Here is a 57425-nt window from a genome sequence, read left to right on the forward strand (position 1 = left end):
CTGGTGTCTCAGGAAAATCACGTGTTCTCCGGCACATTGCGCGAGGACCTGCGTCTGGCGGCACCAGAGGCTTCCGACGAGCACCTGTTGCACGCCCTCGCCGAGGCAGGGTTGGATCAGGAAAGTGTGGCGTTCCAGCGCGCGTTCCCGCATGCGTTAGACACACTCGTGGGGGCTAACCACCATGAGCTCCCTCCCGAAATTGCCCAGCACATCGCCCTAGCCAGGGTGGTGCTCAAACAGCCGAAGGTGCTCATTTTGGATGAGGCAACCAGTGAGGCCGGCAGCGATACCGCCCAGGCGTTGGAGGATGCCGCCACCAGGATCGTTGCGGGTTCCACCGCGCTCGTGGTGGCCCACCGCCTTAACCAAGCCGTGGACGCGGACCGCATTCTGGTGATGAGTGAGGGGAGCATCGTGGAAGATGGCACGCACGCGGAGCTGCTCGCACTTGGTGGGCGCTACGCACAGTTGTACGCGCGGTGGAGTGGGGGTAACCAAACTGTGTGAAGTGCACCGCTTGCACTAGTGCAATGCTGTAAAACTGAAACGTATGAGTGACTATGCACAAGATTCCCGCTTCCCGGGGCCAGATCCTTACGCCCCGCTGAAGAATCTTCCCACGTTCACCTTGGTGTCTCACGACTTGGAAAACGGTGCCAAGATCGCGGAGCAGCACCTGGGTGGAAACGACGTTTCCCCCCACCTCGCGTGGTCTGACCTGCCAGAAGGCACCAAGTCCATCGCAATCACCTGCTTTGACCCGGACGCCCCTACCGCGGCTGGTTTCTGGCACTGGGCTGTGTGCAACATCCCGGTGAGCACCACCGAGCTCGCCCAAGGTGCCGGCACCGCTGAGCTGGCCCTCACCTTGAAGGGTGACTCCGGCAAGGTTGGCTACTACGGTCCGCAGCCCCCAGCAGGCCACGGCCCGCACCGCTACCTCTTCGCTGTGCACGCCGTAGACGTAGAGGAGCTCGACATCCCCGCTGATGCCACCCCAACGGTGTTGGGCTTCAACCTGTACTTCCACTCAATTGCGCGCACCGTGCTGTGGGGCTGGTACCAGAATGACTAATGATTCTCCAAGGCAGGCTCCCATCTCCAAGGGTTTCCGCGTTGGTGGTGCATTAGTGGCAGTTGCGTTTGCAATGTTCATCTTCGGCGTGATCTCAGTGTTCACCGACGGATGGATGGCGCCATTCCCCGTCACGCCACGCTTCATACTCATCATTTTGGCAATTGCCCTGCTCGGCGGCTTTGCCACGATGAACCGCAAGGATGAGGGCGGGATCGTGAAGGTAGTCGCCCTCGCCGTAGCATTACTGCTGGTGGTGTTGGGGCGCTTTGTCCCAAACGAGCCTTTTGCATATTGGCAGCAATACTGGCTCCTTCTCTACGCCGTGGGTGCGTTCCTCGGAGCGATCCTCATCCGCAATAGCGCTGCGGGTAGGCAATGAGCGGAAGCTAAGAAGAAAACGCTGGTCGGAAGGTTTCCGGCCAGCGTTTTTCAGGTCTTGTTAGCCCAAAGTCCACGGCAATTTGGAGCCCACCGCTTGGTCGATGCTGTTCAGCCCGTGGGCGCGCAATTGCTTGGCGATGCCCAAGTGGATGTCACGGATCCAGTCCGGCCCACCGTAAATCATGCCGGTGTAGCCCTGCAGAAGCGAGGCACCCGCAGCGATGCGCTCCCAGGCCTGCTGCGGGGTAGAAATGCCGCCAACGCCAATGAGAACCAGGCGCCCACCCACGCGTTCATGCAGGCGTTCCAGCACTTGCATTGCGCGCTCGGCCACAGGAGCACCAGAAATGCCACCTGCGCCCATGGCTTCCACCTCGGCCTTCGGGGTGTTCAGTCCCTCGCGGGAGATGGTGGTGTTCGTTGCCACGATGCCGGCCAGCCCGAGCTCCAAGGCAAGGTCCGCCACTGCGTCCACGTCCTCGTCGCTGAGATCCGGGGCGATCTTCACCAGCACCGGCACCTGTGTTGCCTCCTGCACTGCGCTAAGGATCGGGCGCAAAGACTCCACTGCCTGCAAATCCCGAAGGCCTGGGGTGTTGGGGGAGGAGACGTTCACCACCAGGTAATCCGCGAGGTCACCAAGCAATGATGCCGAGCGGCGATAATCATCCACCGCGTCTTCAGCAGGAACAACCTTGGTTTTGCCGATGTTGATGCCAATTACGGCGTCGCTGCTGCGGCGGCGCAGGTTCTGCGCAACCTCGGCGGCACCCGCGTTGTTGAAGCCCATGCGGTTGAGGATCGCTTTGTCCTGCGGCAGGCGGAACAGCCTCGGCGTAGGGTTGCCAGGCTGCGGGGAGGCAGTCACGGTGCCCAGCTCCGCGTAGCCAAAGCCTACCGACGCCCACGCGTCCGGCGCTTCACCGTTTTTGTCAAAGCCCGCCGCAAGTCCAAGGGGTGCGGGGAAGCGCACGCCGAAGACTTCCTGGCTCAGGATTGGGTCATCCACACTCACGACCTTGCCTACAGCAGTGCGCAGCGGAGTGGCTACCTGCAGCCCGTGCATGCCCTGGGAGATGATGCCGTGGATGCGCTCCGGGGATAGCTTGAACATGCCGCGAAGTGCCACTTGATATGCGCGAACACGCAGGTCATGGAATGATGGCATAGGTTTTCTCCTCTTGTGCTGCGGGTGAAACGTCTTTGGGGGGTGTTAAAGGTCGATGATTTGCAAGCCGGCGCCGCTCGCGGAGCTCAGCACCACCTGATTGCCCACAACGGCGAGGTGTTGGGCGTCTGCAATGGTTTCCCAGGTTGCGTCCAGCTCCGGGGTGCCGGTGTTGAGCCGGTAGGAGGACAGGGTGTTTGTTCCGGTGGAGGCAACCAAGGCTCGCTGGCCCTGGGCATCCCAGGCGGTGGACCACGGGCCTTCTGCTACGGGGGTGGTTTGGTGAAGGCGGATGAAATCCAAGGACTGGTACACGGCGAGCTGGTTGCCCACGGTGTCCGCGGCCAGGAACATGCCTTGCTCACCTGCGGAGATCTCGCCTACACCTAAACCGACGCGCAGCATCGCCCCGGCGCGGAGTTCTTCAAGTTCGATGTCTTGGATGAGGGTCTTTTCGCGGTTGATTCGCACCACGGCGTCGCTGCCATCGGGGCGAGTGCTCAAGGCCAGTTGGGAGGTGGTGCCTTCCACTGTGAAGGGCTTCGCAGCCTCATCTGAACCGTCTGCAGAAAGCACTACCGCCTGGTTTGTTTGGGTGGAAGCGGCGATGATCTTGTTGTCGCCACTGAGCACGGCGAGGTCGTAGGACCCACCCAGATCAATGGGTGCGGGGAGTTGCGTATCAGCAGGGTCAATCAGGTATGCGCTTTGGCCACAGGCGAGCACAAACTTCCCGCTGGAGGCCGCAACGCGCCCGCATTCGCTTGGGAGGGTGATGCTGGCTGCGTCGTCAGCGCGAAACTCCTCAAGGGTGCCGAGCTTGAGGCCATCCTGGCTTCGCACGGCAAGCGTCTGCCCGATCACCTCGATTTCCGCTAGCTCCTCGCCGAGTTCGAGAACCTCGCCATCGGGGGTGTTCGAAGCAGGAGAGGCAACCGGGGTGGCGTTGCCCATGGCGCCGGTGAGTTCCTCGGTGTTGAGCTTGGACTCCACTGAGGTGCCGCAGGCGCTGAGCAGGAGTGCGGCGAGCGTGGAACCCACAGCGAGGCGGGTGATGTGGCTGAAGCTGCGGTCTCGATTCACAATCTGCAAGCCTATCAGGTGGGTTAGAGGGTGACGTCGTCGAGTGCTGCCAGAATGCTGCGGGGAATGTGGACTTGCGCACTTTCCAGATACTCCTGCAACTGCTGCGGGGTGCGCGGGGTAGAAACGATCGCGCTCACGCCCGGTTGCTGGCGTACCCACGCGCTTGCGGCAACAGCCATTGAGATGCCCAAACCCTCTGCTGCGGTAGCGAGGGCGGCGAGGGCTCGGAGCACGCGGTTGGCCTTCTCGCCGTGCTCGCCGTTTTCACCGCCGGTGGTGGCTGCGAGCAACGCGTGGACGTCGGTGTGCTGCCCGCGCGCGGCCCTGGAATCCTGAGGGATGCCGTGCTGGTACTGGCCGCTGAGCACGCCGTGAGCGATCGGAGCCCCCGCAATCACGCCGACGCCTAGGTAGCTCGCCGCGGGAATCAACTGCGTTTCGGCGCCGCGGGCAAGCAGGTGATATTCACTCTGCGCGGCAACCAGCAGGTGGGGGATCTGGCTGTGCAGCAGCGCCAATTGCCAGCCCTCGTAGCCGCGAACCCCGGCGTAGCGGACTTTGCCCTGGTTGATCGCAGTGCTCAGGGTGTGTGCTACTTCCTCGCAGGGGACCTGCGGATCCCAGTGACCCACGGTCCACAGATCGATGTGATCCACCTGGAGGGAGCGCAGCGCGTGATCCAGTTCCGCGAGCAGATTGCGCCTGGAGGTATCCACTCGATGCCCGTAGGTTGCTCGCTCATCCACGCCAGAGGCAACGGAAAGCACCAGTTCATCGCGATCCTTGTTGATGCCGGTTGCGGCGGCTGCGGTGGCGAACATGGTGAATGCGTCAGGGGCCAGCTCCACAAAGTTGCCGCCTTGTAGGTAGTACTGCTGAAGCATCGCGGTGGCATCGTCCTGGCTCGTGCCACGGCCCCATGTTTGGGTGCCCAAACCCAGGTTGGAAACTTTTAGTCCGCTGCGACCCACTGGTAGATACTTCACTTGCTTCACAGTAGTAGTAGCGTTGCACCTTGTGAATTCAGAAATCGCCATCCTTGCCCAAGCCCAAGTTGGCGCCACCACGGACATGTCCTGGTGGCAAGTCATCGTGCTCTCCATCGTGCAGGGCCTCACGGAGTTCCTTCCCATCAGCTCCTCCGGGCATTTGCGCATCGTGTCCGAGCTGTTCTGGGGCCAAGACGCCGGGGCCTCCTTTACCGCCGTGGTGCAGCTCGGCACCGAACTCGCTGTGTTGGTGTTTTTTGCCAAAGACATCTTCAACATCGCATCCGGCTGGTTGCGCGGGCTGTTCAACAAGCACGCCCGCGGTTTTGAATACCGTATGGGCTGGATGGTGATCCTGGGCTCGATCCCGGTTGCAGTGATCGGCTTTCTGGCCAAGGATTACATTCGCGACGCGCTGCGCAACCTCTGGATCACCGCCACCGTGCTCGTGCTGTTCTCCTTCGTGTTCATCGCTGCGGAGCGCTGGGGCAAGAAGAACCGCGGCTACACCGAACTTACGTACAAAGACGCCCTCATCATGGGTTTCGCTCAGTGCCTCGCGCTGATCCCAGGTGTCTCCCGCTCCGGCGGCACGATCTCCGCAGGTCTGTTCACTGGCCTTGACCGCGAGGTTGCGGCACGATTTTCCTTCTTGCTGGCTATCCCAGCGGTGTTTGCATCCGGTTTGTTCTCGCTTCCCGACGCCTTCAATCCCACCGCCGGCCAAGCGGCAACCGGGGCCCAGCTCCTCGTAGGCACCGTGATTTGTTTTGTCCTCGGCTACGCCTCAATTGCTTGGCTGCTCAAGTTTGTTTCCAACAATTCCTTTGCCTGGTTTGCTGCGTACCGCATCCCGGTGGGCTTGGCTGTGATGGGCCTGCTGGCAACGGGCGTGCTGCAGCCATAGCAGCCAGAGCAGGCAGAGCAGGCAGAGCAGCCAGAGTAGCCTTAACGGGCGTTATGGTGGGATAGCAGGCGAGCGCTCAGAGGGGGATGGGCGCGCTGGGTTGTGGCACGCTAAGGTGTGAATCATGCATTCATGGCCTGAACCTACCGTTCCAGTTCTCCCGCAGGAGTTGGTGCCAACCTCGGTGCTGGAGTTGTATGACAGCTCGCACCGGGCTGTGACCCCCGTGGACGTGAGTGGGCCAGAGGTGGGGATGTACGTGTGCGGTATCACCCCTTATGACTCCACGCACCTGGGTCATGCGGCCACCTACTTGACCTTCGACCTGGTTTACCGCCAGTTGTTGGCCCGCGGCCACAAGGTGCACTACGTGCAAAACATCACCGACGTTGACGATCCGCTCTTTGAGCGCGCTGAGCGCGACGGAGTGGATTGGCGTGAACTTGGCAGCTCCCAGATTGACCTGTTCCGCAGTGACATGGAGGCACTCAGCGTGCTCCCGCCGCGCGATTACATCGGCGCCATGGAGAGTGTGGACGAGGTTGTGGCAATGGTGCAGCGTCTGCTCGAGGTAGGGGCGGCGTACCAGCTCGTAGGTGATGAATACCCGGACATCTACGCGAGTATTAATGCCACGAGCCAGTTCGGATATGAATCTCGCCTGGACCGCGCACAGATGCTGGAGTTGTTCGCCCAACGCGGTGGGGACCCAGAGCGCCCTGGCAAGCGGGATCCGCTCGACGCCCTCTTGTGGCGCGCCGAACGCCCTGGTGAACCAGCGTGGCAGGCGCCCTTTGGTGCGGGTCGCCCTGGCTGGCATGTGGAGTGTTCCGCGATCGCCACCAACCGCCTGGGTGTGCACTTTGCCATTCAGGGCGGCGGCAGCGACCTGCTGTTCCCGCACCACGAGTTCTCCGCGGCCCACGCAGAGGCGGCGCACGGGGTGCCGAGGATGGCCAACCACTATGTGCACACCGGAATGATTGAGCTCGACGGCGAAAAAATGAGCAAATCCCTGGGCAACCTTGAGTTCGTCTCTCGGCTGCGCGCGAGGGGAGTACACCCTAGCGAAATCCGCCTAGGGCTGTTCGCCGGGCACTACCGGACGGACCGTAGTTGGAGCGAGGAACTCCTCCAGCACGCGCAGCAACGCAGGCAACTCTGGGCACAGGCATGCAGTGCGGCTACCGACGTCACCCTGGCCCACAATCTCATTTTTGAAGTCTCCGACCTTTTGGCCAATGACCTCAACACCCCAGCTGCATTGGCCGCGGTAGACGCGTGGGCACACGAGCAGCTTGAGCAAGCCACCGTTTCAGGGACGGAGGCTGAGGCGGATTCGAAAGCGGGCATGGTGGTTGCCCAAGCCCTGGATGCCTTGCTTGGAGTGAAGCTATGACGCAGAACCGCCCGCTCGCCCCTGAGCTGTTGGATGACCTGCTTGCCACGCTCGAAGCCGTTGCAACCGGCTCCTACCTGCGCCCAGAGGAGCGCCAATACTGGGAACAGCCATTTCCGGCTAATGCCGTGGGTGAACTTGAGGCCATCCTGCGCGGTTTTCTCAAACAAACCTATGAGGTGGGGGTGGATCCTTCGCAAACCACCGCAGCGCTCATCGAAACCCTGGATGCGTTCAATGAACGCTACTTCTGGATGGTCATCGATAACGAAGAAGAGGTGGAGCTTCACCAATTCATCGAGGTTGCTTGGCAGGATGCGGGCTACGGAGACATCGGTGAGCTGCCGGCCTTCGGCGGGGATGAAGCCACAGAGGACTAGTGGCCGTGTCTCCAAGTTTCAGCACCATTTGTGGGGGTGCTGTAGCTCACTGAAGCTCACTGAGTGAGATATTCAGTTTCAAATAGTGTTCAATAGTTCCTAAGTCTGCACCTTTTCCCTCAAAGGAGCTCACAATGGGAACCCACAAGCCTCAAATTCGCCCTCTTATCCGCCGTCTCGCCGCAATCGGCCTAGCCGCGGTGAGCTGCGCAGGCGCCGTGCTGGCGTCGGGAAGCGGCGCCCAAGCTGCCCAGGCTGTCCAAGCTACCCAAACCCAAGCATCCCAGCCGCGGGAATGCGCGCCGCTGGTGGTGGTGGCGAGCCGCGGAAGCAACCAAAACAAGCCGGAGCAGTTGGGAACGGACAACCTTTCACCCAACCTCCGAGGCTTCCTCAATTCACTCAATGCGGCGCTGGCTGCGCACCCAGATGCGGATGCCCGTGCGTTGGCGCCGCTGCCGGTGATCGCGCTACCGCCGAGCGAGTACCCGGCAGAGATTCCTTTTCCGGAGTACCTGGAACACGTAAGCCTTTCGGGGTCCTCGGAGGCGCGCGTTGACCTGCGGGAAAAGGGGCCTCGCGGGGTGGTTCGTGAGGTCGTGCAGGGCTTCAACACGAGCATGGACATGGGGATCACCCACACCAAGGCGGCTATCGAGGCCTTTGAGCGGGACACCGGTTGCACGCCAAACTATCTGCTGGCCGGCTACAGCCAGGGCATATTGGTGAACAATGCCGTGGAACCTTGGCTCTATGAGCGGGTGACGGCGCGAGGGAACACAGTGACTGCCATGACGTTGGTCGATCCTTTCCAGCCGGTTTCCGGCATTCTGGCCGAGACGGCTACGTTGCCCAACCTGCACGGATACCTTCCGATTCCGCTCTACCTGCCGGACCAGCGGGTTTCGCACCTGCGTCTATGCTTCGCCGGGGATTATGTATGCCAACTGGGGTTCAGTGGGCTGTTACTGGTGGACCTAGGGCGCATTAATATTCACGCGCATTACTTTGATCCTCAGCGCGAGGCCGCGAACATCACCGCCGGGTCCACGGCGGAAAACCTCATGCTGTTCCCGAAGCACCGAGCGCAGGAAGCAGAGTTCATTTCCCAAGCCACCCAAGTGGTGCTGCGTACCGTCCGCGCAGGTAAAACCGGCTAGGGGCAGGTTGGGGAGGGGTGCTTGGGGCGCGCGCTCGCGGCCCCGGAGCTTGGCGGGTGCGGTGGCGGGGCGTGCGGGTGGATGTTCATTGCAGGCGGAGTTATTGCGTACTAAGCTGTCTACTCTATGGAAACCGCAGCGCAACTCCCCTTGAAGTCCACAGCCTTTCTGGATGCCCTCAACTCCACCGTGCTGATTGGCGACGGTGCCATGGGCACCCAATTGCAAGGCTTTGACCTTGACGTAGATGCAGACTTCCTTGGGCTCGAGGGCTGCAATGAGATCCTCAACCACACCCGGCCGGACGTGGTGGCGCAAATCCACCGTAACTACTTTGCGGCGGGCGCTGACCTGGTTGAGACCAACACCTTTGGCTGCAACCTACCGAACTTGGCCGACTATGACATCGCGGATCGCTGCCAAGAGCTGGCCTACAAGGGTGTGGCAATTGCCCGCGAGGTTGCAGATGAAATGGGGCCTGGACGTGATGGCATGCCGCGCTTCGTCCTGGGCTCCATGGGCCCCGGAACCAAGTTGCCTTCCCTGGGGCACGCGCCCTTCAATGATTTGAAGGAGTACTACACCGAGGCCGCGCTGGGTATGGCAAAGGCCGGCGCTGATGCGATCCTCATCGAGACCGCTCAGGACCTCCTACAGGTCAAGGCCGCGGTCTTGGGCTGCCAGGAAGCCTTCGCTCAGGTGGGGTACCGCCTGCCGCTGGTGGTGCACGTGACGGTGGAAACCACCGGCACCATGCTGCTCGGCTCTGAAATCGGCGCAGCACTCACCGCGCTGGAGCCTTTGGGGATTGACATGATCGGCCTCAACTGTGCCACCGGCCCTGAGGAAATGAGTGAGCACCTGCGCTACCTCTCCCACAACGCCAGCATCCCGGTTTCCGTAATGCCGAACGCGGGCCTACCAGTGCTGGGTAAAAACGGTGCGGAGTATCCGCTTACGGCCCCAGAATTGGGTGTGGCATTGAAGGGATTCGTGGAGGAGTACGGCCTGTCTATGGTCGGTGGCTGCTGTGGCACCACCCCTGAGCACATTTCCGCAGTGCGTGACTCGGTGGTGGGCAACGCCGAGCAGGCGGAGCGCCACCCCGTTACCCAAGATGCGGTGGCCTCACTCTATACCTCGGTAAATCTCACCCAAGACACTGGCATCACGTTGATCGGTGAGCGCACCAACGCCAATGGCTCCAAGGCATTCCGCGAGGCAATGCTCGCCGGGGACTTGGAAACATGCGTAGACATCGCCAAGCAGCAGACCCGCGACGGCGCCCACATGCTCGACCTCTGCGTGGACTACGTGGGCCGTGACGGCCGCGAGGACATGGCCGCGCTGGCAAGCCTTCTGGCTACCAGCTCCACGCTGCCGATCATGATCGACTCCACCGAGCCGGAAGTGATCAAGGTGGGCCTTGAGCACCTCGGCGGGCGTTGCGCGGTGAACTCCGTGAACTTTGAAGACGGCGACGGCCCCGACTCCCGCTACCAGCGCATCATGCGAGAGGTGGTCAAGCACGGTGCAGCGGTGGTGGCGCTCACCATTGATGAGGAGGGCCAGGCCCGCACTGCGGAAAAGAAGGTGGAGATCGCGCAGCGCCTTATCCAGGACATTACCCAAACGTGGGGTCTGCATGTGCGTGACATCATTGTGGATACGCTCACCTTCCCAATCTCCACAGGACAGGAAGAAACCCGCCGCGATGGCATTGAAACCATCGAGGCCATCCGCACCCTGCGCCAGCTTTACCCGGACATCCACCTCACGCTGGGCCTTTCCAATATCTCCTTTGGCCTGAACCCTGCGGCGCGCCAGGTGCTGAACTCCGTGTTCCTCAACGAGTGCATTGAGGCCGGCCTGGATTCCGCGATCGCGCACAGCTCCAAGCTGCTGCCGATGAACCGGATCGATGAGCAGCAGCGCAAGGTTGCGCTGGACATGATCTACGACCGCCGCACAGAAGACTACGACCCACTGCAAACCTTCATGGCGCTGTTCGAGGGCGTTTCGGCTGCGTCGGCAAAGGATGCACGCGCCGAAGCCCTGGCAGCCATGCCGCTGCTGGAGCGCATTGCCCAGCGTGTGATCGACGGCGAGAAGGCCGGCATGGAGGCGGACCTCGATGCCGCAATGCAAGAGAAGTCCCCGCTGGACATCGTGAACGATGACCTGCTCGCGGGTATGAAGACCGTGGGTGAGCTCTTCGGCTCCGGGCAGATGCAGTTGCCCTTCGTGTTGCAGTCCGCCGAAACCATGAAGCACGCCGTTGCCTACCTGGAGCAGTTCATGGAGGCAAGCGATGATTCCGGAAGCAACGGCACAATCGTGATCGCTACCGTAAAGGGTGACGTGCACGATATTGGCAAAAACCTGGTGGACATAATCTTGTCCAACAACGGCTTCAACGTGGTGAATATCGGCATTAAACAGCCAATTTCCAATATCCTGGAGGCTGCAAAGGAGCACAATGCGGACGCCATTGGCATGTCCGGGTTGCTGGTGAAGTCCACGGTGATAATGAAGGAAAATCTCCAGGAGATGAATGCTTCTGGCGATGCCAACTACCCGGTGATCCTCGGCGGTGCCGCGCTCACCCGTGCATATGTGGAAGATGACCTCACTGAGGTTTATGAAGGCGATGTCTACTACGCCAAGGACGCCTTTGAGTCCTTGCGCCTCATGCAGGAGTTCATGGCACGAGTGCGCGGGGAGGGGCTTGACCCCAACTCACCGGAGGCCGTGGCCGCCGCCCGTAAGCGGGAGGAACGACGCGCGCGCAAGGAACGCTCCAAAGCCATCGCAGCGCGGCGCAAGGCCGAAGCGCAGCCCGTGGAGGTGCCAGCCCGCTCAGATGTTGCCATCAACGTCCCGGTGGCCACCCCGCCGTTCTGGGGAACGAAGGTTGTCAAGGGCATCCCACTGGCCGAGTACCTCCCTATGGTGGATGAGCGCGCCCTGTTCATGGGCCGTTGGGGACTCAAAGCCACCCGCGGCGGTGAAGGCCCAAGCTACGAGGAGCTGGTGGAAACCGAGGGCCGCCCACGCCTGCGCGCATGGATTGATCGCCTGAAGTCGGAGGGAATCCTGGACCACGCGGCGGTGGTCTACGGCTACTTCCCGGCAGTATCCAGCGGGGACAGCGTGATGTTGCTCGCTGAGCCAGACCCGAACGCTGAGGTGATAGCGCAGTTCCACTTCCCCCGCCAGCAGCGCGGGAAGTTCTTGTGCATCGCGGATTTCATCCGATCCAAGGAGCTCGCGCAGGAAACCGGCCAGGTGGACGTGTTCCCAATGCAGTTGGTCACCATGGGCGCGCCAATCGCAGATTTTGCCAATGAACTCTTCCAGGCAGACAACTACCGCGACTACCTGGAAGTGCACGGCGTTGGCGTGCAACTCACCGAGGCGCTTGCTGAATACTGGCACGCGAGAGTTCGCTCGGAGCTGAAGCTGAACGACGGCACAACCGCGGCCGATCAAGATTCTCAAGATCTCGAGCGCTTCTTTGATTTGGAATACCGCGGAGCCCGCTACTCCTTTGGCTACGGTTCCTGCCCGGATCTGGAAGATCGCCGCACTCTGGTGGAGCTTCTGAAGCCAGAGCGCCTGGGCGTGAGCTTGTCCGAGGAACTGCAATTGCACCCTGAGCAATCCACGGATGCCTTTGTGCTCTACCACCCGGAGGCGAAGTACTTTAACGTCTAGAGCGTGTAGTGCGTGAAGATCCCTGAATTGCCTCGCGCTGGGTGTGCTGGCATTGTTGGCTGCATGGACACTGCCTCACACCTTCCCAAGGATCCTGCAAGCAACGGTTTTCGCGCCGTGCTGTGGGACATGGACGGGACGCTGATTGACTCAGAGCCGCTCTGGGAGATCGCTACCTATGAGATGAGCGAGGAGATGGGCCGGCGCATCACCCCGGAACTCCGCGAGCGCACGGTAGGCGGTTCCTTTCTGAATACCGCCACCATCTGCGCAGAGCACGCGGGGATTACGCTCAACGATGAGTTGCTTGAGCACTACCGACGCACCATGTTCGCCCGCGTCCAGGATCTTTTGATCACTCGGGGAGCGTTTGTGCCCGGCGTGGAGCAATTGCTGCGCAAATTGCAGGAGGCGGGGGTCCCGAATGCGGTGGTCACCAACACCCCGCGTGAACTGGCAATGCCGGTGCTGGAGCATTTGGGTACGCAGTACTTTTCCGTGTTCATGTGCGGTGATGATGTGCCCCAAGGCAAGCCTGACCCCATGATTTATGAGCGCGCAGCGGCCGCCCTCGGGGTGGCACCAGGGGAGTGCTTGGCTGTGGAGGATTCCACGACTGGGATGACGGCCGCGGTTGGTGCGGGTTGCCTTGTGCTTGCTTCCCCGCTTGCTACCCAAGTACGCCCGGATGGGGTGCAAGATTTTCCGCAGGGTTCCTACTGTGGTGTTGAGGTGGGGGATCTGGTGGATGTGTGGAACAATTGCCTGCGTGAAGAATTTTGATTCCCTTTTTGCAGAGCTCACCCAGAAGATGCAGGACCGCCCGGAAGGGTCTGGCACCGTAGCTGCCATTGAGAAAGGTGTGCATCATCTGGGCAAAAAGGTAATTGAGGAAGCCGGCGAGGTTTGGATTGCCGCTGAGTATCAGTCCGATGAGGAGCTGGCTGAGGAGATGTCGCAGCTTCTGTACTGGTTGCAAACCATCATGATTGCCCGGGGCCTGACCCCGGAGGACCTTTACAAGTACCTCTAAATACCCCTTGTAAAAACCCCTTGCACGCACCTGTTGTGCGCTCCCCAGCTTGTGGCTGAGGCTCCCTGGGTGTGTACCCCTTTTGTGTCCCTACTTGCGCTGGAATGTGAAGGAAGCTCGATGTTGAAAGTTGCGATCCCGAATAAGGGGTCTTTGTCTGAGGCTGCTGTGGAAATCCTCAAAGAGGCCGGGTACACCGGCCGTGGGGAATCCAAGCAGCTCAACGTGATTGACAAGAAGAATGACGTAGAGTTCTTCTTCCTGCGCCCCAAGGACATCGCGATCTACGTGGCTGGCGGGCAACTTGATCTAGGCATCACCGGCCGGGATTTGGCGGCGGATTCCCGCGCGGATGTTTCCGAGGTCATGGCCTTGGGCTTTGGTAGCTCCACCTTCCGCTTTGCGGCTCCTCAGGGGTTGAACCTGGAGGTTTCCGATCTTGCGGGCAAGCGAATTGCCACGTCCTATCCGAACCTGGTGCGCGACTACCTGGCATCCCAATCCGTGGAGGCATCAGTGATCCGCCTCGACGGCGCTGTTGAGATCTCCATCAAACTGGGGGTCGCGGACGTCATCGCCGATGTTGTGTCTACTGGCCGCACTCTGCGCAAGCAGGGACTCGAGCCGTTTGGCCCCGTAATCTGCACCTCTGAAGCGGTGGTGGTGGGGCAGCAGGGCCGTGAGGACTCCGAGCAGGAGCGGGTGTTCCTCCGCCGTATTGAGGGTATCTTGCACGCCCAGAACTACTTAATGCTGGACTACAACGTCTCGCGTGCCGCTTTGCCTGCGGCAACGGAGGTCACTCCTGGGCTGTCCGGTCCGACGGTTTCCCCGCTTGCACGCGAGGAATGGGTTGCCGTGCGCGCAATGGTGCCGCGACGCGATGCCAACAAGGTGATGGACGATCTCGCAGCACTTGGAGCAGAGGCGATTTTGGCCTCGGAAATTCGCATCGCCCGAATCTAAGGCACCAAAGTAGCCTCATGTGCGCTGCGGTATCCCTACCTATAGGGCGATAGTGAGCGCACAATCACAACGGGCGTTGGGTAGGATAATCGTCACTGCATATAGCTCGATTTAATACCTATACAACGCCCGTTTTGTTGGTTTCTGTGGTTTTTGGTTGTGGTTTTGCCGTTTGTCACGCACACTGGGGGAAGTAGAGCGTGAGGATCTGGTAACAGCCTGAGGGACAGGAAAAGTCACCAGGAAACAAGAGACACGCAGCACTTCAGCTCAACGCTTTTGAAAATTCCATAGGCGCGTTGAGCTCACATTGGTGTTTGGGAAGCAGATTCTCGTTATTGGGTTCTCCGTGCCCGGCATGCTGGTTGCGTCGGTACTGTGCGCGGCATGCGTGTTTGCCCTTGAAGGCATTTTTCCCCACCCAACCACCTCCTTATTTCACAGAAAAGGTGTAGAAGTATGGCTGTTGTCCATATCCTGATAGTGCTCTGTGCAATCGTTTTAGGCGCGCGCCTTGGTTCGATTGCTATTGGTCTTGCCGGCGGCGCCGGTGTGATGTTGCTGGGCTTTAGCGGCGTGGCCGTGACACGCGATGACATTCCTTTTGACGTCATTGGCATCATCATGGCCGTGATCGCCGCAATCGCCGCGATGCAACGTGCAGGTGGCCTGGATTACCTGGTTCACCTGGCAGAACGTGCTCTGCGGAAAAACCCCAAATACATTACTTATGTTGCGCCGGTGGTTACTTACTTCATGACGTTGTTTGCGGGCACCGGCCATACCGCGTTTAGTACGCTGCCGGTGATCGTGGAAGTTTCCAAGGAATCCGGTGTGCGGCCTTCCCGCCCGCTGTCCGTTGCCGTGCCGGCGTCCCAGATGGCCATCACGGCCTCGCCCATTTCCGCGGCAGTGGTGTTCATGGCGAGCATCATGGAGCCGCTTGGGGTTGGCTACCTCACGCTGCTGGCAATCCTGATTCCAGCGACCTTCCTGGCCATATTCCCTACCGCCTGGTTGGCTAACCGCTTGGGCAAGGAGCTGGAGGCGGACGCTGAGTACCAAGATCGTCTTTCCCGCGGGTTGGTGAGCCCGCCGAAGGGCGCGGCCCACTACGAGCCGGTGCGCGGAGCGAAGGCATCCGTAGTGATCTTCCTGGTGGCCATCCTTGCTGTGATGGTGTACGCCACCGCGATCTCTGACCAGGTGGGACTGATCAGCGAACCGACGCTGCCGCGCAATGAGGCGATCATGGCGATGATGCTCACCGCCGCAACCATCATCGTGCTGGTGTGCAAGTTCCCCGCGGGTGACATCCTCAACACCCAAGTGTTCCGTTCTGGCATGTCTGCCTCCGTGTGTGTGCTTGGCGTTGCCTGGCTAGGCACCACGCTGGTAAACCACTACATCGAAGAAATCCAGGACTTCTCCGGCGACCTGCTCAACGCATACCCATGGTTGCTCGCGGTTGTGCTCTTCTTCGCGGCGGCATTGCTGTACTCACAGGCAGCAACCGCGAAGGCACTCATGCCGGCGGCACTCGCGATGGGTGTAAGCCCACTAACCGCCGTGGCTGCTTTCCCCGCGGTTTCGGCACTGTTCATCCTTCCTACCTACCCAACGCTGCTCGCAGCAGTGGAAATGGATGATACGGGCTCCACCCGGATCGGCAAGGCCGTGTTCAACCACCCATTCTTCATTCCCGGAACGCTGCAGATTGTGCTTTCGGTGCTGCTCGGTTACTTGATCGGCGGTGTGTTGATCTAGCTGATCGAGCCGAGTCTGATGCGTTTTGAGGAGCATGGTTACGGAATGCCTCTCACCCCCAGCGCTCCCATCATTTCGCCTTTTTACCCCTAACGGGGGTAGGAGGATCGGAGGGCAAGAGAAAAAACTTTGCAAGCTGAAATCTTGCCTTCTGGGCCGCGGGTTCCAAAGCGAGCCTTTGCTATCCTGCAGCAACAATTTTAACTGTCAAAAGGCAGGTAAAAGCACATTTTTGGGGTTCGAAAACTCGCGAGTTTACTCCGGCCAAAAGGCGGCCACGCTCCAGTAGCGTGGAGTAGGCGGAGAGGGCAGCAAGGCTCGGGCCTTGGTTGGAAACGCAACTGCGCACGGCACCCCCACAACTTCACAGAGTTTCCCTACTCGTTCCACAAACACGTGGCGTCGGGGGTGTGCTTTGGGCAAGGAGCAGAACCCTGAGTGTGACCCGGGCGAACGCAGGCGCTGGTACTGCCGCCTGTACTGCCGCCAGTACCGACGCTGCCAAATCCACAAGAATCCCAGAAGGAGTATTCACCCCATATGAGTAAGTCCGAGCAAGATTCAACGCCGCAGGTGCAACCGGCACCGGACATGCAGAAACAACAAACCGCCAAGGTCCAGGAGGCGAAAGCCCAAGCCACCAAGGGCGACCCCAACCAAAACCTCGAAAACATCCCAACCGAACACCAAACAGCACAGGTAGAAAAGGAGAGCGCAGTGAGCGCAAAGGCTGCAAAGGCAAAGAAGACCACGAAGGCTGAAGGTAAGTCTGAGGAGCAGGACTTCTCCAAGGGCACCCGCGTGGAAGAGGACCTTTTGGGCACCATGGAGGTGTCCAACGAGTTCTACTACGGCATCCATACGATGCGCGCTATTGATAACTTCCAGATCAGCCGCACCACTATCAACCATGTGCCCGAGTTCATTCAGGGCATGGTGTACGTGAAGAAGGCCGCTGCCCTTGCTAACCGCCGCCTGCACACTCTTCCACGCAAGAAGGCGGAGGCAATTGTGTGGGCCTGTGATCAGATCCTGGACCACGGCCGCTGCATGGACCAGTTCCCAATTGACGTGTTCCAGGGCGGCGCCGGCACTTCTTTGAACATGAACACTAACGAGGTTGTGGCAAACCTCGCGCTGGAGTACCTCGGGGAGCCCAAGGGTTCCTACCACATCATCAACCCCAACGATGACGTGAACATGTCCCAGTCCACTAATGACGCCTACCCAACCGGCTTCCGCCTGGGTGTGTACATGTGCATGACCCGCCTGATTGACCAGGTGGACCAGCTTCAAAAGGCCTTTGCTGCAAAGGGTGCGGAGTTTGCCGACATTCTGAAGATGGGCCGTACCCAGCTCCAGGATGCTGTGCCAATGACCTTGGGTGAGGAGTTCCAGGCCTTCGCCCACAACCTGGCCGAAGAGCAGGCGATTCTGCGCACCGCCGCGGATCGCCTCCTGGAGATCAACCTGGGCGCCACCGCAATCGGCACCGGTTTGAACACCCCATCCGGCTACCGCCATCAGGTCACGGCCTCGCTCTCGGAGGTCACCGGTTTGGAGATGAAGTCTGCACGGGACCTGATTGAGGCAACCAGCGATACCGGCGCCTACGTCCTCGCTCACTCCGCGGTGAAGCGTGCAGCGATGAAGCTCTCCAAGATCTCCAATGACCTCCGCTTGCTGTCCTCCGGTCCAACCGCTGGCCTGCACGAGATCAATCTGCCACCACGCCAGGCAGGTTCCTCCATCATGCCGGCAAAGGTGAACCCCGTGATCCCAGAAGTGGTCAACCAGGTGTGCTTCAAAGTCTTTGGCAACGACCTCACCGTCACCATGGCCGCGGAGGCAGGCCAGCTCCAACTCAACGTGATGGAGCCCGTGATCGGCGAGGCCCTGTTCCAGTCCATCCGCATCCTCGGCAATGCAGTGGATGCCCTGCGCGAAAAGTGCGTGGTGGGTATTACCGCAAACCCAGAGGTCTGCCGCGCGTACGTGGAAAACTCCATTGGCATCGTGACCTACCTCAACCCCTTCATTGGGCACCACAATGGTGACATGATCGGTAAGGAAGCCGCCGCCACGGGCCGTTCCGTTCGCGAACTCGTGCTGGAAAAAGGCCTTATGGATGAGGAAACCCTCAACCAGGTGCTGAGCAAGGAAAACCTCATGCACCCGGTGTTTCGGGGTACGCTGTACCTCGACGACTAAAAATGGGAAATCCAAGGCCATGATCGTGCCTTGACCCAAGAAAGAAACACCCGTGCGCGTCCAGTCTCCACAGATTCTGTGAGGGTGGGCGCGCATCGTTTTTGCGCACACCGTGAAAGGAAACACCATGCTCAGTGATGTTGAAATCGCCCAAGCCCACACGATGGAACCCATCACCACAATCGCCGAGCGCGCAGGCATCGCCCCCGAGGCTCTCGTTCCATTCGGCTTCACCAAGGCGAAAGTAGATATCACGCACGTCCCGCAGTCTGAACCCGGCAAACTCATCTTGGTCACCGGAATTTCTCCAACGCCAGCGGGGGAGGGCAAGTCCACCGTGCTGATTGGGCTTGCCGACGCCCTCAAGGCGGCAGGGCTCAAGACCATGGTGGCGTTGCGCGAGCCTTCACTCGGGCCGGTGATGGGCATTAAAGGCGGCGCTGCAGGCGGGGGTTACTCCCAGGTGGTGCCGATGGAGGACATCAATCTGCATTTCACTGGTGATTTCCATGCCATCACCTCAGCCACCAACACGCTCGCCGCGCTCATTGATAACCACATCCACCAGGGCAACGAGCTTGGTATCGATCCCCGCCGCATCACCTGGCAGCGGTGTATGGATGTGAATGACCGCTCACTGCGCCACGTCGTTACCGGCCTTGGTGCCTTTGCCGACGGCAACCCGCAGGAAACCGGCTTCACCATCACCGCTGCCAGCGAGTTCATGGCAATCCTGTGCCTTGCCTCGGATCTGGATGATCTTGCCACGCGCATGGGAAAGGTAGTGGTGGCCCAGACGTTCCAAGGAGAGCCTGTCACGGTGGAGCAGCTCGGGGTAACTGGCGCGCTGGTGGCGCTGCTGAAGGATGCGCTGCACCCCAACCTGGTGCAAACCCTGGGTGGCACTCCAGCATTTGTTCACGGTGGGCCGTTTGCAAACATTGCCCACGGCTGTAACTCCCTAGTTGCTACCCGCACCGCTTTGCAGTTGGCAGACGTGGTGGTCACGGAAGCGGGCTTCGGTTCAGACTTGGGCGCGGAGAAGTTCCTGGACATCAAGGCTCGAGCCGGCCACTTGCAGCCGAATGCCGTGGTGATCGTGGCCACCATTCGCTCCTTGAAGTATAACGGGGGCGTTGCGCGCGCTGAGCTCAATCAGGAAAACCTGGAGGCCCTCGCGGCGGGCGTGGTGAACTTGGAGCGCCACGTAAGCAACATCCGCAAATTCGGAATCAGCCCCGTGGTGGCCCTCAACCGGTTCAGCGCGGACACCCCTGCTGAGGAACAGTTCATGCGCCAATGGGCTAAAGGTTTTGGAGTGGCGCTAGCCAGCGCGGATGTGTGGGCTCGCGGCGGAGCCGGCGCCGAGGAACTCGCTGAACTAGTTCAACAAAGCTTCGGCGAGCAATATCACCCTTTGTATGACCCGGCGCACGGCGTCGAGGCTTCTATCGAGACGATTGCCAAAGAAATCTACGGTGCAGCAGAAGTGGAGTTTTCCGCCAAGGCACGCAAAGACCTGGCCTACTTGGAGGCCAATGGTTGGGACACGCTGCCGGTATGTATCTCTAAAACGCAGTATTCCTTCAGCGATGACCCGACCGCCCTCGGCGCGGCGACGGGGCATGTGCTCCATGTTCGGGAGCTCCTGCCGCGCATTGGGGCTGGGTTCGTGGTGGCCATGACCGGCAATGTCATCGCCATGCCGGGGCTCCCCAAGACCCCTGCTGCAAATGGGATCAATGTTGTAGATGGCCAGATCAAGGGCCTGTTCTAAGGCAGCCTTTGCTTAGCTGGTGGCGGCGCTTCCCGGCCAACCTGGGTATGTAGGTGGAGTGCCGCCGAAGGCTGGACAGAGAGATTGGTGTGCGCACCAGCCGCACAGCTTGCTGGTCTTTGGCGCAAATTGGCCGCTTTGACCATCTTGTTCTATCTGGTCCCAGAGGCGCTTGAGGTCATGCTCAAAGTACTCCAGTTCCTCTTTCGCGGGGGCGAGGAACATGGAGTCAATGACCTTGAGGTACATCAAGCGCAGTTGCTGCGGAATGGTGCCGAAGAGCCGCCAGTACACCAGTGCGTAGAAGCGCATCTGGAACTTTGCCTGTGCGGAGTATTGGGGAAGGGGCTTTTTGCCCGTTTTGTAGTCCACAACTCGGACCTCCCCGGTTGGGGCAATGTCTACACGGTCAATGAATCCACGCACCGGTACGCCGTTGGGCAAGGTGGTGTCCACATACATTTCCACCGCATGTGCGTCAAAACCCGTGGGGTCTTCCATTTCAAAGTAGCCGCGTAGGAGGCTGCGGCATTCCACGAGGAAATCCAAGGTGTGTTCTTCTGGAATCAACTCCAGCAGCTCGGCGTCTTTTTCACACATGGTTGCCCAGTTCGGCTTGAGCCGCTTCACTGCCGCTGGATAGCTGCGCTGCTCGCGCGGCCAGCCGTACATTTCTTCCAACACTGCATGGACCAAGGTGCCTTTCACCTGCGCCACGGTTTTTGGTTCGGGCAGCTTGTCAATTGCCCGAAAGCGGTAGAGCAGTGGGCATTGCTCGTAGTCCCCAGCGCGTGAAGGGGAGAGGGCAAGTGGTTTGGCGGGTGATTCCATGGGTTCAACTTTAATCAATCAGCCGGACACGCCCGTTAGCCACCCACCAATAGGATGCTGTTTTCCCTGTTCAGGGCGCATGTCCTTGGGGGCTATTACACTCGTGTTCATGGTTGATACAGCACGATCGTTTGCAGATGGATTCACCGAATATGTTTCGGGGTCGCCTTCCTCATTCCACGCCGCGGCCTTGGGCGCGCAGTTGTTGCAAGAGGCGGGGTTTGAGGTGTTGCAGAGGGCAGATGCATTCCCTACTAAAGATGCCTTGGAGCACACAGGGCCAAGGCGCTTCGCGCTCGTGGTTGATGGAGCCCTGATTGCTTGGGTGATCCCCAAGGGCGCAAACGTGGAGGAATCGGCGTTTCGTATTATCGGCGCGCACACGGATTCACCAGGGTTCAAGTTGAAGCACCAGGCATCAACCGAGAGTCACGGCTGGCTGCAGGCAAACGTTGAGGTCTACGGTGGACCAATCGTGCACTCATGGTTTGACCGAGATCTCACGCTGGCCGGGCAGGTGACGTTGCGTGATGGCACCACCCGGCTGGTGCACACGCCCCCGATGCTCACCATCGCCTCCCTGGCTATCCACTTGAGCCCCCAGCCACGTACTTCGGTGGAGATTGACCGTCAGGCACACACGCAACCTGTGGTGGGGCTCCTCGGTGGCGATGCCGGAAACACCAGTGTGTTGGCTAAGGTTGCGGAGGTATTGGGGGTCACTGAGGCAGATATCGTGGCCCATGACCTCATTACCTCCCCCGCGGAGCCTTCGCGCGTGCTGGCCTCTGGGCTATTGGCGTCACCACGCTTGGACAACCTCTCCAGCGTGTTCCCCGCGCTCAGGGCGCTTGCAGATGCCTCAGATGAGTTGGAAACCGGTAAAGACATCGCGGTAGTTGCTTGCTTTGACCATGAGGAGGTGGGTTCCGGCAGCGTGACGGGCGCGGAGGGTCCGCTTTTGGAGGAGACCCTGGGGCGCGTCGTTCATGCCCTGGGAGGAGACGTGGAGCAAAAGGCGCGGATGTTCGCCAGGTCCACAATGCTTTCCGCGGATGCTGCCCACTCCGTGCACCCGAACTATGCCTCCCGGCATGATCCTTCGAACGCCCCGGTGATGGGCGCAGGCCCCGTGCTCAAGCTCAGCGCGAACCAGCGTTATGCGAGCTCCACCAGGGCAACTGCGGCGTGGGTGCAGGCTGTAGAGCGTGCGGGCGTTGCATCACAGTCCTTTGCGAACAACAACGCTGTGCCAGGTGGCACCACCATCGGACCGCTGAGCGCCACCCGCTTGGGGATTGACACCGTGGACGTAGGCATTCCGTTGCTGGCCATGCACTCGGTTCGGGAACTTGCGCACATCGAAGACCTCCACGCCTTCTACCGAGCACTCGCGGCATTCCTAGCGGCGGCGTAGACCGCTGAGCCCGCAGGGGCCGCGAGGGGCTGAGAGGCTGAAAGGTTTCCGGCATGGGACGCGGTGCTGCTTCACCTTGAGGCTCTGGTAAGTTTTTCCCACATGGCATACTCAGGACCTTTCCAAGCCGGTGACCGAGTCCAGCTCACCGACCCCAAGCGCCGGCACGCAACCATCGTGCTCGTCCCAGGGGAGCACTACCACACCCACAAGGGCAGGATCGCCCACGATGACATCATCGGAAAAAATGAGGGCACGGTAGTGAAGTCCGAGCAGGGCTACGAATACCTCTGCTTCCGCCACCTGCTGGTAGATCATGTCCTGTCAATGCCCCGCGGCGCGGCGGTGATCTACCCCAAGGACTCCGCCCAAATCCTCGTGGAGGGGGACATCTTCCCAGGTGCACGCGTGCTGGAGGCCGGCGCGGGCTCCGGGGCGCTGTCCATGACGCTGCTGCGCGCCGTCGGTGAGCAGGGCGAGGTGATCTCCTATGAGATCCGCGAGGACCACCTGGAGTTCGCCGAGCATAACGTGGATGAGTTCTTCGGCGGGCGTCCAAATAACTGGACCCCACGCCTTGGCGATCTCAAAGAGGTCACCCCTGAAGACATCGGTGGCCCGGTAGATCGCATCATTTTGGACATGCTCGCCCCCTGGGAATGCCTCGACGCAGTTCGTGAGCTGCTCCTGCCCGGTGGCGTATTCATGACCTACGTTGCCACCGTCCCACAACTCATGAAGGTGATGGAGGGCATCCGCGAGCAACAATGCTTCACCGAACCCCGCGCCTGGGAATCCCTCGTCCGTGACTGGCGCGTGGAAGGCCTGGCCACCCGCCCCGAACACCGCATGAATGCCCACACCGCATTCTTGGTATGGACCAGGCGCCTTGCCGACGGCGTCACGCCGCCACGTCCCCAACGCAAAGCGCGCAAATAGCGCCGCGCGGGGTCGCTGGAACTCGTTTTTCAAAGCAGTGGGTGAAGCCGCGGCGGATCTGTAGGTTTGGTAGGTAAGGTGTACCTATGCAAGAAGCATCCCACGCTGTGACTGACCCACACGAGCTGCGCCGCGCAAATGCGGCCCTTGGGGCTCGCAACCAAAAACTTGCCGAGCTCCTCAAAGCTACTCGGGACAAGATGGCGCGCCTCACCGCCCAACTCGAGGAGCTGGCGGTGCCGCCATCCACCTACGGCACCTTCTTGGAGTTCAGCTCCAGCAACAGCAACGCCATAGATGCTGCCTCCCTGAAATACGCGGAAGTGTTTACGGCTGGACGCAGGATGCGGCTGGCCATCAGCCCGCGGGTGGACACCTCGGAGCTGGTACCGGGTGTCATGGTTCGCCTCGGGGAGGCAAGCCAGATTGTTGAGGCCTGCGGGTTTGATACCACCGGTTCACTAGCCACCCTGGTTGAGATGGTGGGCACCGAGCGCGCACTGGTTGCTGAGCCCAACGGGGAGGAGCAGGTGCTGCGCCTGGCGCAGCCGCTCACCGAGCAGTTCTGCCACCGGCCGCGGGCGGGAGACACCGTGCTAGTGGATGCCAAAGCTGGGTACATCTTTGAGGTCATCCCCAAGACAGAGGTGGCAAAGTTGGCACTGGAGGAAGTGCCAGACGTGACCTACCAGGACATTGGTGGTTTGGACCGGCAAATCGAACAAATCCAAGATGCGGTGGAACTGCCGTTCGCCCACCCTGATCTCTACCGCGAATATGACCTCAAGCCGCCCAAGGGTGTATTGCTGTACGGCCCACCGGGTTGCGGCAAGACGCTGATCGCAAAGGCCGTGGCCAACTCCTTGGCCCAGCGCATCGGCAACGGCTCCCAAAGCTACTTTATTAACGTGAAGGGCCCTGAGCTGCTCAACAAGTTTGTGGGTGAAACCGAACGCAGGATCAGGTTGATCTTTGAGCGTGCCCGCGAGCTCGCTGAAGAGGGCCGCCCGGTGATCGTATTTTTTGATGAGATGGAGTCTATTTTCCGCACCCGCGGTTCTGGCGTGAGTTCGGATATGGAAACCACCGTGGTGCCGCAGTTGCTCACGGAACTCGACGGCGTAGAGGGCTTGAGCAACGTCATCGTCATTGGTGCAACCAACCGCGAAGAACTCATCGATCCCGCCATCCTTCGCCCAGGCCGCTTGGACGTAAAAATCAAGGTGGAGCGGCCCAACGCGCAAGACGCACTGGAGATCTTTGCCCGCTATCTCACCCCTTCAGTGCCCACCCAGGAGCCGGTTGCCAGGCTCATTGAGCAGGCGGTGGAGTACATGTACCGCGACAACCCCTTTGTGGAACTCACCTTGTTCGACGGCACCACCGAGCTGTGGCACTACCGCGATTTCGCCTCCGGCGCGATGATCGCCAACGTGGTGGACCGCGCCAAGAAGTTGGCGATCAAAGAGCAGATCGCCGCGGACAACCACCCCGCGCCGGAGGGTGAGGAACGGAAAGTGGGCATTGCCGCAGCGCACCTGCGCGCTGCGATTGACGCCGAAAACAGAGAAAACGAGGACTTGCCAAACACCGCCAACCCAGACGAGTGGTCCAGGATCATTGGCCGCCAGGGAGCCAAGGTGGTGCAAGCTCGAATTTTTGCCACCGCAACCAGTGCGGCACCACAACAGGAGGTCTCTGAATGATTGTGATCGGTAGCGAAACTGAGTACGGCATTTCCACGCCGGACAATCCAACGCTGAGCCCAATTTCCACCTCCACCCACGCGGTGGTCGCGTACTCCCTGGATCAGCGCTGCGCCACGAACGTCCGTTGGGACTTCGGCTCCGAGCACCCTCTGCGTGACCGCCGGGGGTTTGACCTGCGCCGCTATGACACGGTCCCGGTGGTAGACCCCCACGCAATTGGCGTGGCGAACACGGTGCTTGGCAATGGCGGGCGCTTCTACGTGGACCACGCCCACCCTGAGTATTCCTCGCCGGAGGTCACGAACGCCCTGGATGCGGTGCTCTATGACGCTGCCGGGGACCACATCCTGCTCAAAGCCGCAGCACTCGTGGCGGAGCACACCGCGCAGGGGCATTCGGTGCTGGAGCACCACGAGCCGGCGCCGGCGTTGAGAATCTACAAAAATAACACCGACGGCAAAGGCGCGAGCTACGGCGCGCACGAAAACTACCTGTACCCCCGTGACCTTGACTTTCAGGTGCTCGCACAGGCTTTGATCCCGTTCTTTGTGGCTCGCCAGGTGTTTATCGGCGCCGGCCGCGTGGGCCTGGGCCAACACGGGGAACGGCCCGGCTTCCAAATTTCCCAGCGCGCAGACTTCATTGAAACCGAGATCTCCCTGGAAACCACGCTCAACCGAGGCATCATCAACACCCGCGATGAGCCCCACGCCCAGGCAGACAGCTTCGGCCGCCTGCACGTCATCATCGGTGATGCCAACCTCTCGCACACCTCCAACCTGCTGAAATTCGGCCTCACCTCACTGGTGCTGGAGGCAGTCATCGCCGGGGAAACCTTCAGTGACCTCGCGCTGCAACACCCAGTCACAGAAGTACAGCGAGTGAGCCGCGACCTCAGCCTCACCCACCGCCTCACCCTGAAAGATGGCCGGGAGCTCACCGCACGCGAACTGATCGCGGAGTATCTTGCACGGGTGCAGCCGCGCACGCCTACTGACGAACACGTGTTGGCTACCTACCGCGAGGTAGACACCCTGCTGGCCCAGGGGCCGCTGGCTGCTGCACAGCACCTGGATTGGTGTGCCAAATACTCCCTCATCACCTCCTTCCAGGCCCGCGGCGTGGACATTGCTGACGCCAAGATGCAGTTGATCGACCTCCAGTACACGGACATCGATCCCGCGAAAAGCCTCTATCACGCTCTGGTGCGCCAAGGGAAAATGCGCACGCTGTTTAGCGCTGAGGAAATCGCACAGGCGGCGCTCGTCCCACCAGCAGATACTCGCGCCTACTTGCGCGGTGAGGTGATACGCCGCTTCGATTCGGCGGTGGTGGCCTCCAGTTGGGAGTCCTTCACCCTCGCCGCAGGCGAGCAGGAGGAAAAGCTGTGGCGGGTGGTGCTGAGCGACCCGCTTGCGATGGGCAAGGCCGACGCCGAGCCGCTGCTCCGTGGTGACGTCGGTACGCTCCTTTCAGGTCTTGAGCAGGCGCCCGGCGTGGAGACAATACAGCTGCCTGCGGCGCGGTACTAGAATGAGGCAGACATTTTCAAGGAGGCAACCATGGGAACGCAACAAGTGCATTCAGGCGGCAAGGATAACGACGCCACCGAGTTGGCCCAACAGGCCGCACAGGTGCAGGTGAACACCGCGGGTGTGGATGACCTGCTCGATGAGATTGACGGACTGCTTGAGCACAACGCGGAGGAGTTTGTTCGCTCCTACGTGCAAAAGGGAGGCCAGTAGTCACGTGGTCGGGCAATTGTGGGGCGAGGCAGAAGCGTTGGAGCCAGACGCCGCTCGGGCGCTCACCCGGCGCATCGTGGGCGTGGAAACGGAGTACGGCATCACCTGCGTTGCGGAAGCAGGGGAGCGCAAATTGGGTGCAGATGCTATCGCTCGCTACATGTTCCGCCCCATCGTGGAGGAGTTTCAAAGCTCAAACATCTTTGTTTCCAATGCCTCACGGTTGTACCTGGACGTCGGCTCCCACCCGGAATACGCCACGGCGGAATGTGATAGCCCCACCCAACTGCTGGCCTATGAAAAGGCCGGCGATGTGATTGTGAACCGGCTGGCTGAGGAAGCCGAGCGCGCCCTCGGCAAGGAGGGCATCGGGGGCCAGGTGTACTTGTTCAAGAACAACCTGGACAGTTTTGGCAACTCCTACGGCTGCCACGAGAACTACCTGGTAAGCCGCTCCGCGGTCCTGAAAACCCTGGGCAAGAGCTTGCTGCCGTTTCTGATTACCCGCCAACTGCTCTGCGGCGCCGGCTCCATCCAGGACGGTGTGTTCCAGCTTTCGCAGCGCGCCGACCACGTCTGGGAGGGGGTATCGAGCGCTACCACGAGGTCGCGCCCGATCATCAACACCAGGGACGAACCACACGCGGACTCTCACCGTTTCCGCAGGCTGCACGTGATTGTGGGAGACTCCAACATGGCAGAGCCCTCCACCTGGCTCAAGGTGGGAAGCACCTTCCTGGTTTTGGAAATGATCGAGGCCGGGTACGAGCCCAAAGGCTTGGAGCTGGCCAATGAGATGCAGGCCATCAGGGATGTTTCCCGCGGCCTGCCGCCAGCACCTGAATCGGCACCGGAATTTGCACCGGGCGCTACTCCAGCGCAGCTTGTCTCCGGGGAGCAGCGTAGCGCTGTGGAGATTCAACGCGCCTACCTGGATGCTGCAAAGCAGTGGCTGGGGCTGCGCAAGCAAACGCTGGCCCAGCATGAAACTGAGCACCATGCCGAGCTGGAGCGCGTGGTCGCCCTCTGGGAGAAGGTGGTCAGTGCCTTGGAGCGGGGTGATCTTGCTGCGCTCGCCCAGGATGTGGACTGGGCAATCAAGCTGAACCTGCTGCGTTCCTACCAGCAGCGCCTCGGCTTATCACCTGAGGATTTCAGCCACCCGAAGCTACGGCAAGTGGATCTGGCTTACCACGACATCCGCCCGGGGCGCGGCCTGTTCAGCGCCCTTGAAGCCAAGGGCCTGGTGCACCGCATCCTCAGTGATTCGGACATCCTGCACGCTGTCGATCACGCCCCAAGCACCACTCGAGCCACACTACGCGGCCGTTTCCTCCAGGCAGCCCGGCAGACGCAGGCGCCGGTGAGCGTCGATTGGCTCCGAATGATGGTTGCCCGCCCGGAACCGCAAATCGTTGAGCTCGGCGACCCTTTCCTCACCGAAGAACCACAGGTGGATGCCCTCATCGAGTACATGCTCGCGCACCACAACGCCGATACTTCCGAGCAGGGGACCTAAGCCATGAGCGCACCGGCACCGCGCAACTATGCGATTGAACGGCAAACCAACCTTACTTTTGCGTTCCTGAATGCTGAGCGTTTAGGCCGCTCCATGCTCCCTGCCGAGTGGGTGATCGCAAACGTGGAAGGCTACGCGCGCACGCCGGAGGGGGAGAAACGCGCCACAGATGCGGCTAAGCGGCTGTTCCACCGTGACCGCCAAGTGCTCCTCGCCGCTGGTGTGCCCATTGAGGCGATCGCCACCAGTGACGGCACCGGCTACCGGCTCCAATCCGATGACTACACCCTCCCCGAGCTGCACTTCACCCCGGAGGAGGCAACCGCCCTGGCAGTGGCCAGCCAGCTTGGGCAAGGCTCAGAGCTTTCCGGATTCCAGCGGTCCGGGTGGACCAAGCTCGCCGCAACGGGTCTGCAGCGTGACCTCCAAACAGCCCCGCAACTGCGCGCGTACAACGATCTCACCGAAATTGGTGCTCAGGACCTTGACGCTATCCTTCGAGCCGTTGCCACCACCCGCACCGTCACCTTCGACTACCGCCGCACCAAAACCAGCGAACCCGTGCGCCGCGAAATCGACCCATGGGGCCTGGTGACCCACAAGGACCGCCTCTACCTCACGGGATTTGACCGCACTCGCAACGCCCCACGCACCTTCCGCATGACCCGCATCGCCCACGTCACGATCCAACCCACCTCCGCCGCGCCCGACTTCCACGGCCCCGGCACCAGGGATCTCAAAGAAATGGTGCTGGAGCAGCTCGCCCAAGGAACCACGCTTACCGACGCCACCCTGAGCGTTGCCGGCGCACTCCCAGCCTGGCTCCGCGAACTGAATCCGCACGTCGTGGACGAGCACCCCCTGAATGGCGCTGCCCAAGACCTGCAGGTGATTGAAGTTCGTGGTGCTGTGGAAGATGATTTAGCCCGAAACGCCCTGGTGGCGTACCCCGCCGTGGAGGTGCTGGGCCCGGCGCCGCTACGCGCGCGGATTGCCCAGTTGGCCGGGGTTCAGACGGATCTTCAGGAAGGCGCAGCACAAGCAAAGGAGCGCGAATGACCCACAAACTGCAGCGCTTGCATGACCTTGTCCGCATGTTGAACCTCTTGCCTTACTTCAAGGCGCACCCGGGGCGCTCCATGCTGGAGGCAGCGGCTGACTTGGGCACCACACCGGAGCAAATTCGGGATGACCTCAACCGGCTGTTTTGCTGTGGCCCCGGTAGCTTGCCTGATGAGCTAGTGGACCTGGACCCCAACCTCAAGGCTGTGCATGTGATCGATGCCCAAGGAATGGATACCGCCTTGCGGCTCACCCGGACCGAGGCTGGCGCCTTGTTGCTGGCCCTGGAATCCCTGGAACAGGTACCGGGCTTGGTGTCCACAGCAGCGGTGGAGTCTGCGGCGGCGAAGATCCGCGGGATCATGGCCCAGGAAGCTGCTGCTGTTGTGGATAGCACCGCGGTTGCGTTAGCACCCGCCGAGGTGCTGGAAACGATCCGCCAGGCAATGGCACAAAGGCAGCAGCTTCGCTTTAGCTATCTTGGCCAGGGGGAGCAGGATCCCAGCATAAGGACAGTGAGCGCAGCGAGGTTATTCACAGCCCAGGGGCATTCCTACCTCACTGCCTGGGAGGAAGCCAAGGGGGACCACCGGACGTTCCGCCTGGACCGCATGAGTGCAGTGGAGCTCCACAGCCAGGACTCCAGGCCCCACCTGCACCGGCTCACCCAAGACCCAGAAGACCCATTTGGATTCGCGCACGTTACGGCGAAGGCGCACTTCCTCATTCGCCAGGATGCGTTGTGGCTGGCTGAGGGTACAGCCATTGAAGTTCTGGGCGCCGCGGACCAACACGGTTGGGTGGAGTGCAGCGCGCCTCTGGTTGCCCAGGCCTGGCTGGTGGAGTTCGCGTTGCGCAATGCTGACCGGGTCCGGGTGATCGCACCCGCGGGGGCCGCTGAGGAGGTCCGCGAACGTGCCCAGCGAGCCGCGCAGGCTTATGGCACCCCAGCGCAGGTGTAGTCAGACCCGCTGCTGACCTGCCAAGTCTGCAAAAACCGAGTGTTTGGGTGAGCATTTGAGCGTTGGGCACTACACTTGGCAGGGTGTATAGCAAGTCTTCTTGCACATCAACCGGAAAAGGTGGTGCTCGCGCCACCGCAGAACCTTGCTCCATACTGCAAGTTTCCCTGTTCTGAAAGGACTCTCATGAGCGTTGGACCACTCGAAATCGGCATCGTTGTACTGCTCGTGGTACTGCTCTTCGGCGCCAAGAAGCTGCCGGACGCAGCTCGTTCCCTGGGCCGTTCCATGCGTATCTTCAAGTCCGAGGTCAAGGAAATGAAGAATGACGACGAGCGCTTTGAGCAGCAGCGTCAAATCAGCGCAGCAAACCAGCAGAACCTAGCAGGCACCGCTCAGCCAAACGTTGCGCCGCTGCAGCAGCCAATTCAGCAGCCTGTGGAACAGCCAATTCAGCAGCCATACAACCAGCAGCAAAACTAAGCGGACATGACCCAGAATCAATCCACGCCGGATTCCGCTTCATCTGCCAATAATGTGGTCACCAAGGTTCCTCGCTCACGGCGGGGCACCGGCGGCCGCGTGCCGCGCAAGAATGGGAAGAGCGGGAGTAGCTTCGCCGCCAAACTGCGTGTGCTGAAGAACAAGGTATCGGTAGGCCGGCGGCGGGAAAACGCCACCGGTGAGATGTCCCTGGTGGACCACATCCAGGAGTTGCGTCGGCGTGTGATCATCGCGCTGATCGCCGTGGTGATCGGCACCATCCTGGGGTTCATTTGGTATCAGTACCGCGTTGGGCCGATTGATTCTTTGGGTGACATTCTGCGTGGCCCTTACTGCAACCTGCCGCCGGAAAAGCGCGCTGACTTCACCAATGACGGTGAGTGCCGTCTGATTGCAACCAGCCCCTTTGAAATGTTCATTCTGCGCCTTAAGGTGGGTGCGCTTGCCGGTTTGGTCCTGGCCTCACCCGTCTGGCTCGCGCAAATCTGGGGCTTCATCACCCCTGGATTGCATAAGAATGAACGCCGGTGGACGTTCAGCTTTGTCAGCTCCGCCGTCACGCTGTTTGTGCTCGGCGCCATCTTGGCGTACTTCGTGGTCTCTTACGGCCTGGAGTTCCTCATGTCCATGGGTGATGAGTTCCAGGTGGCAGCCCTCTCCGGTATCCAATACTTCAACTTCCTGCTTGCCCTACTCATCATTTTCGGCGTGAGCTTCGAGCTGCCGTTGTTGTTGGTGATGCTCAACATCGTGGGTTTGGTGTCCTACGAGTCGTTGAAAGACAAGCGCCGCCTCATCATCGTGGGGCTGTTCGTGTTCGCCGCGGTGATGACCCCAGGCCAGGACCCGTTCTCCATGGTGATGCTCGCCTTTGCGTTGAGCTTGCTGGCGGAACTGGCCATCCAATTCGCGCGGATCAATGACAAGCGTCGCGTCACCGAGCGCCCTGACTGGCTCGATGGAGACGACGAAACTGCCAGCCAGCTCGACCAGACCCCGGATGACATTGCCCCCGCGGCACCGCTTGCGGGCGAGGCGGCGGTGGCTGCGTCGGCAAGCGAAGCCCCAAGCCCGCTCCATACCCCGGATTCCCTGTCTGACCCAGCCCCGCTTGACCAGTCCCGGAACTTTGACGACGTGTTGTAGTCCGGCCTTCATGGTCTAATGGAGCAATGAACACCCCCTTCTTTGACACCTTTGCACGCACCCTCGGATTCCCGTTGGATGATTTCCAGATCCAGGGGTGCCGCGCGATTGAGCAGGGAAGCGGGGTGTTGGTGTGTGCACCCACGGGTGCCGGCAAGACCGTCGTGGGGGAGTTCGCTGTAGCGTTCGCGCTGCACCAGGGCACAAAATGCTTTTACACCACTCCGATCAAGGCGCTCTCCAACCAGAAGTACCACGAGCTCGTGGCCAAACACGGTGAGGAGAACGTTGGCCTGCTCACGGGGGATGTGTCCATCAATCATGACGCCGATGTGATCGTGATGACCACCGAAGTGCTCCGCAACATGATCTACGCGCAATCAGACACGCTGCTGGCGCTGAGCCATGTGGTGATGGATGAGATCCACTTTCTTTCGGATAAGGCGCGCGGCGCGGTGTGGGAGGAGGCCATCCTGGGCCTCGACGAACACGTCTGCCTCGTGGGACTTTCCGCCACGGTAAGCAACTCTGAGGAGTTCGGTGCCTGGCTCAACACCGTGCGCGGCCACACCGAGGTCATCGTGTCCGAACACCGCCCTGTGCCGCTGCACCAGTGGATGCTCGTGGGCAGGCGGGTCCACCCCTTGTTCGCTCCCGGCACCACCGGTGAACTCAACGAGCAGCTCGCGGCGCACATCGCCCGCCTCGAAGGCACCGAGGCAGATCGCTACGCAGGCCGACGCCACCAGGTCTCGTCACAAGCGGGCTTCCGCTCACGGTCACAGGGAGATGGGGCTCAGTGGGACAGCAGCGCGGGCCGTTCTGGCAGTGCGAGCAGGAGCGGGCGCCCCAGGGCGCAGGACCGTTTCCGCCCGCTTTCCCGACCGGACGTCCTAGAGATCCTGCAAGGCCATGACATGATGCCGGCTATCACCTTCATTTTTTCCCGCGCGGGCTGCGACGCTGCCCTCTACCAATGCCAACGCTCCTCCTTGGTGCTCACCAGCCAGCAGGAGGCCCAGGAGATCGCGGAGATCGTGGATCAGGGCGTGGCGGAGATCCCGGAGGAAGATCTCAAGGTGTTGGGCTTCCGCCAGTGGCGTTCCGCACTGATGCGCGGCTTCGCAGCCCACCACGCCGGGATGCTGCCGGCGTTTCGCCACATCGTGGAAGAACTGTTTACCAAGGGCCTTGTGCGCGCGGTCTTTGCCACAGAGACCCTGGCATTGGGGATCAACATGCCGGCGCGCACCGTGGTGCTGGAGAAGCTAGTGAAGTACAACGGTGAAGCGCATGTGGACCTTACCCCAGGCCAATACACCCAGCTCACCGGGCGTGCTGGGCGCCGCGGCATTGACCACATCGGCCACGCGGTGGTCCAGTGGCAACCAGCGATGGACCCCGCCCAGGTGGCCGGGCTGGCCTCCACCCGCACCTACCCGCTGAACTCCACCTTTGCCCCCGGCTACAACATGAGCGTGAATTTGCTCAAGACCATCGGCTTTAACCAAGCTCACCAGCTTCTGGAGATGAGCTTTGCGCAATATCAGGCCGACGGCTCCGTGGTGGACGAGGTCCGCGCAATCCAGGTGGCCAAACGCCGGGAAGAAAAGGCTCTGAGGGAGTTTCATGAGGCGATTGCGGCGCGCGGGCTTGAGCCGGATGCCGCCAGCGCCCTCATGGACTCCTTCCTTGATTACATGGAGTTGCGCACGCAACTTAGCCAAGCGGAACGTGAGCAAAAGAAGAACGCGATCCAGCAGCGCCAAGCTGAGATCACTAAGGTGCTCGCGCGGCTGCAGCTTGGGGAGGTGATCGCACTGCCTTCGCGGAAGTCACCTGAGCTGGCGGTGGTGGTGCAGCCGGCCAACAACCCGCATGATCCAAAACCGTGGATCATCATGGAATCCGGGTGGTCCGGGCGCATTGATGTATCCCAGTTCGGCGTGCCCCCGGTGCACATTGGCGTGATGCGCCTGCCTCGTGGCGTCATTGCCAAGCCGGGCTCCCAGGTCCATGTGGTGCAGCGACTTTTCCGCAAGCACTCATTCAGGCGCCCCCGGAAGCTGCGCCATGAGGCACGCACCAAGAACAACGCCAAGGTCAATGCCCTACGCCTGGCCATCCGCGACCATCAGGCTCACCGCGTGGAAGGCCGCGAGGAGCTGGCCCGCATTGCGGAAGCACTCCAGCGCACGCGCCGCGAGGTTGCCCGCCTGGAATCCACGGTCAGTAAGGCCACGGACACCTTGGGGCATACCTTTGACCGCATCCTGGGACTGCTCGCCGAGCTGGACTACGTGGAGTTCCGCGAGGGCGTGCCCTACATCACCGACGAGGGCGAGCGCCTGGCACTCATCCACAACGAGTCTGACCTCCTGGTAGCCCAGTGCCTCAAGCGCGGGATTTGGGATGGCCTGGACCCTGCCGAGCTCGCGGGCGTGGTGAGCATGCTGAGTTTTGAAAACCGCAAAGAAACCCGCGGCTCAGCGGATGCCGCCACTGAACCGATGGCCAAGGCAATGAACGCCACCATGCGCCTGTGGGATGAGCTCAGCGTGGACGAACGCCGCCACAACCTTCCGATCACCAAGACTCCCGAGCCCGGCTTTGCCCTGGCGATGCACCAGTGGACCGCGGGCGCTCCGTTGGGGTACTGCTTAGCCGCGGCCGCGCAGTCCGGTGCGGAACTCACCCCGGGTGACTTTGTGCGCCAATGCCGCCAGGTAATCGACCTCCTCGAGCAGGTCCGCAACACCAGCTACAGCGCGGACACGCAGAAAGTGGCCCGACGTGCCATTGACGCAATCCGACGTGGCGTGGTGGCCATCGGCGCCTAAGCAGCTATTGAGCGCTCGTGGTTGGGTCAGGGCTAGTGGCCGAGGAGTTTGCCTCGGTGCGGTGCAACGAGTGCGCAGGTGGCTAGCCCGATGTTGATGCCTGCCGGGTCCAGGATCATTGACTGGAGTCCGAGGATCTCCCAGCCTTGGAGCATGGGGCTTCCGGAATCACCTTTGATGGCTTTCCGGTTATGCACCACGCTCACGGAGGGATAGGTCCTGGTGCGCCAGTTTCGGCTGAGTTGCAGTGGCCACATGAGCACAGCGATACCGCGTAACAGGCCTTTTTGGGACACCATGGAGATCCGCATGCCGGGCAAAAGCCAGCGGGTGGATACGTAGGGGTAGCGGCGCAATTGGATGGGCCGGCTCAGCCGGAGCACTACGAGGTCCGATACCTCTGTGCCTGGGATCGGCGTGGCACGGATCCGTTGTGTGCCCACCAGGATCGGCAGCCCAGGGGGTAGCTCCCTGAGGAAGTGCCGGACTGTGAGCACTTTGGTGGGGCTGATCAGCACGCCAAAACAATAGGTAGTGCCGCTGCGTAGGGTCACCACGGCGTCTTCGGGTGTGGCCTGTTGATCAAGGTGTGCTGTCACCTTTTTGAGTGTAGATCAGGTCTTGAGCATGTTGGCTGCTGGCGCAATGTAGGTGTTGGGGGCACAGGGGCTAAGATGGCCTGCATGAGTGCAGCACACAATCCCTCGATGTTTCCTGCCCAGGTGTACGCGGGCCGCCTCACGGCAGCCCAGGAGCACCTGCAGCGTGCAGGCCTTCATGGGGTGGTGATTGGGGCCGGACCGCACCTGGCCTATTTCACAGGTAGTTGGCTTTCCACCTTTGAGCGCCTGACTGCGTTGATCATCCCTGCCAACGGCACACCGACGATGATCGTGCCCGCAGTAGACGCAGGTGACCTGGCTCTTTCCGCCGTACCTGAACTCGAAGTCACTGTGCGTTCCTGGACGGATGGCGAGCCCGCCCACGAATACGCGGTGGCGGCGCTGCTAGGGTCCAGCGGTGGGGTAACCAACCCGGCGTTCGCGCAACCGGTGAACGTCGGCATCAGCCCCGATCTCAGCGCTGCGCACCTTTTGAAGATCCAAGAACTCCTGGGCCCAGGTTCGCGGACCGTGTTGGGCACTGAGGTACTTGCTGCGCTGTTTGTGGCCAAGGATGAGGCAGAAATTGCCCAGTTGCGCCAGGCAGCGCAAGCGATCGACCGCGTTCATGCCGCTGTCCCAGCGCTGCTACAAGCGGGCGTGACTGAGGCCAGCGTGGCTGCCCAGATCCGTGAGTTAATCCTGCAGGAACACGTGGCGGTGGATTTCACCATCGTGGGTTCTGGCCCAAACGGTGCCAATCCGCACCACGAGTTTTCCTCTCGCGTACTCGAAACCGGAGACGTGGTTGTGGTGGACATCGGCGGCACCACCGCATACGGCTATCACTCGGACTGCACCCGCACCTACGTGGTGGGGGATCCGCAGCAGGCGGAGCCAGAAATCAGAGAAATGTATGAGGTCCTCTACCGTGCCCAAGCCGCTCAGCTTGAGGCGATTCGCCCAGGCGTCACCGCGGAGCACATTGACGCCATCGGTAGGGAGATCATCACCCAAGCCGGCTTTGGCGAGTACTTCATCCACCGCACCGGCCACGGCATCGGACTTTCCACCCATGAGGAGCCGAACATCATGGCCGGCAACACCCTGGTGTTGGAAGAAGGCATGGCCTTTTCCGTGGAACCAGGAATCTACCTGCCCGATGTGGCCGGGGCGCGGATCGAGGACATCGTGGTGGTCACCGCCCAAGGCGTGGAAGTGCTCAACACCCAACCGCGTGAGCTGCAAGGATCCAAGCCATGAGCACGGTCCTCATCTTGGGCGCAACCAGTGAAATCGGTGGTGAAATAGCAAAGCTGCTGGCAGCGGGAAATACGTTTCACCTGGCCGCACGCCGCCTGGATGCTCTCGCTCCTCTCCAAAGCCAGCTTGAACGCCTAGGCGCGCGCCAGGTCCAGCTCCACGAGTTTGACGCCCTAGATGCCACGCGCATCGAGCCGCTGCTTGCCCAGATCGGGCATCTGGATGTGGCTGTGGTTTCCTTCGGCATCCTCGGCGATCAAGCCCAGGCTGAGGCCGAACCCGAGCACGCAGCGCTGATCGCGAACACCGATTACACCGCCCAAATCGTGGCGCTGACCGCGCTCGCAGCGCACATGCGGCAACAGGGCATCGGCACGATCGTGGCCTTTTCCTCCATCGCAGGGTTCCGGGCGAGGCGCCCGAACTATGTGTACGGCTCAACCAAAGCTGGGCTGGACGCCTTCTGTCAGGGGCTTAGCGACGCGCTCCACGGTAGCGGCGTGCAGGTGATCACGGCGCGTCCCGGTTTTGTGATCGGGTCCATGACCAAGGGGATGAAGCCAGCCCCGATGTCCGTGTACGCCACGGACGTTGCTCAGGCGGTGGTTGCACAGATAGCTCGCGGGAAGTCGCGCACCCTGTGGATTCCCGCCAAACTGCAAATACTCGCTTGGGTGATGCGGCTTGTACCACGCCCGATTTGGCGCAAGTTGCCGCGCTAAGGATGAATTGAAAAGAAAGCAATGACTTCATCAAACATCACCGTGGTGGGCATCAATGCCTCCTCAGGTACCTCCGCGCAGGATACATTTACCACGCAAGCCCAAAAGGTGCTCGCGAGCGCAACCGTAGTAATCGGCGCGAAGCGCCAACTAGACCTGGTTGCTGAGTGGACTCCCGCAGACCTCGTAGAACTCCCGCGGCCGCTGCTCCCGGGCCTGAACATGCTTCTGGCCACCCACACTGCGCAACCCATGGCGAGTGTTGTGGTGCTAGCCTCCGGCGACCCGATGTTTTATGGGATCGGAGCCACGGTGAGGCGGCTGGGCTACGCCCCTTTGGTGCTGCCTGTGCCGTCGTCGGCAAGCCTTGCCTGTGCCCGCCTCGGATGGGCGTTGCAGCACACGGAAATCTACAGCTTGGTCACTGCTCCCGTTGACTCTTTGGCGATCCCCGTGGCCAAGGGTATGCCGTTTTTGGTGCTGGGGCGTGATGAGCACACTCCCAGCGAGGTGCGCCGCTTCGTGCCGGAGGAGACAGTGGTGGAGGTTCTGCACAACCTCGGTGCGGAGGATGAACGCCGAGTGGTGCTTGCCCCAGGTGCGCCGGTGGAGCCGATGCCCGGCTTGAACATTTTGGCCGTCACGCCGCAAGCCAACCGAACCTTTGCTGAACGCCCACCGGCGGCGTCGTTGGCGCCCGGTTTGCCAGATGATTGCTATGAGCACGACGGCCAGCTCACCAAGTCCCACGTTCGGGCGCTGGCAATCGCTGCGCTGCGCCCTATGACCGGGGATGTGCTCTGGGACATCGGCGGTGGCTCGGGTTCGGTGGCGATTGAGTTTCTGCGCGTGGGTGCGCAGGCGGTGAGCATGGCTGCGCAGTCGCCACACCAGTGCCGCGCGGTGGTGTTTGAACGCAACCCTGAGCGTGCCGAGCGTATTCAGGCCAACGCAGCAACGCTGGGTGTATCCACCCTGTTGAGCGTGCAGGGTGCGGCACCGGAGGCCTTTGCCAAAGCCCTGGAATCCCCAACAGCGGTGTTCATCGGTGGTGGGCTCACCATCCCCGGTGTGTTTGAGCAGGCTTGGGAGCGGCTGCGCCCCGGCGGGCGCCTGGTGGCCAATGCAGTCACCATTGAGACCCAAGCACGGCTGTTTGAGCTGCGCAAACAATTCGGTGGGGAGCTGCACCACTTTGCAATCAGCCACGAACATGCAATTGGCAGCTTCACCGCTCTGCGCCCAGCACTTGGGGTGCACCAGTGGTATGTGGAAAAGAACTAGCCTCGCCCGGAGCAATATCCCGGAGCAAAACCCGGAACATCACCGGAACCAGTGAAGGAGCAACGAATGACCGTCTATTTCATCGGCGCAGGCCCAGGGGCCGCGGACCTGCTCACCTTGCGTGCACACCGCATTCTCTCCGAGGCACCGGTGGTGCTGTACGCGGGCAGTATTGTGCCCGAGGAGGTATTGGAGTCTCTTGCGCAGGACGCCACCGTAGTGAACACCGCGCGCATGCCGCTTGAGGAGATCATCAACACCATCGCCCAGGCGGACCGGGAGGGCAAGGACGTAGCCCGGCTGCATTCCGGGGACCCGTCTATCTACAGCGCGGTAGCGGAACAGGCGCGCAGGCTGACGGAGCTGGGGATCGCCTACCAAATCGTCCCAGGTGTGCCCGCCTTCGCTGCGGTTGCGGCAAGCCTTGGCCACGAGCTCACGGTGCCCACGGTGGGCCAAACGGTGATCCTCACCCGCGTCCAGGGCAGGGCGTCTGCGATGCCTGAAGGCGAAGACCTGGCAACCCTCGGCGCGAGCAAAGCCACCCTGTGCATCCACCTTGCTGCCCATGACATCGAGCGCGTGGTTGCGGAGCTCACCCCGAACTACGGCGAATACTGCCCGGCCGCGGTGGTGGCTTACGCCTCCAGGGAAAACGAGCAGATCGTGCGCGGTACCCTCGGCGACATCGCTCAGAAAGTACGTGAGGCCAACATCCAGCGCACCGCGGTGATCGTGGTGGGAAGGGTGCTCGGCGCGGAGGGCTTCCCTGATTCCTTCCTCTATTCCGACGACCGTCCGCGCGACGAACACGGAAGGACCATTGCATGCGGGCATTAATCCTGGGCGGCACCGGGGAAGGCCGCGAAGTCGCGCGGCTGTTGGCAGAGCGAGGCTGGCACGTGACCAGCTCACTTGCAGGCCGAGTTTCCGCTCCCAAGTTGCCTGTGGGCGAGGTCCGCATCGGCGGCTTTGGTGGCCCGGCTGGGCTTACCTCCTGGCTGCTCAACCAAGGCGTGGAGGTGGTCATTGATGCCACGCATCCCTTTGCGGAACGGATCAGCCAGTCCGCCGCGGAAGCTGCCAGGGCCACCGGCATTCCCCTGATCGCCCTGCACCGCCCGGCCTGGGTGAAGCAAAAAGGGGACAAGTGGATTGAGGTGAGCTCCATGCAGGAAGCAGCCGAACAGGCTACGCGTTTTGCTCACGTGCTGCTCACCATTGGCCGCCAGCAGCTCGCTGCTTTTGCCAATGATCCCCACAACCTCTACGTGATCCGCACTGTGGAACCCCCAAGCGCCCCACTGCCACCACGCCACCGCGTGATCACCTCCCGCGGGCCATTTGCCCTGGAGGATGAGAAGGCTCTGATGATCGGCAACCAAATTGACGTCTTGGTGACCAAAAACTCAGGCGGCACACTCACGGAGGCCAAACTCCAGGCTGCGAACCAGCTCGGAATTCCTGTGATCATGGTGCAGCGCCCTCCGTTGCCGAAGGTGGCCCTGCAGGCAAGCACCCCCAAAGAGGTGCTCACCCTCATCGAGCGGATCTAGCTGCTTACTGAGTAGCGAGTGCTTCTGCGGCGATCTCTGGCAGCCGCTCCACATCGGTCACCTGGGTGAGCTTGCCACCGGTAGCCGCCGCAGCCTCCGCGAGGTTCTCATCCGGCTCGTTCGCACCGAGGGAAAGCACCACTAGGCGCACCTGCGCTTGCTGGGCCACTGGTACAACGTCCATCACGTTCATCTCATCGGCGGTGCCGGAGGTAAAGGCCAGCACTGTCACCGGCTGCCCGTTTCCGGTCTGCACCGCGTAATCGGCAGCGTGCAGCAACGCCGCGGCCACTGCGGAGCGCGTCTGCGGTTGCCCACCAGTACCAAAGGCTTGGGCAATACCACTGAGCGAATCCGCACTGTTGCCCACACCCAGCGCCACGTTGTTGCGCCAGCCGGCCGTCACCCCTTCAGACAGTGGGGAAGAGTAGTTCCACAGGCCCAGCGCCCGCCCCTCGCCAACCTCGGCGGCAACTCGGGTGATCGCAGCAACCTCAGCGTTGAACCACTCACCGGCTACCCCCTGAGAGGTGTCCATGAGGAAGAGGACGTCCTGCTGCTGGGATTCTGCGGTTGCTACCGACGCGCCCAGCGTCCCCTCGCTGCTCAAGGCAGCCAGGGCCTCTGCGGCGGTTGCGAATCCTTGGGGCAACTCGGTACCGCCATTGAGCGCAATGGCCTGCCCAAAGTCAGCGCCGGCGCGGATCTTCTCCTCATCAACGGCATCGGTGGCGTTCAACGCCACCGCACGCAGCGGCTTGAAGGTGTCCGGTGCCTCCACGAACGTCCAGCCATCGGGAACGTTGGAGGCGGATACCGCAAATGCTGCGCCCTCCGTCACTGCTTGCTCCACGCTCAGATTGGTGTCCTGACTGAGAGCCTGCGCCACTGCGATTGCGTCCTCGCCGAGCTGCGCGGTGGCCACGAGTGCCGCGGCTAGGGGATCGCTGGCGGTGGGGTAGCGCACTTGCGCCTCCTCGGCCCATTCCACTCCTGCATCCTGGGTGGCAAAACCCACCTTTTCCATTGCCACTACAGGCCACTCCAGCGTGGCAGCGGAGCGCCCAGCCTGGGCGAGCGCTGCCTGGATCTCTTGGTCGGATTCGGCGGCAAGGTACACGCCAGCATCGGCAACATTGTCCGCCAAAGACGCTGTGACGCAGTAGTCACGAACCACCCGGTCTGCGCTGTTGTAGGCGTCAATGACATCCCGGGCGGCGTCGGGCTGCGATGATGCCACCGGAAGAATCAGTTCGCCGTTGATGCATTCGCCGCTAGCGGAGGATTCTTGGCGGGTTTGGGTGTACCACACGCTCACCGCCACCACCGCGAGGATGAGCGCGACCACGCTCAGGATGAAACCCTTTGATACCGCGTAGTTGCTTTTACCATCGGAATGCCTACCCAATTGTCACGCCTTTCTCCAACCACGGTGCACACGTGCAGGTGGGTTCTGTTGTGCTCGAGCGTTTACAGTGTAAGCGCGCGGGCGGCGTCGATTACAGCGACAAGCCGTGCGCGCACCGAACTGCCTCGTGCCGCAAGTTCTCGCTGGCGGTGTACGTATTCCGCCTTGCCCTCCGGCGTTTCAATAGCCACCACCCCAAATCCGAGCTCGCGGCAGTCATAAGGCGACGCCTCCATGTCCAAGATCCGCGCGTCCCACGCCAGGGTAAAGGCGTCCAGCAAGAGCTCACCGGGCACCAGCGGCCCCAGCTTGGTGGCCCACTTATACAGGTCCATGTTCGCGTGCAGGCAGCCGCGTTGCTCCATGTGTGGCTGGCTTTCCCTGTCCAGCACGGTGAGATTGAGCGGCCGCGCGGGCTCGGTGAAAAACCGGAAGGCATCAAAATGCGTGCAGCGCAGTTGCTCGCGGCGCACCACGGCGTCGGTGCCTTCCGCGCCGAGGCGCAGGGGGAGCTCGTGGCGCGGCTGCGGCGTTTCAAACACCATTGCCCATTCATGCAGGCCAAAGCAGTCAAAGTGCGCCGGGTTCACTTCAGTATTCGCCAGCAGCTCACGGATATAGCCCAGCGTCTGCTGCTTTGCGGCACAGAATGCGCCCAGGTCCACCTGTGTGATGCCTTCGGCGGTGCTGTACCACTTCCAGCCTGCCTGCACCGGCGGGGCATCCGAATCAGGATCATGGGCCAGTGCATTTCCGACGCCAGGGTGCCACCTGTGGAGGTGGGAGGCTCGAATCGGGTAGTACTCAAAGAGGAAATCAAACACTGGGTGGCGCTGCCCAGCTTTCCGACGCGCAACGTGCGCAGCGGTAAACGTCTCCGCGCGTGCGTCATGTTCTGCGGCCAGTGCCCGCCACTGTTCGGGGGCGAGCACGGTTGTGGTGGACGTGCCCATTGCTATTGCTCGTGAGTCCAGTCAGAGAAGGTGCCCACGTATTCTTCGATCAGGTCCTCCAAGGTGACCACGCCGAGGAGTTCGCCGCGGTCGCGGACCTGCGCCATATGGGCGGACTTCTTGTGCATCGCCTGCAGCGCCTCATCCATGGTGCCGGTGCCATCCACGATGGTCAGCGGCCTGATTTCCGAGCGGTGAATAATCATGTCCGGGTTGTTCTCGCCGAGGCGGTCCAGAATGTCCTTCACATGCACATAACCGATGAACGAGCCGTCTTTGCCAGTCACTGGGAAGCGGCTAAATCCGGTTTCAGCAACCGCCAGCTCCAGCTCCGTGAGCTGCGGGCCGCGCTGACCGAATGCGAGCGTGCGGACGTCGGAAAGCGGAATCAGCACCTCCTTGATGGAGCGATCTTCCACACGCAGCGCCTTGTTGAGGCGGGCGTGCTCCTCGGCGTCGAGCAGGCCTTCGGAGCGGGACTCGGAGATCATCGTGGCCAATTGTTCCTGGTCAACTGTGGAATCTAGCTCGTCCTTTTGCTCGATGCCCACCGCTCGCAACGTGATGCGCGCGATCCAGTTCATGAAGATGATCAATGGCCTCGTGATGCGCATGATCCACAACAAGGCGGGGCTGAGCCACATTGCCAAGGTTTCGGGGCCCGCCAGGGCGATGTTCTTTGGCACCATCTCGCCAAAGAGGATATGGAGGAAGGTGATCAGGCCGAGCGCGATCACAAAGCTGATTGGGTGTAGGAGATGGTCCGGCACACCCCAGTTTTGGAAGGGCTCCTCAATGAAGTGAGCGATCGCCGGTTCAGCAACCTTACCGAGCAGCAGCGAGCACACCGTGATACCGAATTGGCAAACCGCCAGCATGATGGACAGGTGCTCTGTTGCGTAAAGAACCGTGCGGGCGCCGCGGCGGCCCTGCGCAATCATGTTTTCCAGGCGGTCTTTACGCGAGGAAATGAGCGCGAACTCCGCTGCCACAAAGTAGGCGTTGGCCAGCAGCAGGCCAATGATGAGGAAAATCGTAGTGAGAAGGCTCATCGCTTAGGCCTCCTTATTCTGGGTGGCGGGGTTGGGCGCCCCATGAGTTGCGGAAGAAGCGGCAGCGTTTTGGAAAGCCTCCGCCTCCTCATCGCTGACGGGGGAGAGGATTACTTTTTCCACGCGGCGGTCCTCCATCACCGTGACCTTGGCGAGCCAGCGCCCACTGTAGCCAGACTCAAACTCTGCCAAAAACGGGTTGTCCGATTCCGGCAGCAGCAATTGGTCATCCACCTGCGGAATCCGGCCGAGCTGTGCCATCACCAAACCTCCGAGGGTTTCATAGGGGCCCTCGGGGCTGTGGTAGCCCACCTTTTCCGTGAGTTCATCCAGGCGAACCAAACCGGCTACTTCCCAGGAGGTGCCGAAGCGCTGGAAGTCGCGCTCTGCTTCTTGGTCATCGTGCTCGTCGTATACCTCGCCCAGGATTTCTTCCACCACGTCTTCAATGGTGATGATGCCCGCGGTGCCGCCGTATTCATCAGCCACCAGGATCACCTGGGAACCCGCCGAGCGCACCGCGTTGAGCACCGAGTCGCCATCCAAGCTCTCCGGGACCACCGGAATTGGGCGGGCCAAGGATCGCATGGTGGTGGTTGCGCGCTGCTCCTGGGGGATAGAGAAGGCGTCCTTGAAGTGGACTACACCGAGGGTGTCGTCGAGGTCGGACTGGATCACGGGGAAGCGGGAGTGACCGGATTCGATTGCCAAGGCGATGAGGTCTGGGACGGTGTCGTCGGCATGCAATGTCTCGATAGTGGAGCGAGGCGTCATCAGTTCTGCCGCGGTGGTCTCGCCGAACTTCAGGGATCGGTCCAGCACCAGGGCGGTGTTTTCATCAAGGCCACCCGACTCAGCGGAGTTACGCACCAGCGCGGTGAGTTCTTGCGTAGAACGGGCGGAGGCCAGCTCATCCGCAGGTTCGATGCCCATGCGGCGCACCGTGAAGTTTGCCGCCCGGTTGAGCACGTTAATGAAACCCTTGAACACAGTATTGAAAATGCCCACCGGGCCCACTACAAAGCGGGCGGTCTCGAGCGGGTGCGTGATGGCGATGTTCTTGGGCACAAGCTCGCCAAACACCATGGACAAAAATGTTGCCACGAGCAGCGCGAGTATGAGGGCCACCGTGGTGGAGGAGGAAGCGCTTAGACCCACTGCTTCCAGCACAGGGGTAAAGAATTGCGCCAAGATCGGTTCAGCCAAAAAGCCCGTGGCCAGCGTGGTGATGGTGATGCCGAGCTGCGCGCCGGACAGGACGAACGAGAGGTTTTGGTAGTCCCTGCGCACGGCCTTTGCGCGGCCATCGCCTTTGGCCTGGACGTGGTTATCAATCGTGGAGCGCTCGAGGCCGGTGAGCGCAAACTCAATAGCCACGAACAGGCCCGTGCTTGCAGTGAGCAGCACAAAGCCAATAAGAGAAAGAATGCTTATGAGGATGTCCATCGTTGCCCTATACTAGCGGTTTCCTCGCTGCCTGCTGGAACGTGGCTGTGCGTTGCGGCTTGCATTTCCTTTGCCGCTACGTTCACGGAAAGGCTTAGCAGACTTGTTTTGGGCCTCGCCTCGAGCCTTGTTCCCATTTCGAGCCTTGTTCCCGCCCGCCGGGCGCCGATTCCCGCGACTCCCGGTGCCTGGAGTCTTGGGTGCGTCGGAATCCTTGCTGGGGCGCTGCTGGAGCATTTGGCCGAAGGGCGGCAGTGGGCTGCCATTCACCTTGCGGGCGCCAGTGATGCGGGCGAGTTCCTCCGAGTCCGCGGTGACGTGCGCTTCTTGGGCGTCTACGCCAGCCTTTTCCAGGAGTTTTGCCACCTCTTGACGCTGCTCATCGGTGACGAGCGTGACAACGGCACCGACGGCTCCAGCACGGGCGGTGCGGCCAGCTCGGTGCAGGTAGGCCTTGTGGTCGGCGGGTGGGTCGATGTGGACAACCAGGTCTACGTCGGCGATGTCGATGCCACGTGCGGCGATGTCCGTGGCCACGAGAACCGGAACGGAACCGTCGGTAAATCCCGCGATAGACGCGGTGCGCGAGCCCTGGCCTTTGTCCCCGTGCAGCCCCACGGCGTTGATGCCGATCCGGCGCAACTTTTTGACTTGCCGGTCAACCGCGTGTTTGGTGCGCATAAACATGATTGTTTTGCCTTCGCGCCCGGCGATGCGCGCCACAATGTCCGGACGGTCAACCTTCTGACCAACGTGGAACACGTAGTGCGTCATCGTTTCCACGGCTGCCTCCACCGGGGCAGTGGAATGGACGGCGGGGTCCTGCATGAAGCGGTCCACGAGTTTTTGCACATCGCCGTCCAAGGTGGCGGAAAAGAGCAACCGCTGACCGCCGGCCGGGGTTCGTTCAAGAAGCTTGGTGACCTGGGGGAGAAAACCCATGTCCGCCATTTGGTCCGCTTCATCTAAAGCGGTGATTTCCACCTTGGAAAGGTCCAGGTACTTCTGGTTGATGAGGTCCTGGGCGCGCCCTGGGGTGGCCACCAGAATATCCACCGGGGCGGCGAGCTGACGGATGTGGTTGCGGATGTTCACGCCACCCACAACATCGATGATGCGCAACCCACAGACCGCTGCTGGCTCGTCAAGGCGCTCGCGGACCTGCGCCGCCAACTCACGGGTTGGCGCGAGAATCAAGGCTCGGGGCTTGCCTGGGGCGCTGGCGCCGGTGCGAAACAGGCGGCTAATGATGGGCAGGCCAAAGGTAAAGGTTTTGCCGGAGCCGGTGGGGCCACGCCCAAGCACATCCTTGCCTGCCAATGCATCTGGGATCGCTGCGGCTTGGATGGGGAAGGGTTCAGTGATGCCCTGGCGCTGTAGTACATGGACAACAGCAGGGGCGAGGCCGAGATCGGCAAAGGTAGTCATTCGGACTATCCTAGCAGTTCGTACGGCCTCGCCCCTGCTTGAAAAGCGCGGAAGCGCGGTGTCTGGATGAACGTGAGACGGAAACTAGGCAGCAGCTAGACAGCAGCTGGGCAGCAACTAGTCAGTGCTGATCTCCGTGCGATCACCGGACCACAAGGTGTGGAAGGTGCCTTCCTTGTCCACGCGCTTGTAGGTGTGCGCACCAAAGAAGTCACGCTGACCCTGGATGAGGGCCGCTGGGAGGCGCTGTGCACGCAGGGAGTCGTAGTAGGAAAGGCTGGAGGCGAAGACGGGAATCGGCTGGCCGATCTGGGTGGCGGCAACCACCACGCGGCGCCAAGAATCCACCAGGTTGGAAAGCTCGCCCTTGAAGTACGGATCCAGCAACAAGGTTGGCAGCTCTGGGTTGGCGTCGTACGCCCCAACGATGCGATTGAGGAACTTCGCGCGGATGATGCAGCCGCCGCGCCAAATAGTGGCCAGGTCGCGTGGGTCCACGTTCCAATTGTGCTCGGTGGAACCTGCCTTGATCTCATCAAAGCCCTGAGCGTAGGCAACCAGCTTGGATGCGTAGAGCGCGCGGCGCACGTCCTCAATGAAGGTCTCGCGGTCCACGCCGAGCGCCTCAAGGGTGTGCAGCTCACCAGCAGGGAGCTCGCCCTGGGCTGCTTCGCGCTGTGCGGTGGCGGAGGAAAGTGCGCGGGCAAACACGGCCTCGCCAATGCCGGTGACTGGGATGCCCAGATCCAACGCGGCCTTTACGGTCCAGCGGCCGGTGCCCTTTTGGCCAGCGGCGTCCACGATGAGGTCCACCAACGGCGTGCCGGTCTCAGCGTCCACCTGCTTCAGCACCTCTGCGGTGATCTCAATGAGGTAGGAATCAAGGTCACCCTGGTTCCAGGTAGAGAAGATCTCAGAGATCTCCTGTGGGCTCAGGCCTGCGCCGTAGCGCAGCAGTTGGTAGGCCTCGCCAATCACCTGCATGTCTGCGTATTCGATGCCGTTGTGCACCATCTTCACAAAGTGGCCCGCACCGTCGGGGCCGATGTGGGTCACACAAGGCGTGCCGTCCACCACAGCAGCAATGGACTCCAGCAGCGGACCAAGCGCCTCCCAGCTCGCCTCCGGGCCACCAGGCATGATGGAAGGTCCGTTCAGCGCACCTTCCTCACCACCGGAAATGCCTGCGCCAACAAAGTTGAGGCCACGCGCTGCGATCTCCTTTTCGCGGCGAATCGTGTCCGTGTACAGGGCGTTGCCGCCGTCGATGATGATATCGCCCTCTTCCATCGCATCAGCGAGCTGGTTGATCACAGCGTCCGTTGCGGCACCGGCCTGCACCATAATGATCGCGCGGCGAGGCTTCTCCAGGGAGGCCACAAAGTCCTCGATGGTCTCAGAGGGGACGAAGTTACCCTCGTGCCCGTGCTGTTCAATAAGGTCATGGGTCTTTGCGGCGCTGCGGTTGTACACAGCCACGGTGTTGCCGTTCCGGGCAAAGTTGCGGGCAAGGTTGGAACCCATCACTGCGAGTCCAACTACGCCGATCTGTGCGGAAGTTGCTTGGTCAGTCATAAGCACACAGCTTACCCGCTCCCGCTTGTGATGCCCGCCCCAGGAACCTAGAGAAGCCGTAGGAATCTCACCCGGCGGCACAACGTACCCGCGCGCACACTCGAAAAACGTGGGTTTGGTTGCTTACATGTGGGTTTGGTGTGGGAAATCTCTCGCAGGTTGCGGCGGTACGAAGGCCCAAAAACCCAATGAATGAAAGCCTGCGATGCGCAGCCCAGGGGAGTCATGCAGCACCAGAATCCGCGTGAGCAGCACCTCCAATCCACAGGCAGGGCAAGGCAGTGCTCAGAGCTCTCACATGCAGCAAGGCATTGCCCAGGTACTCCCACCGCACAACCAGCACACCGAGCACAGCACTGCAGGCCCGAAACCGCTAGATTAAGGCGTATGCAAAACCAATCAGAATTCCTGAACGTACTGGCCAACCTTCCGGCGGAAGGTTTGAGCATTGAAGATCTGGCCACCGTCAACGAATCCACCACCGGTTTCTCCAAGACCCTGGGAATGCGCTTTACCCAGCTCACTCCTGAGACGGTCCGCGCTGAGCTACATGTTTCCGACGGACACCTACAAATCACCGGCATCGTCAATGGTGGCGTGTACTCCTCCCTGGCGGAAACCGCAGGTTCCGTTGCCGGCCTGATCGCGGCAAAAGGCCAGGTTGTTGTGGGCATGAACTGCAACACGGACTTCTTGGCACCAGTGTCTGCCGGTGTGATTGATCTAGAAACAAAAATTATCCACGCTGGATCCAGCACCCAATTGATCAAAATCAAGATGTACCACCGCGGCAAGCTCGTGGCTCGGTCCACCCTGCGCACCATGGTGCTCAACCGTCCAGCGCCAGCGCCCAAGAAGGACAAGTTCGAAGACTTCGAGGGCTAAAGCATGCCCACTTGGAACGACCTCATCAAAGCCAACCCCGGCCATTCCCAGCGGTACGCGCAGCGCTGGGAGGACTTCCTTTCCCGCGGTGAAGACATCGTGGGCGAGGCCAGGCTTATCGACGCGCTCAGCGCCCGCGGCAGCTCAATTTTGGATGCGGGTTGCGGCCAAGGGCGCTTGGACGGCTACTTATCCCAGCAGGGCCACAAGGTGACCGGTATTGACTTGGATCCCTACCTCATCGAACTGGCCACACAGAAATACCCGGAGGCAACCTGGGCAGTAGCTGATTTGAGCCAACCGATGCCAAAAGAACTTGAGCTGAGCGGGCAGTTCGATATCACCTTCAGCGCAGGCAATGTACTGACCTTCATCGAACCTCAGCACCGTGGGCAGGCGGTAGCGAACATCGCAGCCACACTGAAACCCCAAGGGCGCGCGGTGGTTGGTTTTGGCGCTGGCCGCGGGTATCCATTCGGCCAGTTCTTTGAGCACCTCAGCCAAGCTGGCCTTCAACTGGAAGGGAAGTACGCCACCTGGACGTTGGATCCGTGGACTCCCGATGCAGAGTTCCTGGTGGCAATCGCGCGCCGCGTTGATTAGCATCCGCGGGGCGCATTGCCTTAAGGGTGACGTCGGAAACGAAAGCCCCTCCCGCCTTCGCTGCACGTGAAGGGGGAGGGGATCGCGCGTTTCGGGGCTACTTTCCGTACTTCGCTGTGTCGCTGAGCTCGATTGGCAAGTCGGTGCCTTCTTCCTCGATGCGCTCGGCGAGCTTATGCAGGCCGTTACGGGCGTGGAGCTGCTGGCGGGTGGTTGCCAAGTTCCAACGCTTGCGCGACAGGGCGTTGATGCCCCAGGAGAACGCGGCGGTGGCGCGGTTGCGGAAGCCCACCAGGAACAGCAGGTGGACGGCGAGCCAGATGAGCCAGCCGATGAAGCCGGTGATCTCCACCTTGCCCATCTTCACCACGGCGTTGAAGCGAGACACGGTGGCCATGGAACCCTTGTCAAAGTATTCAAAGGCCTCACGCTCTTCCACCGGGCGGCCCTCGGCTTCTGCTGCGATCTGCTCGGCAACAAATTCGCCACCCTGGATGGCCACCTGAGCCACGCCTGGCAGGTTGTCCCGGTTCATCATGTCGCCGATCACGAAGACGTTGCGGTCATCGCCAACGGAGAGGTCTGGGTTCACCAACACACGGCCCGCACGGTCGAGCTCTGCGCCAAGTTGTTCTGCAACCAGCTTGCCCAGTGGGGAAGCAGACACACCTGCAGACCAGATCTTGCAGTAGGAGGGGATCACGTGCTCTTCGCCGGTGTTGGCGTCCTTGTAGGTCACCGCTTCCTCGTCCACGTTGGTCACCATGGCGTTGAGGTGCACGGTCACACCGATCTTCTCCAGGGAACGCTGCGCGTTGCGGCCCAGACGCTTGCCAAAAGGTGGCAGCACCTGTGGGGCGCCGTCCAACAGCACGATCTTTGCGTTGGCGGGGTTCGCACGGGTGTAGGAACCAGCGAGGGTGCGGTGTGCCATTTCAGCCAACTGGCCTGCGAGTTCCACACCAGTTGGGCCGGCACCAACCACCACGAAGGTGAGCAGGCGCTCGCGCTCAGCTGGATCCTCGGTAATCTCAGCGCGCTCGAAGGCGCCGATGATGCGGGCACGCAGCTCCAAGGCGTCATCGATGGTCTTCATGCCTGGTGCGAATTGGGCAAAGTGATCGTTGCCAAAGTAGGACTGGCCTGCGCCTGCGGCGATGATCAATGAATCGTACGCCACACGCTTCTCAATGCCGCCCAAGGCAGCGGTCACTACCTTGGACTCAACATTAATGTCCGTAACTTCACCCTTAATGATGTTGAGGTTTTCCTGGCCTGCCAACACCTGACGAGTGGATGGTGCGATCTCACCGGAGGAGAGGATACCGGTTGCCACCTGGTACAACAGCGGCTGGAAGAGGTGGTGATTGGTGCGGTCGATCAAGGTGACGTCCACATTGGCGCCCTTGAGTTCTTTCGCGGCGAAAAGACCACCGAAGCCGGATCCGATGATTACAACGTGGTGGCGGCCGCCATCAGGACGAAATGGAGTGTCAGACATAAATAAAGGGTCTTCTTTCTACAGCACCTTTTGGAGGATGTTTGTCTCTGTTTGTTTAAGTGAGAACTCGCCGCTTCTTTGCGGCAACTCCGCCAATTTTAGCTACCTCTGAGTCAAATGTCACCACGGATAGCACTTGCACTTTGCCTCACCTCGCGCTAAGGCAGTACCGGCAGGAATGGCCGCAACGAGAGGTCCCGCGTGGCTAAGCCAACAGCACCTCTGCCGCAGTTAGCATGAAACTTCAGTAAGGCCTGCGGGGCGTACGGTTTTGGAGCGATTTAACCAACTAAGGAGTGGATATGGCAGCAGCCAGGGGATTCATTGACCCCGAATTCTGGCCACACGTTGCAGCGGTTCCAGACTCCGTTCGTGCCCGCATGCGCGCCCGCAAAGCCGAAGCGGAGTTCGCCCAAGCCTGCGAAAAAGCACAGCTTGTACTCGAAGGCCCTGAGGCCGACCTCAAAGTCATGGAAGCCGACCTCTTCCTGCGCATCGCCCAAGACGGTTGGCTTGGCCTGGCTGAAGGCTTCATGGCAGGGGACTGGAGCGCGGAGAGCATTTCCGACGTCCTCACGCGCCTTGTGGAAGCAGGCTACTCGCCAAAGTCAGGCCCAAGGCACATCTACGGCCCTTACGACGGCACCGAAATCCCACCCGAGCTGGTCCGACATTTTAGTGGCGACGGTATGAGCGCTCACGGAACCATTTTTGCCTCCGGCGTTCCTACCAGGGAACGAGTCTCAGTAAAATCCTTTACCGCTTCCGCAGGACGCAACGGGGAACCTGCCAGCCACTTTGTGGACGTGACCACCTATTCCAGCCCCGCATTTGTAGAGCGTGCTGACCTCAAAGATGCCCAAATGAGGGCGGTGTCCAACCTACTTGATCAGGCAAAAATCACCTCCGGCACTCACGTCTTGGACTTTCCAAGCGCAGGTGCCACGTTGCCGATTGCCGCGAGCAGGAGGAGGGCAACGATCGACGCCATAACTTCCAGCGTTGAACAGGCCCAGGCCATGCGGCAGATGCTTGCATTGGCGCAGGTAGACGGCAGTGTGCATGTGGAAGTGTTTGAGGAACCGCTGCCGAAGCACACACATGCGCGGAGTATGTATGACGCCGTGGTGAGCGTGGAAAAGCTAGACAAGCTCGGGGCCCGGGGGCGGAAACATTATGTCAAGTCAATCAATGCGCAGTTGAGCCTAGGTGGAAACGTCGGGCTGCAAACCGTGATTGCAAGTGATCCCGCGGGGTCGGCGAAAGCCCGTGACGCGCTAGCGGTGTGCAATGCGTATCTGTGGCCGGCGTTTGAAATCGTCACGGCGGAACAGGTGCATCAGCTATTCGACACTCACAGCAACATTCGACTCACGGCTCAGACGCATTTTGGCAATCATTACGCGGTGGGCTTGCGGCTACAGCGCGAAACCTTTGAGGGCAAGCTGCGCGAGGCGGCCGCAGAGGGATTCGATGCCGTGTACCGCCGGCTATGGATTTTCCAACTCGCCATGCATGAGGCGTTGTTCCGTGCGGGGATTCTGGACGCGGTGCAATTCAGCGGAACCACGCGGGTGAGGAGAGCGGCGCGGCGGCGCTAGATGGTGGGTGATGGCTCGTGTTCGGGGCCGGAGCTCCCACAGATCCTAAATGACATAATGTACATTATCGGCCTTTTATTACTGTGGGACTTTATTGCTTAATAACGTCACACTGACAAAAGGCCTATGTCTCCCAGGTTGGTTACACCTTGAGGTGCTACTCGGTTTCTAGCTCCGCTCGAGCCTTGTACGCACTCTTGAGCTGGAAGGCTGAGATGATGAGCAAAACCATGGCTGCCGCTGCAATCATCCACGATCCGCTGAACGCCATGTATGCCCCGAACGCCACGATCACCAGGATCCGGAACCAGATCACCGGGATAGCCCTGGCGGCAATCATTGGACCTTCTCCAAAGTGATCAGTACGTTGAGTTCGCCTTCTTCGTCAATGCTCGCCGCAACGAACTCTGGCGCCTCCACGCCGTAGTCCAGACGGTTGATTGGGATCGTGGAGCTCATGGAGAGCTTCTCGCCGTCACGGACCACGTCGAAGGTTGCGTTGACCTCCTGGGACACACCCTTGATGGTCAGGGTTCCCGGGAGCTCGACGGTCCCAGGCGTGCCGTCGGTAGGCAGCCCGCTGAGGTCCACGCCAGCATCAGGCGCCGCCTCGAACGTAGCCTCTGGGTAGCGGTCCGTCTCAAAGATACGCGTGCGGACGCTCACGTCCCGCTTTTCCCTATCACTGTTTATTGTTGTCATATCAACTACAACCAAGCCGGATTCCAGGACGGAGCCGGAGATTGTGGCCTGACCGCTTACCGTGCGCGTGGATCCCGAGGTGGTGAGCCGTTCGCCTGGAAGCACCTCGTTGAAGGTAAAACCCACTGAGGAGATGTTTGGCGCATCGCCGTACACAACCTCCCATTGCCCGTCCAGGTCGGTGCTTGCTGGCTGGGAATTGGTGGTGTCGATGACCCCTGTCTTTACTCCGGGGCCGCGGAACAATGGAATGAGCACGATGGTCAACGCAACGAGCGCCAAAATAACTACAACAGCCGCCACGGCGATGACCAGGGGCTTTTGCTTCCGGTTCATTTACACATCTTTCTTCAAGCTAACGATTTCCCAGATTTCCAGACCTGGAAGGGAAAGCATCGGGGTCCACTCCCCTTTTGCTATACACCCTACAATTGCCGCGTACTTCCCTATCTAAGCTGCTCAAGTTTGCGGGCAAGGTCTACGAGTTCTTCACACAGCTCACCAATCTCCTGTGCGTCCGCTCCCTCCGCCGTAGCGGTGGCAACATCTTCTGCCGCACATCGCAATGCATAGAGGCCGTCCCATAGGGTTTCGGCTTTGGCCGCGCTGAGCATCACAACGTCTTGCGGAATGGCTTTACCACTCACACCATTGCGCTGCTCATACGCCCGCTGCCTACACGATTGCGAACAGAACTTGCGGGGCCGCCCACGCGGCGTGACCTCAATTTCTTTATGACACCACGCGCATACAGCATTCGGGCGGGCACCCGTGCCTGAACGAGAACGCGAGCGTGAACCCAATCCCGATCTCAATTCCGATCCCGATACGGATACCGACTCCACGCCGAACCTTGAAACAGACATCCGCTTCATTCTAGTCCCTGCGCAGTGCTTTTGGCACGCGAAGCACCCTCACCCACCCGTTTGGAGTGAAAAGGTGCAGCCTAAGCTTTGGCGTGCGTCTTCTGGTCACGCCGAAGATGCATAACGATGCATAACACCGCCGGGAACAAGAGGGCGTAGCAGTGCGTTATAGTTGTATGGTTCAAAAGCCATACCCATCTGCCGCGGCGTAGCGTCCGGCACTGGCAATCGCGCTTGCTTGCACGCAGCGCGTGTTGTTCAGGTGGGTTGGCCAACAGAAGGAAAGGGATTCACACATGGCAGATCGTGTTCTGCGCGGCAGCCGCATGGGCGCAGTGAGCTACGAGACAGACCGTGACCATGACCTCGCACCCCGTCAAATGGTGCGATACAAGACGGAGTCCGGCGAGATCTTTGATGTTCCTTTTGCCGACGATGCCGAGATCCCAGGCACCTGGCTGTGCAAGAACGGCCAGGTAGGCCAGCTTATGGAGGGTGAAGGCATTGAGTCCAAGCCCGCAAAGCCGCCACGCACCCACTGGGACATGCTGCGTGAGCGCCGCTCCATCGAGGAACTCGACGTCTTGCTGGAGGAACGCATCGAGCAGCTGCGCAAGCGCCGCCGCAATGCAGCCCGCCTGCTCAAGCAGCAGCAGGATGAGGCCAACGAGGCGCAGGAAGCCTCCGAGGAATCTTAAGCAAAATCCTCAAACAGAAATTTTAAGCAACTTCAGCCCCGTGAAGGCTCATGCAAAATGCCACCGGCACATCGCCGGTGGCATAAACATTTTCAGAGGCCAAGTGCCCCATAGGCCAAGCGCCTTAGATCAGGTGCTTCTTGCGGAAGTTTTCCACGGAGCGGCGCCCAAGGCGCACGGTCTCGTCAAACAGCGCACGCGCCTGCTGGCTGCGGTGCGCAACGCCCCACTTGGTGACCTCCAGGAGGGAGTCCTTCACAAAGGAACCATCCAGCTTGGATTCGCCAATTTCGCGTTCGGTGAAGGTGATGGGCACCTCGCGGACGTCAAAACCTGCCTGCACAACGCGCCATGCCATGTCCACCTGGAAGATGTAGCCAGCGTTGGAGAGCTGGTCCAGGTCAACAGCCTCCAGGACCTCGCGGCGGAAAGCGCGGTAGCCTGCGGTCATGTCGGAAAGTCCGGCACCGAGCGCCATGGAGATATAAAGGTTGCCGCCCTTGGAGAGAATCCAGCGGTTCTTTGGCCAGTTCACTACCTCGCCGCCAGGCACATAGCGGGAGCCAATCACCAAGTCAGCGCCTGCATCCACCTGCTCGAGCAGGAGGTGAAGTTGTTCGGGAGCGTGGGAGCCATCTGCGTCCATCTCACAGAGCACGGTGTAGCCGCGCTCCAGGCCCCAGCGGAAACCTGCAACGTAGGCACCGCACAGGCCGCCTTTGCCTTCGCGGTGGAGCACGTGCAGGTTTGCGTCTTCTGCCGCCAGTTTGTCTGCGGCTTGACCGGTGCCGTCTGGGGAGTTGTCATCCACAATGAGGATTTCTACCTCGGGTGCTGCCACGCGCACGCGGCTGGTGATCAGCGGGAGGTTTTCCAGCTCGTTGTAGGTGGGGATGATCACCAAAGTTTTGTCGCTTGGCTTGGCCATAACGTGTTACTCCTCAAAAACTTGAATCACTGGGTGTTGGCAGTTGATCCACGAACTTAGCGAGCTTTCCGCGTGCTTCCACCCGTCTTTTTGGGTGAAGCCTTCCCTGCAGCTTTGCGCCGCGGTGCGGTTGTTCGTGTGCCCTTGCGCTTTGTGCTTTGCGGACGGGTTGCCAATGCCAACAGCCCAAGAACGCTTCCAATGATAACCAAGGAGGTTTCAATTGCAGAACCTACCCGCACAGAGGCCGTGATTGTATCCCTCAATGGCAACGTTTCCACCAGGTGCGCGGCCTCAAAGATCTCAGTGTGCTGGGTAATATTGCCGTCCGGGAGCACGATGGCACTGACTCCCGACGTCGCCGCTACCACCACAGCCCGGTCCAATTCCTTGGCCCGCATGCGGCTCATGGCCAATTGTTGGTAGGTCATGTCAGAGAATCCAAAAGTGGCGTTGTTGGTGGGAGTAGTGAGAATGTGTGCGCCCGCCTTGACGGCGTCTCGCCCAGCGGCATCAAAGGCCACCTCATAACAGGTGCTCACGCCCACTAACACTTCCCTACCGGTGGTCGCTGCTGTCATCCGCACTACGCCGTCGCCGGTTCCCGGTTGGAAGTTGCCCGCATAGTCCACCATTGAAGAAAAGTTCCTCAAGAAATCCCGGAACGGCATGTACTCCCCAAATGGCTGCAGGTACTTCTTGTTGTGGACTTCCGTCGCACTGATCACGGCTTGGCCGGCTTGGCTCATGCTTTCTGGAGAAAACACCGCCATGGTGTTAAACGGCCTCGGTTGGCCTTCTTCATCTACCAATCCATTGGCAGGTCCCCGTGACACGGTGCCTACCAGGATCGGTGCCCCCGCAGCTTGCACTGCTTGGGTGACTTCGCGGGCGGCGTCGTAATCGTATAAAGGACTCACGTCCGCCGAGTTTTCGGGCCAAATGATGAGGTCCACTGGTTCCGATCCGGAGATCGCCGCGGTTTCTGCAACATGATTGCGCAGCACCGCCATGCGTTGAGCGTTGAAGTCTAGGCCCAGGCGCGGCACGTTGCCTTGGACCGCGGCCACCCGGACCTCCCCCACTGCAGGCGTATGTGCAACTCCAGCGCCAGTTACAGCGCTTCCCACCGAAACGAGCATCACGAGCGCAATCGTGCACGCTGAAAGCACCCGTGTATCAGCCTGAAACAATCCCAGAAGCGCACCTGCGAGCAGCACGGTGGCAAAACTGACCAGTGCCACCCCGCCGAGGGGCGCGAGCTCTGCCAGCACGCCATTGATTTGACCCCAGCCCAGGCGCACCCAGGCAAAACCGCCGAAGGGGAAACTCGAGCGCGCCCATTCCACCACACTGTATAGTGCGGCGAAGGCCAGCAGGCCAAACCTTGGCCAAGCAAGCACTCTCACACCGGCTGCGCCGAGCACGAGCCAGTAGAGGGAAAGAAACACGCAGAGGGCAATGTAGGGGAAGTTCCCCACAAAGGCCCCGATCCACGGCAGCAGGAACAGCAGTTGCACCATGGAGTACACAAAGGCAATTGCCATGCCTTGGGGAATGGTAGGAGCTGCTACGTGGCCTCCTTTTCCCCCACCTTTGCGGACCAATCCCGGCCTCGGCGGCTGAGGCATCAGCGCCGCGATAAGGAGCGCCGCA

The 57425-nt window shown here is 60.9% G+C and carries 51 protein-coding genes (2 of these 51 cut by a window edge); 34 read left to right on the top strand and 17 right to left on the bottom strand.

Annotation, left to right across the window (positions count from 1 at the left end; all coding sequences use genetic code 11):
- The 3 genes in view from NQ018_RS03635 to NQ018_RS03645 are tightly spaced (at most 43 nt apart) and all read left to right on the top strand, a layout consistent with a single transcriptional unit that may run on beyond the window.
- A protein-coding gene (locus NQ018_RS03635) for an ABC transporter ATP-binding protein (protein WP_257058492.1) crosses the window boundary here: on the top strand, positions 1 to 510 show its end. Its footprint begins 1314 nt before the window's first position; the window shows 510 of its 1824 coding nt (coding positions 1315–1824); its start codon lies beyond the left edge, outside the window; its stop codon occupies positions 508 to 510.
- 43 nt (positions 511 to 553) lie between these two features.
- Entirely contained in the window at positions 554 to 1078 is a 525-nt protein-coding gene (locus tag NQ018_RS03640) for a YbhB/YbcL family Raf kinase inhibitor-like protein (RefSeq protein ID WP_257058495.1), read from the top strand.
- Positions 1071 to 1460, top strand: a complete 390-nt coding sequence (locus tag NQ018_RS03645; RefSeq protein WP_257052640.1) for a hypothetical protein — start codon at positions 1071 to 1073, stop codon at positions 1458 to 1460. Before NQ018_RS03640 ends, NQ018_RS03645 begins: the two co-directional genes overlap by 8 nt.
- Positions 1461 to 1520: 60 nt before the next feature.
- Here NQ018_RS03645 and NQ018_RS03650 read toward each other — a convergent pair whose 3' ends face one another.
- From NQ018_RS03650 to NQ018_RS03660, 3 genes are read right to left on the bottom strand one after another with little or no spacing between them, the layout of a single operon-like run.
- Positions 1521 to 2630 (bottom strand): quinone-dependent dihydroorotate dehydrogenase, encoded by a 1110-nt coding sequence (locus tag NQ018_RS03650; RefSeq protein ID WP_257058512.1) that lies wholly within the window; start codon positions 2628 to 2630, stop codon positions 1521 to 1523.
- Between the two features lie 45 nt (positions 2631 to 2675).
- On the bottom strand, positions 2676 to 3713 hold the full coding sequence (locus NQ018_RS03655) for a YncE family protein (protein ID WP_257058515.1): 1038 nt from the start codon (positions 3711 to 3713) through the stop codon (positions 2676 to 2678).
- A gap of 23 nt (positions 3714 to 3736) precedes the next feature.
- The gene (locus NQ018_RS03660) at positions 3737 to 4702 is read right to left on the bottom strand and encodes an aldo/keto reductase (RefSeq protein WP_257058517.1); all 966 of its coding nucleotides are present in this window, start codon (positions 4700 to 4702) and stop codon (positions 3737 to 3739) included.
- A gap of 85 nt (positions 4703 to 4787) precedes the next feature.
- Between NQ018_RS03660 and NQ018_RS03665 the strand changes: the two genes are divergently transcribed.
- The 11 genes from NQ018_RS03665 (at position 4788) to NQ018_RS03715 (ending at position 20022) form a co-directional block, all read left to right on the top strand.
- Entirely contained in the window at positions 4788 to 5612 is an 825-nt protein-coding gene (locus NQ018_RS03665) for an undecaprenyl-diphosphate phosphatase (RefSeq protein WP_257052691.1), read from the top strand.
- A gap of 124 nt (positions 5613 to 5736) precedes the next feature.
- Positions 5737 to 7011, top strand: coding sequence for a cysteine--1-D-myo-inosityl 2-amino-2-deoxy-alpha-D-glucopyranoside ligase (gene mshC / locus NQ018_RS03670; RefSeq protein WP_257058522.1), 1275 nt, complete (start codon positions 5737 to 5739; stop codon positions 7009 to 7011).
- On the top strand, positions 7008 to 7391 hold the full coding sequence (locus NQ018_RS03675) for a hypothetical protein (RefSeq protein ID WP_257058525.1): 384 nt from the start codon (positions 7008 to 7010) through the stop codon (positions 7389 to 7391). Before mshC ends, NQ018_RS03675 begins: the two co-directional genes overlap by 4 nt.
- Positions 7392 to 7525: 134 nt before the next feature.
- The gene (locus NQ018_RS03680) at positions 7526 to 8551 is read left to right on the top strand and encodes a PE-PPE domain-containing protein (RefSeq protein WP_257058527.1); all 1026 of its coding nucleotides are present in this window, start codon (positions 7526 to 7528) and stop codon (positions 8549 to 8551) included.
- Positions 8552 to 8677: 126 nt separating this feature from the next.
- A complete protein-coding gene (gene metH / locus NQ018_RS03685; RefSeq protein ID WP_257058529.1) occupies positions 8678 to 12268 on the top strand; it encodes a methionine synthase in 3591 nt (1196 codons plus the stop codon).
- 63 nt (positions 12269 to 12331) lie between these two features.
- Positions 12332 to 13051, top strand: a complete 720-nt coding sequence (locus tag NQ018_RS03690) for an HAD family hydrolase (RefSeq protein WP_257058533.1) — start codon at positions 12332 to 12334, stop codon at positions 13049 to 13051.
- The gene (locus tag NQ018_RS03695; protein ID WP_257058535.1) at positions 13017 to 13301 is read left to right on the top strand and encodes a phosphoribosyl-ATP diphosphatase; all 285 of its coding nucleotides are present in this window, start codon (positions 13017 to 13019) and stop codon (positions 13299 to 13301) included. Before NQ018_RS03690 ends, NQ018_RS03695 begins: the two co-directional genes overlap by 35 nt.
- Before the next feature lie 120 nt (positions 13302 to 13421).
- Complete coding sequence (gene hisG, locus NQ018_RS03700; RefSeq protein WP_257058538.1) at positions 13422 to 14267, top strand: ATP phosphoribosyltransferase; 846 nt, start codon at positions 13422 to 13424, stop codon at positions 14265 to 14267.
- A 459-nt stretch (positions 14268 to 14726) separates the two neighbouring features.
- Positions 14727 to 16034 carry an anaerobic C4-dicarboxylate transporter gene (locus NQ018_RS03705; protein ID WP_257058540.1) on the top strand — a complete coding sequence of 436 codons (1308 nt, stop codon included), beginning with the start codon at positions 14727 to 14729 and terminating at the stop codon, positions 16032 to 16034.
- A 540-nt stretch (positions 16035 to 16574) separates the two neighbouring features.
- Positions 16575 to 18245: an aspartate ammonia-lyase gene (gene aspA / locus NQ018_RS03710; RefSeq protein ID WP_257058542.1), complete on the top strand. Its 1671-nt coding sequence runs from the start codon at positions 16575 to 16577 to the stop codon at positions 18243 to 18245.
- Between the two features lie 127 nt (positions 18246 to 18372).
- Positions 18373 to 20022 (top strand): formate--tetrahydrofolate ligase, encoded by a 1650-nt coding sequence (locus NQ018_RS03715; protein WP_257058545.1) that lies wholly within the window; start codon positions 18373 to 18375, stop codon positions 20020 to 20022.
- A gap of 12 nt (positions 20023 to 20034) precedes the next feature.
- On the opposite strand, the gene NQ018_RS03720 is transcribed toward NQ018_RS03715, so the two are convergent.
- Positions 20035 to 20853, bottom strand: a complete 819-nt coding sequence (locus tag NQ018_RS03720; protein ID WP_257058547.1) for a RecB family exonuclease — start codon at positions 20851 to 20853, stop codon at positions 20035 to 20037.
- A 109-nt stretch (positions 20854 to 20962) separates the two neighbouring features.
- Between NQ018_RS03720 and NQ018_RS03725 the strand changes: the two genes are divergently transcribed.
- From NQ018_RS03725 to NQ018_RS03775, 11 genes are all read left to right on the top strand, one after another.
- Positions 20963 to 22270 (top strand): M18 family aminopeptidase, encoded by a 1308-nt coding sequence (locus NQ018_RS03725; protein ID WP_257058549.1) that lies wholly within the window; start codon positions 20963 to 20965, stop codon positions 22268 to 22270.
- Positions 22271 to 22372: 102 nt separating this feature from the next.
- On the top strand, positions 22373 to 23209 hold the full coding sequence (locus NQ018_RS03730; RefSeq protein WP_257058551.1) for a tRNA (adenine-N1)-methyltransferase: 837 nt from the start codon (positions 22373 to 22375) through the stop codon (positions 23207 to 23209).
- Between the two features lie 86 nt (positions 23210 to 23295).
- A complete protein-coding gene (gene arc / locus NQ018_RS03735; RefSeq protein WP_257058553.1) occupies positions 23296 to 24915 on the top strand; it encodes a proteasome ATPase in 1620 nt (539 codons plus the stop codon).
- Positions 24912 to 26450 (top strand): depupylase/deamidase Dop, encoded by a 1539-nt coding sequence (dop, locus tag NQ018_RS03740; protein WP_257058556.1) that lies wholly within the window; start codon positions 24912 to 24914, stop codon positions 26448 to 26450. The genes arc and dop overlap by 4 nt, the downstream gene beginning before the upstream one ends.
- Positions 26451 to 26480: 30 nt before the next feature.
- Positions 26481 to 26663 (top strand): ubiquitin-like protein Pup, encoded by a 183-nt coding sequence (locus tag NQ018_RS03745; RefSeq protein WP_257038115.1) that lies wholly within the window; start codon positions 26481 to 26483, stop codon positions 26661 to 26663.
- Positions 26590 to 28182, top strand: coding sequence for a Pup--protein ligase (pafA, locus tag NQ018_RS03750; protein ID WP_257058558.1), 1593 nt, complete (start codon positions 26590 to 26592; stop codon positions 28180 to 28182). Before NQ018_RS03745 ends, pafA begins: the two co-directional genes overlap by 74 nt.
- A 3-nt stretch (positions 28183 to 28185) precedes the next feature.
- On the top strand, positions 28186 to 29241 hold the full coding sequence (locus NQ018_RS03755; protein WP_257058560.1) for a helix-turn-helix transcriptional regulator: 1056 nt from the start codon (positions 28186 to 28188) through the stop codon (positions 29239 to 29241).
- Positions 29238 to 30206, top strand: a complete 969-nt coding sequence (locus NQ018_RS03760) for a helix-turn-helix transcriptional regulator (protein WP_257058561.1) — start codon at positions 29238 to 29240, stop codon at positions 30204 to 30206. Before NQ018_RS03755 ends, NQ018_RS03760 begins: the two co-directional genes overlap by 4 nt.
- A gap of 186 nt (positions 30207 to 30392) precedes the next feature.
- On the top strand, positions 30393 to 30689 hold the full coding sequence (gene tatA, locus NQ018_RS03765) for a Sec-independent protein translocase subunit TatA (RefSeq protein ID WP_257058563.1): 297 nt from the start codon (positions 30393 to 30395) through the stop codon (positions 30687 to 30689).
- Between the two features lie 204 nt (positions 30690 to 30893).
- Entirely contained in the window at positions 30894 to 31856 is a 963-nt protein-coding gene (tatC, locus tag NQ018_RS03770) for a twin-arginine translocase subunit TatC (RefSeq protein WP_257038171.1), read from the top strand.
- A 26-nt stretch (positions 31857 to 31882) separates the two neighbouring features.
- A complete protein-coding gene (locus NQ018_RS03775) occupies positions 31883 to 34696 on the top strand; it encodes a DEAD/DEAH box helicase (protein ID WP_257058564.1) in 2814 nt (937 codons plus the stop codon).
- A gap of 32 nt (positions 34697 to 34728) precedes the next feature.
- Here the strand turns inward: NQ018_RS03775 and NQ018_RS03780 are convergent, their stop codons facing one another.
- A complete protein-coding gene (locus NQ018_RS03780) occupies positions 34729 to 35295 on the bottom strand; it encodes a trypsin-like serine peptidase (RefSeq protein WP_257058566.1) in 567 nt (188 codons plus the stop codon).
- Positions 35296 to 35379: 84 nt separating this feature from the next.
- Between NQ018_RS03780 and NQ018_RS03785 the strand changes: the two genes are divergently transcribed.
- From NQ018_RS03785 to NQ018_RS03805, 5 genes are all read left to right on the top strand, one after another.
- Positions 35380 to 36561, top strand: coding sequence for a M24 family metallopeptidase (locus NQ018_RS03785; protein WP_257058568.1), 1182 nt, complete (start codon positions 35380 to 35382; stop codon positions 36559 to 36561).
- Positions 36558 to 37283: an SDR family NAD(P)-dependent oxidoreductase gene (locus NQ018_RS03790; protein ID WP_257058569.1), complete on the top strand. Its 726-nt coding sequence runs from the start codon at positions 36558 to 36560 to the stop codon at positions 37281 to 37283. The genes NQ018_RS03785 and NQ018_RS03790 overlap by 4 nt, the downstream gene beginning before the upstream one ends.
- A gap of 21 nt (positions 37284 to 37304) precedes the next feature.
- Entirely contained in the window at positions 37305 to 38567 is a 1263-nt protein-coding gene (gene cbiE, locus NQ018_RS03795) for a precorrin-6y C5,15-methyltransferase (decarboxylating) subunit CbiE (protein WP_257058570.1), read from the top strand.
- A 66-nt stretch (positions 38568 to 38633) separates the two neighbouring features.
- Positions 38634 to 39407, top strand: a complete 774-nt coding sequence (cobM, locus tag NQ018_RS03800) for a precorrin-4 C(11)-methyltransferase (RefSeq protein WP_257058571.1) — start codon at positions 38634 to 38636, stop codon at positions 39405 to 39407.
- Positions 39395 to 40123, top strand: a complete 729-nt coding sequence (locus NQ018_RS03805; RefSeq protein ID WP_257058572.1) for a cobalt-precorrin-6A reductase — start codon at positions 39395 to 39397, stop codon at positions 40121 to 40123. Before cobM ends, NQ018_RS03805 begins: the two co-directional genes overlap by 13 nt.
- A gap of 4 nt (positions 40124 to 40127) precedes the next feature.
- Here the strand turns inward: NQ018_RS03805 and NQ018_RS03810 are convergent, their stop codons facing one another.
- The 6 genes from NQ018_RS03810 to gnd all read right to left on the bottom strand — a co-directional run bounded on the left by NQ018_RS03810 (position 40128) and on the right by gnd (position 47985).
- Positions 40128 to 41471 (bottom strand): vWA domain-containing protein, encoded by a 1344-nt coding sequence (locus NQ018_RS03810; RefSeq protein WP_257058573.1) that lies wholly within the window; start codon positions 41469 to 41471, stop codon positions 40128 to 40130.
- 122 nt (positions 41472 to 41593) lie between these two features.
- Positions 41594 to 42484, bottom strand: a complete 891-nt coding sequence (locus NQ018_RS03815; RefSeq protein WP_257058574.1) for a hypothetical protein — start codon at positions 42482 to 42484, stop codon at positions 41594 to 41596.
- 2 nt (positions 42485 to 42486) lie between these two features.
- On the bottom strand, positions 42487 to 43536 hold the full coding sequence (locus NQ018_RS03820) for a hemolysin family protein (RefSeq protein ID WP_257058575.1): 1050 nt from the start codon (positions 43534 to 43536) through the stop codon (positions 42487 to 42489).
- 3 nt (positions 43537 to 43539) lie between these two features.
- On the bottom strand, positions 43540 to 44982 hold the full coding sequence (locus NQ018_RS03825) for a hemolysin family protein (RefSeq protein WP_257058576.1): 1443 nt from the start codon (positions 44980 to 44982) through the stop codon (positions 43540 to 43542).
- A gap of 12 nt (positions 44983 to 44994) precedes the next feature.
- Positions 44995 to 46410, bottom strand: a complete 1416-nt coding sequence (locus NQ018_RS03830) for a DEAD/DEAH box helicase (protein WP_257058577.1) — start codon at positions 46408 to 46410, stop codon at positions 44995 to 44997.
- 117 nt (positions 46411 to 46527) lie between these two features.
- Positions 46528 to 47985, bottom strand: a complete 1458-nt coding sequence (gnd, locus tag NQ018_RS03835; protein ID WP_257058578.1) for an NADP-dependent phosphogluconate dehydrogenase — start codon at positions 47983 to 47985, stop codon at positions 46528 to 46530.
- 387 nt (positions 47986 to 48372) lie between these two features.
- Here gnd and NQ018_RS03840 point away from each other — a divergent pair, with 387 nt between their 5' ends.
- Together NQ018_RS03840 and NQ018_RS03845 are read left to right on the top strand one after the other, a co-directional pair.
- Positions 48373 to 48870 (top strand): PaaI family thioesterase, encoded by a 498-nt coding sequence (locus NQ018_RS03840; protein WP_257038133.1) that lies wholly within the window; start codon positions 48373 to 48375, stop codon positions 48868 to 48870.
- A 3-nt stretch (positions 48871 to 48873) separates the two neighbouring features.
- Entirely contained in the window at positions 48874 to 49473 is a 600-nt protein-coding gene (locus tag NQ018_RS03845; RefSeq protein ID WP_257058580.1) for a class I SAM-dependent methyltransferase, read from the top strand.
- 97 nt (positions 49474 to 49570) lie between these two features.
- On the opposite strand, the gene NQ018_RS03850 is transcribed toward NQ018_RS03845, so the two are convergent.
- Complete coding sequence (locus NQ018_RS03850) at positions 49571 to 50974, bottom strand: NAD(P)/FAD-dependent oxidoreductase (RefSeq protein WP_257058583.1); 1404 nt, start codon at positions 50972 to 50974, stop codon at positions 49571 to 49573.
- Between the two features lie 302 nt (positions 50975 to 51276).
- On the opposite strand from NQ018_RS03850, the gene NQ018_RS03855 reads away from it, so the two are divergent.
- Complete coding sequence (locus tag NQ018_RS03855) at positions 51277 to 52575, top strand: class I SAM-dependent methyltransferase (RefSeq protein WP_257058585.1); 1299 nt, start codon at positions 51277 to 51279, stop codon at positions 52573 to 52575.
- A gap of 157 nt (positions 52576 to 52732) precedes the next feature.
- Here the strand turns inward: NQ018_RS03855 and NQ018_RS03860 are convergent, their stop codons facing one another.
- The 3 genes from NQ018_RS03860 to NQ018_RS11500 form a co-directional block, all read right to left on the bottom strand.
- Positions 52733 to 52915: a hypothetical protein gene (locus NQ018_RS03860; protein WP_257058588.1), complete on the bottom strand. Its 183-nt coding sequence runs from the start codon at positions 52913 to 52915 to the stop codon at positions 52733 to 52735.
- Positions 52912 to 53613, bottom strand: coding sequence for a YceI family protein (locus tag NQ018_RS03865; RefSeq protein WP_257058589.1), 702 nt, complete (start codon positions 53611 to 53613; stop codon positions 52912 to 52914). Before NQ018_RS03865 ends, NQ018_RS03860 begins: the two co-directional genes overlap by 4 nt.
- Positions 53614 to 53723: 110 nt before the next feature.
- Positions 53724 to 53924 carry a hypothetical protein gene (locus tag NQ018_RS11500; protein ID WP_306428899.1) on the bottom strand — a complete coding sequence of 67 codons (201 nt, stop codon included), beginning with the start codon at positions 53922 to 53924 and terminating at the stop codon, positions 53724 to 53726.
- A gap of 515 nt (positions 53925 to 54439) precedes the next feature.
- On the opposite strand from NQ018_RS11500, the gene NQ018_RS03875 reads away from it, so the two are divergent.
- Entirely contained in the window at positions 54440 to 54841 is a 402-nt protein-coding gene (locus tag NQ018_RS03875) for an RNA polymerase-binding protein RbpA (protein WP_257038141.1), read from the top strand.
- A gap of 124 nt (positions 54842 to 54965) precedes the next feature.
- Here NQ018_RS03875 and NQ018_RS03880 read toward each other — a convergent pair whose 3' ends face one another.
- Both NQ018_RS03880 and lnt read right to left on the bottom strand, forming a co-directional pair.
- Entirely contained in the window at positions 54966 to 55769 is an 804-nt protein-coding gene (locus tag NQ018_RS03880; protein WP_257058592.1) for a polyprenol monophosphomannose synthase, read from the bottom strand.
- Between the two features lie 56 nt (positions 55770 to 55825).
- On the bottom strand, positions 55826 to 57425 hold the 3' portion of the coding sequence (gene lnt / locus NQ018_RS03885) for an apolipoprotein N-acyltransferase (RefSeq protein WP_257058595.1). 116 nt of this gene lie beyond the right edge of the window; only the last 1600 of its 1716 coding nucleotides appear in the window; the start codon falls outside the window, past its right edge; its stop codon occupies positions 55826 to 55828.

It is taken from the genome of Corynebacterium kozikiae (genome assembly GCF_024580965.1).
In the GTDB taxonomy this organism is placed as follows: Bacteria; Actinomycetota; Actinomycetes; order Mycobacteriales; family Mycobacteriaceae; genus Corynebacterium; species Corynebacterium kozikiae.

Coding starts and splice junctions, on each gene's coding strand:
- gnd (WP_257058578.1), bottom strand. CDS start 47,985: ATGACTGACCAAGCAACTTCCGCACAGATCGGCGTAGTTGGACTCGCA.
- NQ018_RS03815 (WP_257058574.1), bottom strand. CDS start 42,484: ATGGGCACGTCCACCACAACCGTGCTCGCCCCCGAACAGTGGCGGGCA.
- NQ018_RS03755 (WP_257058560.1), top strand. CDS start 28,186: ATGAGCGCACCGGCACCGCGCAACTATGCGATTGAACGGCAAACCAAC.
- NQ018_RS03680 (WP_257058527.1), top strand. CDS start 7,526: ATGGGAACCCACAAGCCTCAAATTCGCCCTCTTATCCGCCGTCTCGCC.
- NQ018_RS03875 (WP_257038141.1), top strand. CDS start 54,440: ATGGCAGATCGTGTTCTGCGCGGCAGCCGCATGGGCGCAGTGAGCTAC.
- NQ018_RS03640 (WP_257058495.1), top strand. CDS start 554: ATGAGTGACTATGCACAAGATTCCCGCTTCCCGGGGCCAGATCCTTAC.
- NQ018_RS03855 (WP_257058585.1), top strand. CDS start 51,277: ATGGCAGCAGCCAGGGGATTCATTGACCCCGAATTCTGGCCACACGTT.
- pafA (WP_257058558.1), top strand. CDS start 26,590: ATGAGATTGACGGACTGCTTGAGCACAACGCGGAGGAGTTTGTTCGCT.
- NQ018_RS03860 (WP_257058588.1), bottom strand. CDS start 52,915: ATGATTGCCGCCAGGGCTATCCCGGTGATCTGGTTCCGGATCCTGGTG.
- NQ018_RS03725 (WP_257058549.1), top strand. CDS start 20,963: ATGGTTGATACAGCACGATCGTTTGCAGATGGATTCACCGAATATGTT.
- cbiE (WP_257058570.1), top strand. CDS start 37,305: ATGACTTCATCAAACATCACCGTGGTGGGCATCAATGCCTCCTCAGGT.
- NQ018_RS03665 (WP_257052691.1), top strand. CDS start 4,788: ATGTCCTGGTGGCAAGTCATCGTGCTCTCCATCGTGCAGGGCCTCACG.
- hisG (WP_257058538.1), top strand. CDS start 13,422: ATGTTGAAAGTTGCGATCCCGAATAAGGGGTCTTTGTCTGAGGCTGCT.
- NQ018_RS03820 (WP_257058575.1), bottom strand. CDS start 43,536: ATGAGCCTTCTCACTACGATTTTCCTCATCATTGGCCTGCTGCTGGCC.
- NQ018_RS03690 (WP_257058533.1), top strand. CDS start 12,332: ATGGACACTGCCTCACACCTTCCCAAGGATCCTGCAAGCAACGGTTTT.
- NQ018_RS03805 (WP_257058572.1), top strand. CDS start 39,395: ATGCGGGCATTAATCCTGGGCGGCACCGGGGAAGGCCGCGAAGTCGCG.
- NQ018_RS03785 (WP_257058568.1), top strand. CDS start 35,380: ATGAGTGCAGCACACAATCCCTCGATGTTTCCTGCCCAGGTGTACGCG.
- arc (WP_257058553.1), top strand. CDS start 23,296: ATGCAAGAAGCATCCCACGCTGTGACTGACCCACACGAGCTGCGCCGC.
- NQ018_RS03745 (WP_257038115.1), top strand. CDS start 26,481: ATGGGAACGCAACAAGTGCATTCAGGCGGCAAGGATAACGACGCCACC.
- NQ018_RS03790 (WP_257058569.1), top strand. CDS start 36,558: ATGAGCACGGTCCTCATCTTGGGCGCAACCAGTGAAATCGGTGGTGAA.
- dop (WP_257058556.1), top strand. CDS start 24,912: ATGATTGTGATCGGTAGCGAAACTGAGTACGGCATTTCCACGCCGGAC.
- NQ018_RS03880 (WP_257058592.1), bottom strand. CDS start 55,769: ATGGCCAAGCCAAGCGACAAAACTTTGGTGATCATCCCCACCTACAAC.
- NQ018_RS03730 (WP_257058551.1), top strand. CDS start 22,373: ATGGCATACTCAGGACCTTTCCAAGCCGGTGACCGAGTCCAGCTCACC.
- NQ018_RS03715 (WP_257058545.1), top strand. CDS start 18,373: ATGCTCAGTGATGTTGAAATCGCCCAAGCCCACACGATGGAACCCATC.
- tatC (WP_257038171.1), top strand. CDS start 30,894: ATGTCCCTGGTGGACCACATCCAGGAGTTGCGTCGGCGTGTGATCATC.
- NQ018_RS03720 (WP_257058547.1), bottom strand. CDS start 20,853: ATGGAATCACCCGCCAAACCACTTGCCCTCTCCCCTTCACGCGCTGGG.
- NQ018_RS03830 (WP_257058577.1), bottom strand. CDS start 46,410: ATGACTACCTTTGCCGATCTCGGCCTCGCCCCTGCTGTTGTCCATGTA.
- NQ018_RS03705 (WP_257058540.1), top strand. CDS start 14,727: ATGGCTGTTGTCCATATCCTGATAGTGCTCTGTGCAATCGTTTTAGGC.
- NQ018_RS03695 (WP_257058535.1), top strand. CDS start 13,017: ATGTGTGGAACAATTGCCTGCGTGAAGAATTTTGATTCCCTTTTTGCA.
- NQ018_RS03675 (WP_257058525.1), top strand. CDS start 7,008: ATGACGCAGAACCGCCCGCTCGCCCCTGAGCTGTTGGATGACCTGCTT.
- tatA (WP_257058563.1), top strand. CDS start 30,393: ATGAGCGTTGGACCACTCGAAATCGGCATCGTTGTACTGCTCGTGGTA.
- NQ018_RS03840 (WP_257038133.1), top strand. CDS start 48,373: ATGCAAAACCAATCAGAATTCCTGAACGTACTGGCCAACCTTCCGGCG.
- mshC (WP_257058522.1), top strand. CDS start 5,737: ATGCATTCATGGCCTGAACCTACCGTTCCAGTTCTCCCGCAGGAGTTG.
- NQ018_RS03775 (WP_257058564.1), top strand. CDS start 31,883: ATGAACACCCCCTTCTTTGACACCTTTGCACGCACCCTCGGATTCCCG.
- NQ018_RS03825 (WP_257058576.1), bottom strand. CDS start 44,982: ATGGACATCCTCATAAGCATTCTTTCTCTTATTGGCTTTGTGCTGCTC.
- NQ018_RS03845 (WP_257058580.1), top strand. CDS start 48,874: ATGCCCACTTGGAACGACCTCATCAAAGCCAACCCCGGCCATTCCCAG.
- NQ018_RS03645 (WP_257052640.1), top strand. CDS start 1,071: ATGACTAATGATTCTCCAAGGCAGGCTCCCATCTCCAAGGGTTTCCGC.
- aspA (WP_257058542.1), top strand. CDS start 16,575: ATGAGTAAGTCCGAGCAAGATTCAACGCCGCAGGTGCAACCGGCACCG.
- NQ018_RS03865 (WP_257058589.1), bottom strand. CDS start 53,613: ATGAACCGGAAGCAAAAGCCCCTGGTCATCGCCGTGGCGGCTGTTGTA.
- cobM (WP_257058571.1), top strand. CDS start 38,634: ATGACCGTCTATTTCATCGGCGCAGGCCCAGGGGCCGCGGACCTGCTC.
- NQ018_RS03850 (WP_257058583.1), bottom strand. CDS start 50,974: ATGTCTGACACTCCATTTCGTCCTGATGGCGGCCGCCACCACGTTGTA.
- metH (WP_257058529.1), top strand. CDS start 8,678: ATGGAAACCGCAGCGCAACTCCCCTTGAAGTCCACAGCCTTTCTGGAT.
- NQ018_RS03760 (WP_257058561.1), top strand. CDS start 29,238: ATGACCCACAAACTGCAGCGCTTGCATGACCTTGTCCGCATGTTGAAC.
- NQ018_RS03650 (WP_257058512.1), bottom strand. CDS start 2,630: ATGCCATCATTCCATGACCTGCGTGTTCGCGCATATCAAGTGGCACTT.